51 protein-coding genes and 1 pseudogene (2 of these 52 running past the window's edge) are annotated in these 57,671 nt (G+C 57.8%); 15 read left to right on the top strand and 37 right to left on the bottom strand.

What is annotated here, in order from left to right:
* Positions 1-428: the 3' portion of an HAD family hydrolase gene (locus AC1ROI_RS01485; RefSeq protein WP_102595632.1), read on the top strand. It extends 397 nt beyond the left edge of the window; 428 of the gene's 825 nt are visible here — the last part of the coding sequence; its start codon lies beyond the left edge, outside the window; its stop codon occupies positions 426-428.
* Between the two features lie 89 nt (positions 429-517).
* On the opposite strand, the gene nhaB is transcribed toward AC1ROI_RS01485, so the two are convergent.
* The 3 genes from nhaB to AC1ROI_RS01470 all read right to left on the bottom strand — a co-directional run bounded on the left by nhaB (position 518) and on the right by AC1ROI_RS01470 (position 3,925).
* Entirely contained in the window at positions 518-2,020 is a 1,503-nt protein-coding gene (nhaB, locus tag AC1ROI_RS01480) for a sodium/proton antiporter NhaB (protein WP_010460560.1), read from the bottom strand.
* A gap of 77 nt (positions 2,021-2,097) precedes the next feature.
* Positions 2,098-3,387 (bottom strand): NHL repeat-containing protein, encoded by a 1,290-nt coding sequence (locus AC1ROI_RS01475; protein WP_010460559.1) that lies wholly within the window; start codon positions 3,385-3,387, stop codon positions 2,098-2,100.
* Positions 3,388-3,658: 271 nt separating this feature from the next.
* Positions 3,659-3,925 carry a hypothetical protein gene (locus tag AC1ROI_RS01470; RefSeq protein WP_010460556.1) on the bottom strand — a complete coding sequence of 89 codons (267 nt, stop codon included), beginning with the start codon at positions 3,923-3,925 and terminating at the stop codon, positions 3,659-3,661.
* 342 nt (positions 3,926-4,267) lie between these two features.
* Between AC1ROI_RS01470 and AC1ROI_RS01465 the strand changes: the two genes are divergently transcribed.
* Positions 4,268-5,593 carry a sigma-54 dependent transcriptional regulator gene (locus AC1ROI_RS01465; RefSeq protein ID WP_010460554.1) on the top strand — a complete coding sequence of 442 codons (1,326 nt, stop codon included), beginning with the start codon at positions 4,268-4,270 and terminating at the stop codon, positions 5,591-5,593.
* 72 nt (positions 5,594-5,665) lie between these two features.
* Here the strand turns inward: AC1ROI_RS01465 and fapF are convergent, their stop codons facing one another.
* From fapF to AC1ROI_RS01420, 9 genes are all read right to left on the bottom strand, one after another.
* A complete protein-coding gene (gene fapF, locus AC1ROI_RS01460) occupies positions 5,666-6,946 on the bottom strand; it encodes a fibril amyloid transporter FapF (RefSeq protein ID WP_010460551.1) in 1,281 nt (426 codons plus the stop codon).
* A 46-nt stretch (positions 6,947-6,992) separates the two neighbouring features.
* Positions 6,993-7,745, bottom strand: a complete 753-nt coding sequence (fapE, locus tag AC1ROI_RS01455) for a fibril amyloid subunit FapE (RefSeq protein WP_102593516.1) — start codon at positions 7,743-7,745, stop codon at positions 6,993-6,995.
* A gap of 33 nt (positions 7,746-7,778) precedes the next feature.
* Entirely contained in the window at positions 7,779-8,459 is a 681-nt protein-coding gene (fapD, locus tag AC1ROI_RS01450) for a fibril amyloid maturation endopeptidase FapD (protein ID WP_102593515.1), read from the bottom strand.
* A gap of 62 nt (positions 8,460-8,521) precedes the next feature.
* Positions 8,522-9,952, bottom strand: coding sequence for an amyloid-like fimbrin subunit FapC (gene fapC / locus AC1ROI_RS01445; RefSeq protein WP_042932036.1), 1,431 nt, complete (start codon positions 9,950-9,952; stop codon positions 8,522-8,524).
* 53 nt (positions 9,953-10,005) lie between these two features.
* Positions 10,006-10,578, bottom strand: a complete 573-nt coding sequence (gene fapB, locus AC1ROI_RS01440; RefSeq protein WP_102593514.1) for a fibril amyloid subunit FapB — start codon at positions 10,576-10,578, stop codon at positions 10,006-10,008.
* A gap of 1 nt (position 10,579) precedes the next feature.
* Positions 10,580-11,017, bottom strand: coding sequence for a functional amyloid chaperone FapA (gene fapA / locus AC1ROI_RS01435; RefSeq protein ID WP_102593513.1), 438 nt, complete (start codon positions 11,015-11,017; stop codon positions 10,580-10,582).
* Between the two features lie 331 nt (positions 11,018-11,348).
* On the bottom strand, positions 11,349-11,873 hold the full coding sequence (locus AC1ROI_RS01430) for an AAA family ATPase (RefSeq protein WP_010460539.1): 525 nt from the start codon (positions 11,871-11,873) through the stop codon (positions 11,349-11,351).
* Positions 11,870-12,433 carry a nicotinamide riboside transporter PnuC gene (gene pnuC, locus AC1ROI_RS01425; protein ID WP_077747801.1) on the bottom strand — a complete coding sequence of 188 codons (564 nt, stop codon included), beginning with the start codon at positions 12,431-12,433 and terminating at the stop codon, positions 11,870-11,872. The genes AC1ROI_RS01430 and pnuC overlap by 4 nt, the downstream gene beginning before the upstream one ends.
* Positions 12,434-12,676: 243 nt before the next feature.
* A complete protein-coding gene (locus tag AC1ROI_RS01420) occupies positions 12,677-14,311 on the bottom strand; it encodes a methyl-accepting chemotaxis protein (RefSeq protein WP_102593512.1) in 1,635 nt (544 codons plus the stop codon).
* A 289-nt stretch (positions 14,312-14,600) separates the two neighbouring features.
* Here AC1ROI_RS01420 and AC1ROI_RS01415 point away from each other — a divergent pair, with 289 nt between their 5' ends.
* On the top strand, positions 14,601-15,431 hold the full coding sequence (locus AC1ROI_RS01415) for an undecaprenyl-diphosphate phosphatase (protein ID WP_042932039.1): 831 nt from the start codon (positions 14,601-14,603) through the stop codon (positions 15,429-15,431).
* Positions 15,428-15,859 (top strand): DUF1294 domain-containing protein, encoded by a 432-nt coding sequence (locus AC1ROI_RS01410; RefSeq protein WP_077747804.1) that lies wholly within the window; start codon positions 15,428-15,430, stop codon positions 15,857-15,859. The genes AC1ROI_RS01415 and AC1ROI_RS01410 overlap by 4 nt, the downstream gene beginning before the upstream one ends.
* On the opposite strand, the gene AC1ROI_RS01405 is transcribed toward AC1ROI_RS01410, so the two are convergent.
* Positions 15,856-16,215: an MmcQ/YjbR family DNA-binding protein gene (locus tag AC1ROI_RS01405; RefSeq protein WP_102593511.1), complete on the bottom strand. Its 360-nt coding sequence runs from the start codon at positions 16,213-16,215 to the stop codon at positions 15,856-15,858. The two genes, AC1ROI_RS01410 and AC1ROI_RS01405, sit on opposite strands and share 4 nt — an antisense overlap.
* Positions 16,212-17,120, bottom strand: a complete 909-nt coding sequence (locus tag AC1ROI_RS01400) for a LysR substrate-binding domain-containing protein (protein ID WP_010460527.1) — start codon at positions 17,118-17,120, stop codon at positions 16,212-16,214. The genes AC1ROI_RS01405 and AC1ROI_RS01400 overlap by 4 nt, the downstream gene beginning before the upstream one ends.
* Before the next feature lie 130 nt (positions 17,121-17,250).
* On the opposite strand from AC1ROI_RS01400, the gene AC1ROI_RS01395 reads away from it, so the two are divergent.
* Together AC1ROI_RS01395 and AC1ROI_RS01390 are read left to right on the top strand one after the other, a co-directional pair.
* Positions 17,251-17,862: an FMN-dependent NADH-azoreductase gene (locus AC1ROI_RS01395; protein WP_077747806.1), complete on the top strand. Its 612-nt coding sequence runs from the start codon at positions 17,251-17,253 to the stop codon at positions 17,860-17,862.
* A gap of 168 nt (positions 17,863-18,030) precedes the next feature.
* Entirely contained in the window at positions 18,031-19,068 is a 1,038-nt protein-coding gene (locus AC1ROI_RS01390) for an alpha/beta hydrolase family protein (RefSeq protein WP_102593510.1), read from the top strand.
* 125 nt (positions 19,069-19,193) lie between these two features.
* Here AC1ROI_RS01390 and AC1ROI_RS01385 read toward each other — a convergent pair whose 3' ends face one another.
* Both AC1ROI_RS01385 and AC1ROI_RS01380 read right to left on the bottom strand, forming a co-directional pair.
* Positions 19,194-20,381 (bottom strand): MFS transporter, encoded by a 1,188-nt coding sequence (locus tag AC1ROI_RS01385; RefSeq protein WP_077747808.1) that lies wholly within the window; start codon positions 20,379-20,381, stop codon positions 19,194-19,196.
* 203 nt (positions 20,382-20,584) lie between these two features.
* Positions 20,585-22,174 carry an ABC-F family ATPase gene (locus AC1ROI_RS01380; RefSeq protein WP_010460520.1) on the bottom strand — a complete coding sequence of 530 codons (1,590 nt, stop codon included), beginning with the start codon at positions 22,172-22,174 and terminating at the stop codon, positions 20,585-20,587.
* Between the two features lie 495 nt (positions 22,175-22,669).
* On the opposite strand from AC1ROI_RS01380, the gene lpxO reads away from it, so the two are divergent.
* Complete coding sequence (lpxO, locus tag AC1ROI_RS01375) at positions 22,670-23,569, top strand: lipid A hydroxylase LpxO (RefSeq protein ID WP_077747809.1); 900 nt, start codon at positions 22,670-22,672, stop codon at positions 23,567-23,569.
* A gap of 120 nt (positions 23,570-23,689) precedes the next feature.
* On the opposite strand, the gene ku is transcribed toward lpxO, so the two are convergent.
* Positions 23,690-24,550 (bottom strand): non-homologous end joining protein Ku, encoded by an 861-nt coding sequence (gene ku, locus AC1ROI_RS01370; RefSeq protein WP_010460516.1) that lies wholly within the window; start codon positions 24,548-24,550, stop codon positions 23,690-23,692.
* Between the two features lie 193 nt (positions 24,551-24,743).
* Here ku and AC1ROI_RS01365 point away from each other — a divergent pair, with 193 nt between their 5' ends.
* Complete coding sequence (locus AC1ROI_RS01365; protein ID WP_077747810.1) at positions 24,744-25,091, top strand: hypothetical protein; 348 nt, start codon at positions 24,744-24,746, stop codon at positions 25,089-25,091.
* Between the two features lie 51 nt (positions 25,092-25,142).
* Entirely contained in the window at positions 25,143-26,294 is a 1,152-nt protein-coding gene (locus tag AC1ROI_RS01360; protein ID WP_102593509.1) for a PQQ-dependent sugar dehydrogenase, read from the top strand.
* A gap of 118 nt (positions 26,295-26,412) precedes the next feature.
* On the opposite strand, the gene rimI is transcribed toward AC1ROI_RS01360, so the two are convergent.
* On the bottom strand, positions 26,413-27,510 hold the full coding sequence (gene rimI / locus AC1ROI_RS01355; RefSeq protein WP_102593508.1) for a ribosomal protein S18-alanine N-acetyltransferase: 1,098 nt from the start codon (positions 27,508-27,510) through the stop codon (positions 26,413-26,415).
* Positions 27,511-27,602: 92 nt separating this feature from the next.
* Between rimI and AC1ROI_RS01350 the strand changes: the two genes are divergently transcribed.
* The gene (locus AC1ROI_RS01350; RefSeq protein WP_102593507.1) at positions 27,603-29,177 is read left to right on the top strand and encodes a RimK family ATP-grasp domain-containing protein; all 1,575 of its coding nucleotides are present in this window, start codon (positions 27,603-27,605) and stop codon (positions 29,175-29,177) included.
* A 7-nt stretch (positions 29,178-29,184) separates the two neighbouring features.
* Complete coding sequence (locus AC1ROI_RS01345) at positions 29,185-30,108, top strand: magnesium transporter CorA family protein (RefSeq protein WP_102593506.1); 924 nt, start codon at positions 29,185-29,187, stop codon at positions 30,106-30,108.
* A 120-nt stretch (positions 30,109-30,228) separates the two neighbouring features.
* Here the strand turns inward: AC1ROI_RS01345 and AC1ROI_RS01340 are convergent, their stop codons facing one another.
* Positions 30,229-30,564 carry a DUF2834 domain-containing protein gene (locus AC1ROI_RS01340; RefSeq protein ID WP_077747812.1) on the bottom strand — a complete coding sequence of 112 codons (336 nt, stop codon included), beginning with the start codon at positions 30,562-30,564 and terminating at the stop codon, positions 30,229-30,231.
* A 249-nt stretch (positions 30,565-30,813) separates the two neighbouring features.
* Here AC1ROI_RS01340 and ilvA point away from each other — a divergent pair.
* Positions 30,814-31,815, top strand: a pseudogene (gene ilvA / locus AC1ROI_RS01335) (threonine ammonia-lyase, biosynthetic); the annotation flags it as partial.
* A 27-nt stretch (positions 31,816-31,842) separates the two neighbouring features.
* Here the strand turns inward: ilvA and eco are convergent.
* Positions 31,843-32,325, bottom strand: coding sequence for a serine protease inhibitor ecotin (gene eco, locus AC1ROI_RS01330; protein ID WP_083376697.1), 483 nt, complete (start codon positions 32,323-32,325; stop codon positions 31,843-31,845).
* 384 nt (positions 32,326-32,709) lie between these two features.
* On the opposite strand from eco, the gene AC1ROI_RS01325 reads away from it, so the two are divergent.
* Complete coding sequence (locus tag AC1ROI_RS01325; protein WP_102593504.1) at positions 32,710-32,979, top strand: DUF1652 domain-containing protein; 270 nt, start codon at positions 32,710-32,712, stop codon at positions 32,977-32,979.
* Here AC1ROI_RS01325 and AC1ROI_RS01320 read toward each other — a convergent pair.
* The 17 genes from AC1ROI_RS01320 to AC1ROI_RS01240 all read right to left on the bottom strand — a co-directional run bounded on the left by AC1ROI_RS01320 (position 32,976) and on the right by AC1ROI_RS01240 (position 53,186).
* Entirely contained in the window at positions 32,976-33,371 is a 396-nt protein-coding gene (locus AC1ROI_RS01320; protein ID WP_102593503.1) for a hypothetical protein, read from the bottom strand. The genes AC1ROI_RS01325 and AC1ROI_RS01320 overlap by 4 nt on opposite strands.
* Before the next feature lie 90 nt (positions 33,372-33,461).
* Positions 33,462-33,728 carry a DUF2790 domain-containing protein gene (locus AC1ROI_RS01315; protein WP_077747819.1) on the bottom strand — a complete coding sequence of 89 codons (267 nt, stop codon included), beginning with the start codon at positions 33,726-33,728 and terminating at the stop codon, positions 33,462-33,464.
* Positions 33,729-34,727: 999 nt separating this feature from the next.
* On the bottom strand, positions 34,728-35,543 hold the full coding sequence (locus tag AC1ROI_RS01310; protein ID WP_146013279.1) for a hypothetical protein: 816 nt from the start codon (positions 35,541-35,543) through the stop codon (positions 34,728-34,730).
* 71 nt (positions 35,544-35,614) lie between these two features.
* A complete protein-coding gene (locus tag AC1ROI_RS01305) occupies positions 35,615-36,610 on the bottom strand; it encodes a DUF2515 family protein (protein WP_102593501.1) in 996 nt (331 codons plus the stop codon).
* Positions 36,607-38,817, bottom strand: a complete 2,211-nt coding sequence (locus AC1ROI_RS01300) for a type VI secretion system Vgr family protein (protein ID WP_102593500.1) — start codon at positions 38,815-38,817, stop codon at positions 36,607-36,609. Before AC1ROI_RS01300 ends, AC1ROI_RS01305 begins: the two co-directional genes overlap by 4 nt.
* A 383-nt stretch (positions 38,818-39,200) precedes the next feature.
* Complete coding sequence (locus AC1ROI_RS01295; protein WP_077747827.1) at positions 39,201-40,139, bottom strand: carbohydrate kinase family protein; 939 nt, start codon at positions 40,137-40,139, stop codon at positions 39,201-39,203.
* A gap of 13 nt (positions 40,140-40,152) precedes the next feature.
* The gene (gene xylB / locus AC1ROI_RS01290) at positions 40,153-41,649 is read right to left on the bottom strand and encodes a xylulokinase (RefSeq protein ID WP_083376705.1); all 1,497 of its coding nucleotides are present in this window, start codon (positions 41,647-41,649) and stop codon (positions 40,153-40,155) included.
* 158 nt (positions 41,650-41,807) lie between these two features.
* The gene (locus tag AC1ROI_RS01285; protein ID WP_102593499.1) at positions 41,808-43,280 is read right to left on the bottom strand and encodes a mannitol dehydrogenase family protein; all 1,473 of its coding nucleotides are present in this window, start codon (positions 43,278-43,280) and stop codon (positions 41,808-41,810) included.
* 15 nt (positions 43,281-43,295) lie between these two features.
* Entirely contained in the window at positions 43,296-44,399 is a 1,104-nt protein-coding gene (locus AC1ROI_RS01280) for an ABC transporter ATP-binding protein (RefSeq protein ID WP_077747830.1), read from the bottom strand.
* 159 nt (positions 44,400-44,558) lie between these two features.
* Positions 44,559-45,389: a carbohydrate ABC transporter permease gene (locus AC1ROI_RS01275; protein WP_007936731.1), complete on the bottom strand. Its 831-nt coding sequence runs from the start codon at positions 45,387-45,389 to the stop codon at positions 44,559-44,561.
* 10 nt (positions 45,390-45,399) lie between these two features.
* Positions 45,400-46,326, bottom strand: a complete 927-nt coding sequence (locus AC1ROI_RS01270; protein WP_077747832.1) for a carbohydrate ABC transporter permease — start codon at positions 46,324-46,326, stop codon at positions 45,400-45,402.
* Positions 46,327-46,508: 182 nt separating this feature from the next.
* Positions 46,509-47,819, bottom strand: a complete 1,311-nt coding sequence (locus tag AC1ROI_RS01265) for an ABC transporter substrate-binding protein (protein ID WP_102593498.1) — start codon at positions 47,817-47,819, stop codon at positions 46,509-46,511.
* Positions 47,820-48,113: 294 nt separating this feature from the next.
* Positions 48,114-49,019, bottom strand: coding sequence for an AraC family transcriptional regulator (locus tag AC1ROI_RS01260; RefSeq protein ID WP_077747836.1), 906 nt, complete (start codon positions 49,017-49,019; stop codon positions 48,114-48,116).
* 81 nt (positions 49,020-49,100) lie between these two features.
* The gene (locus tag AC1ROI_RS01255) at positions 49,101-49,988 is read right to left on the bottom strand and encodes a phosphatidylinositol-specific phospholipase C domain-containing protein (RefSeq protein WP_083376707.1); all 888 of its coding nucleotides are present in this window, start codon (positions 49,986-49,988) and stop codon (positions 49,101-49,103) included.
* Between the two features lie 189 nt (positions 49,989-50,177).
* The gene (locus tag AC1ROI_RS01250) at positions 50,178-51,044 is read right to left on the bottom strand and encodes a phosphatidylinositol-specific phospholipase C domain-containing protein (protein ID WP_077747838.1); all 867 of its coding nucleotides are present in this window, start codon (positions 51,042-51,044) and stop codon (positions 50,178-50,180) included.
* A 148-nt stretch (positions 51,045-51,192) separates the two neighbouring features.
* Positions 51,193-52,485 carry a glycosyltransferase gene (locus AC1ROI_RS01245; protein WP_077747840.1) on the bottom strand — a complete coding sequence of 431 codons (1,293 nt, stop codon included), beginning with the start codon at positions 52,483-52,485 and terminating at the stop codon, positions 51,193-51,195.
* 341 nt (positions 52,486-52,826) lie between these two features.
* Positions 52,827-53,186 carry a response regulator gene (locus tag AC1ROI_RS01240; protein WP_010460453.1) on the bottom strand — a complete coding sequence of 120 codons (360 nt, stop codon included), beginning with the start codon at positions 53,184-53,186 and terminating at the stop codon, positions 52,827-52,829.
* A 258-nt stretch (positions 53,187-53,444) separates the two neighbouring features.
* On the opposite strand from AC1ROI_RS01240, the gene AC1ROI_RS01235 reads away from it, so the two are divergent.
* Positions 53,445-56,936, top strand: coding sequence for a response regulator (locus AC1ROI_RS01235; RefSeq protein ID WP_102593497.1), 3,492 nt, complete (start codon positions 53,445-53,447; stop codon positions 56,934-56,936).
* Positions 56,936-57,671 carry the 5' portion of a CheR family methyltransferase gene (locus AC1ROI_RS01230; protein ID WP_010460449.1) on the top strand. It continues 98 nt past the right edge of the window, so 736 of the gene's 834 nt are visible here — the first part of the coding sequence; its start codon is at positions 56,936-56,938; its stop codon lies off the right edge, out of view. Before AC1ROI_RS01235 ends, AC1ROI_RS01230 begins: the two co-directional genes overlap by 1 nt.

The raw sequence follows: 57,671 nt of genomic DNA, 5'->3' as shown, positions 1-57,671 counted from the left end.
ACGGCCTCGGCTATCCGCCGGTGGTGGTCGAGAGTTTCGAGCCGTATCTGACGCGCATCGACAAGATTGTTGCCACCAGCCAAAACACGCAGTTGTTGATTGAGCTGGAAGCGCAGCTGCTGCCGAAAGTGGAAGGCCAGGCACAAGTCTCGCGGTCGCAACCGGTGTACCTGGACGTGACAGCGATGCTCGCCAACAAGGGTGCCGCACTGGCGACACTGGCGGAGTTTCTCGGTGTGCCGCTGGAGCAGACTGCCGCGATGGGCGATGGCGGCAATGACCCGGCGATGTTTCATCGTGCCGGGTTGTCGATTGCCATGGGGCAGGCGGAAGAAGCGGTGAAGCGCCAGGCCGACGTGGTGACAGGTGCCAATACCGATGACGGCGCGGCCCAGGCGATCGAGCAATACATCCTCAACGCGGGTTAAACCGCGTTATCGTTCTTCGCGGGCAAGCCTCGCTCCTACACTGACCTGTGGGAGCGAGGCTTGCCCGCGAAGGCGTCAAACCTGCTAACTCAAAGCCAGAAACTCACGGCGTACCAACCCAGCACACCCATCACCACCGTGTACGGTACCGCCATCCACACCATCCGCCCATACGACAGGCGAATCAGCGGCGCAATCGCCGACGTCAGCAAAAACAGAAACGCCGCCTGGCCATTGGGTGTCGCCACGCTCGGCAGGTTGGTGCCGGTATTGATCGCAATCGCCAGTGTTTCAAAATGCTCGCGGCTCATGTGGCCGGAGATGAACGCCTGTTTCACTTCGGTGATGTAAATGGTCGCCACAAACACGTTGTCGCTGATGGCCGACAGCAAGCCGTTGGCAATGAACAACATGCCCGGCTGTTGATCGGCCGGCAGCGCCAGCACCCACTGGATCAGCGGCGTGAACAGCTGCTGATCGTGGATAACCGCAACCACCGCGAAGAACACCACCAACAGGGCCGTGAACGGCATCGCGTCCTTGAACGCGTTACCGATGCGGTGCTCGTCGGTGATGCCGGTGAAGGCGGTGATCAACACGATCACCATCAAGCCGATCAGGCCGACCTCGGCGATATGAAATGCCAGCCCGGCAATCAGGATCAGCGCCGCCGCGCCTTGCACCAGCAACGCGGCTCGCTGGCGTGAAGTGCGTTCGGCATTGTCTTCGGCGGCATAGTTGGCCAACACCGCGCGCACGTTGTCCGGCAGCAGCGTGCCATAACCGAACCAGCGCAATTTCTCTAACAGCACGCACGTCACCAGGCCCGCTGCCAGCACGGGCAGCGACACCGGGGCGACCTTCAGGAAAAACTCGGCGAAGTGCCAGCCCATTTCATGGCCGATCAACAGGTTCTGCGGCTCGCCGACCAGCGTACAGACGCCACCCAATGCCGTGCCCACGGCGCCGTGCATCAGCAGGCTACGCAGGAAAGCACGGAACTGATCGAGGTCGTCATGGTGCAATTTGGGCAGGTGCTGGTCATCACTGAACTCACTGTCCTGACGCGGATCATTGCCCGAGGCGACGCGGTGATACACCGAGTAAAACCCCACGGCGGCACTGATGATCACCGCCGTCACCGTCAGGGCGTCGAGGAACGCCGACAGAAACGCCGAGAGAAAGCAGAACATCAAGGCCAGCAGGGCCTTGGAACGAACCCCCAGCAGCAGGCGCGAGAACAGAAACAGCAGCAGGTCTTTCATGAAGTAGATGCCCGCCACCATGAACATCAGCAGCAGGATCACCGGAAAGTTGTGTATCAGTTCGTCATAGAGCGCCTGTGGCGTGGTCATTTTCAGCAGCAGCGCTTCAATCAGCAGCAACCCGCCGGGCATCAGCGGATAACATTTGAGCGCCATGGCCAGGGTGAAGATGAACTCCAGCACCAGCAGCCAACCGGCCGCCACCGGACCGACGGTCCACAACACCAGGGCGTTGAGAATCAGGAAACCGACAATGCTCGCCTTGTACCAGCGAGGAGAGTGCCCTAGAAAGTTGTGCGCGAAGGCCTGGGCCATTGAACCGGACATCGGCTACTCCTTGTATTAAGAAGCGCGCAACTTGCCGTAAGCCGACGGGAAGATCAAGTGGGGGAAAAGTCGTTGGCTTAGCCGAGATAGCGCACCACAACCGCCCGGTAGTTGCCGTCCAGCGAATAACCGCCTACGACGATGCCTCCATTCGGCTGAACGGCCACTGATGTGGCGGTGTCCAGGCTGCGCCCCAGACGGGTGCGAACCCAACAAGTGCCCTCGGCAAAACCAGGGTCGAGTTGCCCGCCCGGCAAGTACCGAGCCAGAAGAAAGTCGGCTTCGACTCCGCCAATCGTGGCGCCAACCGCCAGTACACGGCCGTCCGGCTGGAGTTGGGCGGCGTTCCACTGGCAGCCACTGGGTCCGATTTTCAGCAGGTGGGGCTGGCCACCGTTGCAATGAACGTCCGGGCGACCGTTGCTGTGCAGTGTCAGCGCCAGGCAATGCATCGGGTCGCGGCTGCTGCCAAAACAATGCAAATCACCATTTTCCTGCTGGACGATCTGGCTGACCTGAGCGCTGTGCCCCTCAACACTGAAAGTCATGAAACCATCCACGGCGAAGTGATCATCCAGACTGCCGTCGGGCAGGTAGCGCGCCAGCAAGCCTTCTTCAGGGAAGTTGATCGATCCACCGACCATGATCCGGCCGTCCCGCTGCAACAGCAGGCTGCTGAGCCAGGTGTTCATCAGCAAATGCCTGACCATGACAAAGCCGCGGCCGTTGAAGGAGGTATCGAGCTCGCCAGCGTCGGTCAGGCGAATCAGCAGGCCGACGTGATCGGCCAGTTCGAAAGGGTGATTGGCCAGCAGCAGGATTCGGCCGTCAGCCTGTACCTGGACGTCGCAGGCTTCGGCCCCCGGTACGCCGGGAGGGAGCCAGGCGTCGCGCACGCCCTGGGACAGATTCCCCGGCAGGCGTATGACACAGCATCCATTGTCGCCAAAGTCCCTGACCGGGTGACCTTGCGCGTCGAACATCGCCAAGGCCGGCAGCGTCCGATGAGCGTCCTCATAGTGCAGGCCGGCGACCAAGATGTTCCCGTCGCCCAATACGAGGACTTTTCCCGCCATGGCCTCATGACCGCGCTGAAATTGCCCGATGACGCTGCCATGAGCGCCGAATGCCAGGTCTGCCGAACCGTCTTCAAGCAAGCGAGCCAGGCCAAAGCAATGGCCGCTTCGAGTGCCGACTTTCGCCGCCACCAGTACGCGACCGCTCGAGTCGATCGCCACGCCGTTGGCGATGCTCGACGTACTGCCGGCGAAATACACTTGGGTTTTGCCATTGGAGGCGAAGCTTTTATCGAGGAGGCCGGCCGTGCGCTGCGCGGCAGGTCGGGCAAAAGCAGTCAGGGTGGGCATGCGCGCATCTCCTTGCGAGCTGACCGAAACCCGGGAACCGGGAGGGCAACTGCGTGTGCAGAACATTCAATCCCTGAACGCTCGATTGCACAACTGTCACAACTCACAGGTGGAGGGTCGCTTTGTGCCAGAACAGTGACTTTTCGAACCACTGACAAGCCTGCCAAGTAATTCGTGGCGGGCAAGTTGGAATGGGGGGGGCGTGACGAGCGACGTAGTTCGCTAAAAGAAAGGAGAAGAGGCGGACAACTTAAGTCATCCGCCAACGTCCTTAGTGTGGCATCGACCACGATTGCAGCGTGTAACCTTCCTCGCTCAATTCGGCGCGAGCTTCTTCAAGAATGTGTTCAAGTTGCGCGGGGTCGGAATAAGTACTGCTCGGAATTTGTGTGCGGCCAATGTGGGTATTGGTGCGGTCGATAATGGTCAGGCTGAGTTCGCCATTGCCGTCTTGTGGGGCCCAGGCCACGCATTGAAAAGGTTGGAATGCGCGGTTGGCAATCAAAAGAGCTTCGTTGATACGGAGCGGGGCAGTCATGGGGTCTTCTCTCTATATGCCCAATCAAGTGACAGGCCGTCGGTTGGGCTTACCGTTCGGCTGGTTACTTGTACTGATGCCCTCAACCGGGGGTCAGGTCACACTCAATCAAAAGAAATTTCAACTTTCTTTCATATACTCAATGGCAGAGCGGTTTTTGAAAGCTGAATGAAAGGTTGAACTCGTTAGGTAACTAACAAACTCATTCTTATAACTAATAATGCGGTGTTCCTATAGTCAAACGGTACAAGGGTGCGTCAAATTCTTGCTAATGTTACAGCCAGATCCGCCAAACGACTGTTTTTAATAATATTTCCTAAAGTTTGGCGTCAAGGAACAGTCATGATCGAAACGCCTGCGTTACGACGTCTGTTAGTAGTGGATCCCTGCGACGACTGCTATCGTCTGCTGCCGGGTCTGCGCTCTGTGGGCTGGGATGTTGACAGCTGTTCCCTGGAGAACGCCGCCGACCGAACGTGCGACGTTGGCCTCCTGCGATTACAACCTTTTCATCTGGAACGCCCGGAAGCGGTCAAAGAACTGATCAGCCGCAGCGGTACCGAGTGGATCGCCGTGCTCAACCAGGAAGTCCTGCGCCTGCAAAATGTCGGAGATTTCGTTTGCGAATGGTTTTTCGACTTCCATACCCTGCCGTTTGACGTGTCCCGGGTGCAAGTCACGCTGGGCCGGGCGTTCGGCATGGCGCGCCTGCGCGGGCAGGGCACGATTCATATTGATCAGCCTGAGCACGAGCTGCTTGGCGACAGCAAACCGATTCGCGAGCTGCGCAAGTTACTGAGCAAGCTGGCGCCTACGGAGTCTCCGGTATTGATTCGTGGTGAAAGCGGAACCGGTAAAGAATTGGTCGCCCGCACGCTCCATCGACAATCCCAGCGTCACAACAAGCCGTTTGTGGCGATCAATTGCGGGGCCATTCCCGAACACTTGATTCAGTCGGAGCTGTTTGGTCATGAGAAGGGCGCCTTTACCGGCGCCCATCAACGCAAGGTCGGTCGGATCGAAGCGGCGAATGGCGGCACATTGTTTCTCGATGAGATCGGTGACCTGCCACTGGAGTTGCAAGCCAATCTGCTGCGCTTTCTGCAGGAGAAACATATCGAGCATGTCGGCGGCAGCCAGCCGATTCCGGTGGATGTGCGGGTGTTGGCGGCGACTCATGTCGACCTTGAGGCGGCCGTCGAGAAAAAAACCTTCCGTGAGGATTTGTACTACCGCCTTAACGTATTGCAGGTCGTCACCGCGCCGCTGCGTGAGCGCCATGGTGACTTATCCATGCTGGCCAACCACTTTTCCCACTTCTACAGCCATGAAACCGGCCGCCGCCCCCGCAGCTTCAGCGACGACGCCTTGATTGCCATGGGCAAGCACGACTGGCCGGGCAACGTTCGCGAGCTGGCCAACCGAGTACGTCGCGGGTTGGTACTGGCCGAAGGCCGGCAGATCGAAGCGCGAGACCTTGGGCTGATCAGCCAGCACGTCATTCCTGCGCCGATGGGCACGCTGGAAGACTACAAGACCCGCGCTGAACGCCAGGCCTTGTGCGATGTACTCAACCGCCACAGCGATAACTTGAGCATTGCCGCCAAAGTGTTGGGGATATCCAGGCCGACCTTTTACCGTTTGTTGCACAAGCATCAGATCCGTTAGACGCAGATTTAATGTTCCACATACAAAAGCCCCGCTGGGATTGAAGTCGCAGCGGGGCTTTGTTGTGGTGGATCAGAAGTAGTACGGGAATTTCAGGCTGAAGGAAAAGTCTGGCGAGTCGTCGGTCAGGCCGATGGCCAGGTTAGGTACGATCGTCAGGTTATCGGAGGCGGCCAGGGTCATGCCGATGTTGAAGTTGGCCGAGTTGTAGTCGCTGTTGGAAATCGACTGCCAGTCGCCGCCGTCTGGCCTGATCTTGCTCTTGCGGGCGAACTGATCGGTGAACGAGAACGACATACTCATCTTCTCGTTCAAGGCGAAGGCAATGCCGGCGCCGATCTGCCAGGAATCGCCCAGCTTCACGTCCCCTTTCACCTTGGAGCCGACCTGAGGGCTGATGTCGCTGAAAGAGTCCTGAACGTTGTAGGTGTAGGACAGGCTGCCGAACAGCACGGCAGGGTCGAAGGTCTTGACCAGCGAGATACCCGGGGTGATCGCCCAGACACCATTGCCGGTCGGCAAATCCTCGGGGACCGAGAGGTTATCGTTGGTAGGGTCGCTGACCAGCTTGATGCCGTAGGGGTCCTTGCCGGTCGGCGCCTTGACGCGCAGTGTAGCGACCGCATCGGGCAGGCTGACCGACTCATCCAGAAACTTGTAGGCAACGCCAACGTTCACATCGCCGATGGTCGGGTCGCGAGTCACGGTGGCGTCAGACGTCACCGGACCAGCGCCACCAGCGCCGCCGGAGGAATACGTTGATTCCCGGTAAACCACGGGGACGTTAATGTCGAACTGCCAACGTTGTGCCACGTTGTAGCGGGCAGTCAGGTCCAGGGTCCAGTTGTCGGCCTTGATGCGGTCGAGGTTGATGTTGCCGAGGAAAATCGAGTCCAGTGCCAGGAAGCCGTTAAGCGTCAAGGCGCGGGTATCGTAGTGCGTGTAGGTCAGGCCGGTTTCGACGCTGAACTTGCCGCCACCGAAGAAGCCGCTGGCTTCGTCATACAGGTTGGAAACGCTTTGCGCAGGTTCCGAATCGTCCTTGAGCGATTGGCCATAGGAGCTGCCGGTGGTGCCCGGCGCACCAGCGGCGACCGCCTGGTTACCCCGGGAGGGTTCGGCGGGGGATTTGGTCAAGCGCTTGGGAACTGGTGGCTGCGGTGTTTCTTCGACTTGGCGAACGCGTTGCTCAAGTACCATCAACGCGTTCTGCTGAGCTTCGTAACGCTGTTTCAACTCCATGAGTTCTTGTTTTAGGATTTCGACCTGGGGGTCCGGTGCTGCGTATAGCATTGTGGCCGGGGCCAGGCTACTCAAACATACCAAAGCTCTGAACGTTGAAGATCGTTGCATGGGTTAGCCGTCCCTTCTGACTACATCTGATGAGACTGAGCGTAGATCAGAATCCGAGAGTGCGAAGACCTTTGAGCTGGTCCAGATTGCCGCTCACCGATCCGGCTGACGGCACGTTGTCACGCAGCACGACATTGAAGGATGTGAGGTTGCGGACCTGGTTGCTACTGCCGAGCAGTGTCGTGTTCTGCATCAGGCCACCCTGGGCCAGGCGTTGCACGGTATTGCCCTGGTTGTTGTTGGCCACGATGTTGAATTGCACACCCGTACCGGTCGAGGAAACGCTCATTGAGCCCGCGCCATTGGCGCCGACCAACGTTGAGCCTGCGGCGAGTGCCTGGCCCTGCTGTTGCGTTGCTGGCACTTGGTTTGCCTTGGTGACGTTGATATCAACGTTGTTGTAGGCCGTATTGTTGTCGCCGGCAGCCCGTACGACTTGAGTCACGCCTTCGGTGGTATTGAGGCCGTTGCCGCCAGTGACGGTGCCCGTGCCCGTGCTGGCGCCTTGCGAACGGGTTGATCCATTCCCTTTTTCGTCGATCATCGACACATAAAACTGTGGCTTGATGGTCGATTGTTGAATTTGCATCGTGGACGTTGCCCCGATCACTTCACCATTGGCATTTTGCCAAGTGCTGGTCATCGAAATGCCGAAACTGATAATCCGTCCTGGCATGACATAACGGCCACGCAGGGTTGCCAACTCCTGATCCTTCAGTTCAATGGGTTTGAACGTCTGTGCCTGGGTCGGCAGGCTGGCGGCCAGGCAGACCACGGCCAGCCAGATTGGAGTCTTCATGGGATGCTCCCGGAGCGTCGTGCTCCCTTGTTATTAGAAGAAGTCGCTTTGGATAAATCCAAAATCCATCAACTCTGCGTCCTGCACTGGGCTAAAGGCGTTGACGCGGTTCCTGGCGGTCAGCGGCATGGGCGGGTCGAGCAACGCATTGGTTTTGTCGTAACCCTGGCCGATGATGGCAAAGATGATGCCGTTCCAGCCTTTGATAAAGTCGTCGACTTTGTAGCGTTTATGACCGAGTACCGGATCTCCGATGTAGACCCAGCCCTGATGGACTCTTTGCATGACCACAAAGTGTTTGTAGCCACGGATATCCATGAGGACCACTACGGGGATTCTGATATCACTCAACGTTTCCGGTGCTACCCGATAGCCACGGGCTCGCATGCCGATGCTTTCCACGTAACGCTTCATGTCGAGCATGGAGAAGCCCTGGACACGGACAAGATCTTGATCAGAGTGTGCCAGCATGCCTTCGATGATCTGTTCTTCATTCACGTCCAGCCAATAGGCTTGGCGCAAGATGGTCGCCAGCGCCGCAGCGCCGCAACTGAAGTCGGTTTTCTGTTGTACCAGGTCGGCAAATTTGCGCTCGCGAACGCTCTGGATTGGCTTGTACACCAACGCGCCGCCCGGCAGGATGGAGAGCGGCATTTGTGCGGCCTCGATCACGGTGGCCACGCAAAGCAAAATTGCCAAGGCGATTATGCGCATGGTGGGACGCCCCCTGATGATGTTGAAAGAGGCCCCCGTAAGGGGGCCTCCAGAGACAGCATTTAGAACGATTGGTTGGAAATGGCCAACGAGTTGCTTTGTTGGTTGCCCACACCAGCCGCCACGTTGACGCCCAGGTTGCCACTGCCGCCATTCACCGAACCGCTCAGGGTTGCAGTGTTGGTCACAGGGTTGGCCCAGCCAGTTGGAGTCAGCACTTGATAAGAGTAGGTGTTGCTCAAATCATAAGAGCTGCTTTCACTGTAGCTTTTCGCTTTTGCATACTCAGACTCGGACGATTGACTGCCCGATTTTTCGTACGAGGAGTCAGACGACTTCGAGTACGACTTGTCATACGATTTTTCGAACGACGAATCGCGCGATCTGTCGTACGAGGAGTCGCGCGATCTGTCGTACGAAGAGTCGTGCGATCTGTCATACGATTTGTCTATCGATGCATCAAGCGTCGCGTCGAGCGATGCGTTAAGCGATGCGTCGGAAGACGAGCTGCGGGTGCGGTCGCCGAAGCCAAAATTGACGGTAGTGGAGTTGGAAGCCGCCGAAGTAGCGTCCAGCGTAGCGTTCAAGGATGCACTCAAAGAAGCGCTCGAAGAACCGCTTGCACTACTGCTGTTGGAACCGCTGGCATTGCTGCTGTTGGAACCGCTGGCATTACTGCTGTGAGAACCGCTTATATCAACGCTTTTTGACCCGCTGGCGTCATAGCTTTTGGAACCGGCTTTGTTCCAGCTGGAAGAAGCGCTTTGACTGCCGCTTGCCTCAAACGACTTATCTTTGGAGAAACTGCCGCTCGCCGTATTGGTAACGGTGATCGTATCAACGCGGTAGGTCCGATCAGCGTTGTTGTTCACGATCAGGCCGGGACCGTTTTGAACGGCGGACGCGGTGGCGGTTGCATTACCCAGTGGAGCATTGGCGTTGGCAATTGCCATGGTGTTTTTCTGCTGGTTCAGATCGCCGCCAGCAATGTTGATACCCATGTTGCCGCTGCTACCGCCGCCGGATCCGCTCATCACGGCAGAGTTGGTGGAGCCAAAGTTGTCGACGCGGTTATTGTTGCTGACTTGCCTCACGTCAGCGGTGGCAGTGGCCGTGCCGAACACAAAGCTGTTATCGATCGCGGCGTTGTCGGAGGCTGCGTTGGCGATGGCGGCGGCGTTGTCTTGCTGGTTGCCGTTACCTGCCGCCACGTTGACGCCGACGTTGCCGCTCGCGCCTGCGGCCGAACTGCTCATCTCGGCCGAGTTTTCTGTCCCTTCATTCCAGATGCTATTGCCGGTACTGTTCTGCCGGTCCGTCGCATTGGCAGTCGCATTGATTGGGACCATTCTTGCAGGAGGGGTTTGTTGTTGGCCACCGTTGTGATGACCATGATGGTTGCCACGCCGATCATTTTGCCCAGCTTGTACAGCAACAGCCATGACCGCAGCAATTGCGAAAACCAAAGGCTTTAGTGCCATCGAAGGTTTCATGGTGATTCTCCGTACTTTATTTTAGGTTAAGTGTTGTTTCTTACCTTTTCGGGTCAATCCACGACCCTTACGCTCAGGGTATTGGCCATTCGGTTTCCCACCCCGGCGCTCTGATTCAACTGGATCACCCCACGGCTACCGGTGAATGCCTGGTCACTGGTAGTGACCTGGCGATGGCCTGGTGCAGAGTCAGTTGGATCGGAGTTGTTGAGCAGCGCCACGTTCTGTTGCATGAGGACGCTGTCGTCGATGCTTTGCGGCTGTTTACTAATGCTTATCCGCAGTGCGTTGGCTTGCTGGTTACTGGCGCCCGCGCTCTGGTTGACACCCAGTACGCCGTTGCCGTGACTGAAGGAGTCGCCCTGGATGTTGGACTGGGCATCAATTCTGGGGTCGACAACGGTGCGCAAACGCTGGCGAATCTGCGTGGTCGCACTGGCATTGGTACCAATAGCGATGGCCCTGGCGTTGGCCTGTTGCTGAAGATCGCCCGCCGCCTGGTTGACCGTGAGGTTGCCTTGGTACTGCATACCCGAGCCGTCGATGTCGGCGTTATTGATGACGGGAGGTTGGGCAAAGGTCGATGCACTGCAAAACATGGCGATCATCAGCAGCGAACGATTCATCTTAACGGTCTCCCGTTATGATTTTCAGAGCACCCAGGCCTTGCTGGATGTTGGAATTGACCATGTTGGCAATGCCATTGCCTGAATTTCCCGAACGTCCGGCAGGGAGGTTGGACAGTTGGGTTTGGTTGCTGATGTTGCCGCCCAGGTTGTTAGTGTTTTGAGTGACCAGGCGGTTGATGCCTGCACCACTGGCAACGTTGGCAAAATCGCCGTCGCTCAACTCGTTCGTTTGCTGGAGAATTTGTCTGGACGGGTTGGCATTGACGGTCGTGGGGTTAGGGTCGGGGATGAGCGGCGGGATGGTTGCGTTGCGGGTCTGCACATCACGTTTGATAGTAATGATGCCGTTGTCAGCCTGCACGGGCAGGCAGACTGTTGAGCCCAGCGCGCATCCGATCAACAGCAAGCTAAAGATGCTTCTATCAAATTTCCCCACGGCGGCAATTCCTTCTGTAAATGGAACGCTGGCCCTTATCAGCGTTGCGAGGTAGAGAGCAGAAGGTGTGCCGCTTTCGGTTATTCGTTTAAAAACAAATGGTTGAATTAAATTGTCGGGGTGGTCAAAAAAATTGTGTAACGCCACTGAGACAGAGCTACGCAAAAACGACATCCATGCGGGCGGCGGTGCACGCTGGGGGCGTTGAACGCAGGTTGTATCAGTGGCTTAACATTTTCTTGCAGGAACGCTCGGGCCGCTTTAGTTCGCGGGTTTGCGTGGGATTGGGTGTTTCAGGAATGGACAGTTGCAGCGGGGCGGGGCACTCCGGTCAGGCCTTGAGCAAACGTGTCACAGCCTCGAATGCGGCGTCCTTGCGCTGTTGCCAGTCACCTTGCAGCACCTGACAAGGTTGGCGGTGCAGGTCAAGCCATGCACGGCTGGCCTGAAAAAACGCCTGGCGTTCTGCCAGTTGCGGCTGGCAACGCTGCCCGTCGTCATGCCAGGCCACGGTTTCAGGGCTCAGCAGCAAATGCAGGTCGTAGTGCCGGGCCAGCAAGGCTTGCTCGATCCATGCCGGGCAATCGCTAAACAACGTGCGACTCCAAAGGATATTGCTTAAGAGGTGCGTATCGAGGATCAGCAGTGACGGTTGCCTGGCGCGTGCTTCGTCCTCCCACGAAAGCTGGCCATGAGCTATCGATGTAATGTCATCGTAGCGGGTTTCACGGGCTTCGCTGTCGATAAAGTGTCGAACGTACTCATTGACTAATATGCCGCCAAAATTGGCGTGAATCTCGCCCGAAAGCCAGCTTTTACCGCTGGATTCAGGGCCCGCGAGCACCAGCACTTTCATGCGCGCAGAGCCGAGTCGGCGCGCCATTCACGCCAACCTTGAACGGCCAGCAGCAGGAACAGTGCATAGAGGGCGGCGGTCAAGTACATGTCCTTATAAATGAACAGCCCGACGAAAATCACATCGACGGCGATCCACAACGGCCAGCATTGCACGCGTTTTTGCGCCATCCATAACTGCGCCACAAGGCTGAAACCGGTCAGCGCAGCATCAAGCCAGGGCTGCGCGGCATCTGTCCAGTGCGCCATGGCGGCGCCTAGCAGCAGACTGCCGATGGCACCGGCCGCAAGGCCCGCAGCGATCGATTTGCTCTCAAGCCGACTGACCTGCCGGCCGCTATTGGCTTCGCCCGCGCGGGTCCATTGCCACCAGCCGTAGAGCTGCAGCGCGGCGTAGATCACTTGCAGGAGCATGTCCGAATACAGCTTCACTTCAAAAAAGATCCAGCTATAAAGCAGCACCATGACCAGGCCGATCGGCCAGCACCAGGGGTTCTGTTTGACCGTCAACCAGACGGCGATCACGCCGAGGGTGGCGGCAAACAGTTCAAGGCCGGACATGGGGGTTCCTTGGTGAAAACGAAAGAGGGGGGCGGATTGTACCCAGAGAGAAGGCAAATGCGTTAGCAACCCGAAACTGGCGTCTGACGCACACTTGTGGCGAGGGAGCTTGCTCCCGCTCGGCTGCGAAGCAGTCGCAAAGGCGCTATCGCGGTTTACCTGAAAAAACGGGATTGCCTATTCAGGGCCGCTTCGCGGCCCAGCGGGAGCAGGCCCCCTCGCCACAGGGTTCTGTGTCTGCTTTTACACGCGGAACTGTTTGAGCAGGCTGTTCACCTGCTCGCTCAAGTCCTTGAGCCGAACGCTGGCCACACTCGATTGCTCGGCCGCCAGCGCGGTGCTGTGGGACAAGCCTGCCGCCTGGGTGACGTTCTGATTGATGTCTTCCACCACATGGGCTTGCTGCAGGGTCGCGCTGGCGATCGAGGCGTTCAGCCCGTTGAGGTTGCGCAGCGCCTGGCCGATGGCATTGAGGCTGGCGCCGGCCAGACCGGCCTGTTCGATGGTCAGTTGCGAGGCTCGACTGCTGTCGCCGATCACTTTCACCGCCGCTTCGGAGTGAGTCTGCAGGCGCTCGATCATCGACTGGATCTCCGCCGTGGACTTCTGGGTACGCTGGGCCAACAGGCGCACTTCATCGGCCACCACCGCAAAGCCACGGCCTTGTTCACCGGCGCGGGCAGCCTCGATGGCGGCGTTGAGTGCCAGCAGGTTGGTTTGCTCGGCGATGGAGCGGATCACCTCCAGGACACTGCCAATCTGGGTGCTTTCAGCGGCCAGGGTGCGAATCACTTCCACGGCTTGATCGATGGTGCCGGACAGTTTGTCGATCTGCTGCAAGCTGCCATCAATATTGATCTGCCCCTGCTGCGCCTGGGATTCGGCATCGCGCATTTCGCTGGCCGCATGCTCGGCATTCTTGGCCACGTCCTGCACACCGTAAGTCACTTCGTTGATCGCAGTCGCCACCAGCTCCATCTGCTGGGACTGTTGCTGACTGCGTTGCTGGGCCTGGGCGGCGTCATTGCCCAGTTCGCTGGACGACAGGCCCAGGGCGCTGGCGGACACTTGCAGCTCGCTGATCACCCCTCGCAGTTTGGCAGTGAAGGCATTGAAGTGCCGGGCCAGTTGCGTGACTTCATCCTGGCCATGGGTGTCGAGGCTGCGGGTCAGATCGCTTTCGCCGCTGGCGATGTTGGCCATGGCGTTCACTGTGTCCTGAAGCGGTCGCACGATACTGCGAGCGATCATGATCACCAGCAACGCCATGATCAGCGCAATCACCAGGCCGACGAACGAAGCCTTCCAGACCTGGCCGTAGAACTCGGCCTGCATGTCATCGATGTACACGCCCGAACCGATCACCCAGCCCCAAGGTTCGAACAATTTGACGTAGGAGGTTTTCCCGACCGGGTCGCTGGCGCCCGGCTTAGGCCAGCGGTAGTTGACCGTACCGGCGCCTTTGGCCTTGGCGACGGCCACCATTTCGTTGAACAGCGCAAAACCGTCCGGGTCGCGGATCGCCGAGAGGTTTTGCCCATCGAGTTTGGGGTTGGCCGGGTGCATCACCATCACCGGCGTCAGGTCGTTGATCCAGAAATAGTCGTTCTGGTCATAACGCAGCCCGCGCACGGCGGTCAGTGCCTGCTTCTGCGCGGCATCGCGGGTGAGTGTGCCGGCGGTTTCCAGGCCGTGGTAGTAAGTCAGAATGCCGCTGGCGGTCTGCACTACGTGCTGGGTTTTCTGGGCTTTTGCCTGGTATAGATCGGTATGGATCTGCTTGAGCATCAACACGCCCAACGTCAACAACATCAATACCGACACAATCAAGATGAGCCACAAGCGTCGGCTGATCGACACACTGCGCAAGCTGTTCATAACGCTGTCACTCCGATTTCTTTTTCTTGTAATAAACGATTGCCAGCATCCAACCACGCTTTGCCGGTCGGGCCTATACGACCCAAGTCTCATTACGCGGCAGCGTTATCGGGGCTTGTCTGATAGGATTTCGGCCCCGCGCGGAAAAACCTGAATCCAAGTTGATTTTTCACGGAGTTTTTACGGCTCCGTCTGGATCCTTTGCGCGCGGGACTTCAGCTACGCTTGGCGCGGTGAACGCTTAAAAAACTAATGGGGCATGCCTTGGCGCATCGCCTTTGGGGGATTGATGGAACTTTGGACCGCCTTGCAGGCATTGATTTTAGGGGTTGTAGAAGGGCTGACGGAATTTTTGCCCATTTCCAGTACCGGTCACCAAATCATAGTCGCGGACTTGCTCAACTTCGGTGGCGAACGCGCGATGGCTTTCAATATCATTATCCAGCTCGGGGCGATCCTGGCGGTGGTGTGGGAATTTCGCCGAAAGATCTTCGACGTGGTCGTCGGTTTGCCGACACAACCAAACGCCCGGCGTTTTACCGCCAACCTGTTGATCGCTTTCCTGCCTGCGGTGGTATTGGGGGTGATTTTTGCCGATCTCATCCACGAATACCTGTTCAACCCGATCACCGTGGCCACGGCCTTGGTCGTGGGCGGGATCGTGATGTTGTGGGCGGAGCAGCGTCAGCATGAAGTGCATGCCCACACTGTCGACGAAATCACCTGGAAAGATGCCTTGAAAGTCGGGTTCGCCCAGTGCCTGGCCATGATTCCCGGGACCTCGCGTTCCGGTTCGACCATCATCGGCGGCTTGCTGTTCGGGTTGTCGCGCAAGACGGCCACCGAGTTCTCGTTCTTTCTGGCGATGCCGACCATGGTCGGTGCGGCGGTGTATTCGGGCTACAAATACCGCGACCTGTTCGTACCGGCTGATCTTCCGGTGTTTGCGATCGGCTTCGTCACGGCGTTCATCTTCGCGATGATTGCCGTCAGAGGCTTGCTGGTGTTCATCGGCAGCCACAGCTACGCGGCATTCGCCTGGTATCGCATTGCGTTCGGCCTGTTCATCCTGGCCACCTGGCAATTCGGCTGGGTCGATTGGGCCGCCGCACGCCCATGAATGACTCCAGCGCGCGCAACAATCCCGGACGCAGGTCCGGGGGCGAGCGGGTCCAGCACCCTCGGCTGAAATTGCTGGTGTTGGCGATCCTGTGCGCGCTGCCACTGACGGGTTCAATGTCGTTGTGGCTGCATGGGGTGTCGCTGATTCCGCTGGCGGCTTACGGCATCGTCAGCGTGCTGGCGTTCTTCCTGTACTGGAGCGACAAGCGCAAGGCTCGCGCCGACAGCTGGCGGACACCGGAAAACGTGTTGCACGCGGTGGAGCTGGCGGGCGGATGGCCGGGTGCCTTGCTGGCCCAGCAAGTGTTTCGGCACAAGACTCGCAAGGTCTCGTTCCAGCTGGTGTTCTGGCTCATTGTGCTGATGCATCAGGTGTTCTGGATCGACCAGCTATTCCTCGGCGCTCACCTGTTTGCACTGCTTTAAAGCAACAGGCTGACCTGGGTGCGCTTGGGCAGCTTGCTCACCACCAGTTGATGGGAACGTTTCAACAACGCCTGAAGCTCCTCGGATCCCAGCGGGTAGGGCGTTTGCATGATGATCCACTGGGCCCGCGCCAGGTACGGCGCCGGGTGAATCCCCGGGCGGTCGCAATGCCCGAGGAACAGATCCTTGTCGACCTTGAACGCCAGGGAATCGCCGCGCAGGTTCTGCAAGGCGAACATCTTGTTCCCGGCAATCGAAAACACCCGAACGCCTCCCCACTTGTAGTCTTCCCGCGCACCGGGTAGCGCGAGACAGAATTGCGCGACGTCCTCTTCGCTCATGCGTCCAGCCTTCATATCAATCGGTCCCCACAGGCATTGAATGATTCGATCAAATGGTCGATCCAGGCCCGCACGGCCGGCATCACCCCGCGCCGATGAGGGTAGACCGCTTGCAGCCAGCCGCCAGGCAATGACCAATCGGGTAGCAACTGCACCAGCGAACCATTTTCCAGCTCCTGTTCGCAATACATCATCGGCAGCATGGTGAACCCCTGGCCGGCGAGCGTGCAGGCCTTGCGCACGATGAAATCGTCAATGCCCAATCGCGCTTCCAGGCTCAAATCGTAGCTTTTGCCCTGCTGATCGAGCATGCGAATGTGCACCAGGCGGTCGGCTTCCAGCGCACCAAGCACCGGCAAGGATTTCAGGTCTTCGGGGTGGTTGATCTCACGTCCGTGCAGGAAGGCCGGGCTGGCGACCATCGCCATCTGTGCCTGGCGCAAGCGACGGGTCACCAGCAACGGATCTTCATCGCCCAACTCACGGACCCGCAGCGCGACATCGACGCCTTCGGTGACCAAGTCGACCCGGCGATTGAGCAACATGACTTCCAGTTGCACCTGAGGGTGTTTTTCGAGGAAGCGGCTGATCACCGTCGGCAGCATTTCGTGGGCCAGCCCGACGGGGCAGGACACCCGCAAGCGTCCGCGAGGTTCGCTGGACATACTCGCCACGGCTTCATCGGCCATCTCGGCTTCCAGCAGCATCGCCTGACAGTGCCGCAGGTAACGTTCGCCCACCGCCGTCAGCTTGAGTTGCCGGGTGGTACGTTGCAGCAGGCGCGCGCCGAGGCGTTCTTCCAGCTCGGCAATGCGTCGCGACAATCGGGACTTGGGAATCCCCAGCAAACGCCCGGCTGCGGCGAAGCCACCGGCTTCGACCACTTTGGCGAAATAGTAAAGGTCGTTGAGGTCTTGCATGATTGGAAATCCGATTGTTCTATCAGTGGGACGAACTATCGCATTGTTGCGGACTAATCAGCTATTGGTTTCATCTGTAGGATCCTCCCCATCAGATCGCCCGGTGGCGATCCTCACCTGGAGATCCCTTATGAAACTGCTGCATATCGATTCGAGCATTCTTGGTGACAACTCGGCTTCCCGTCTGCTGAGCAGCGAAGTCGTCAAAGCCTGGCAAGCCGCCGAGCCAACCGCGGTGGTGACCTACCGCGATCTGGCCGCCGATGCCATCAGCCATTTCTCCGCCACCACCCTGGTTGCCGCCGGCACCACCGCTGAACTGCGCAACGCCGCGCAACAGCACGAAGCCGAACTCAGCGCCACCACCCTGGCCGAATTCCTCGCGGCCGACGCCGTTGTCATCGCAGCGCCGATGTACAACTTCACCATCCCGACCCAACTCAAGGCCTGGATCGACCGCATTGCCGTTGCCGGCCAGACCTTCCGCTACACCGAAGCGGGCCCTGAAGGCCTGTGCGGTGGCAAGAAAGTCGTGATCGTCTCGACGTCCGGCGGTCTGCATGCCGGTCAGGCGACTGGCGTTGCGCACGAAGAGTACTTGAAGGTGCTGTTCGGCTTCATCGGCATCACCGACATTGAGTTTGTTCGTGCCCATGGCCTGGCCTACGGTGACGAAGTGCGCACCAAAGCCATGAGCGATGCCCACACGCAAATCAGTGAGCAATTGTTCGCCGCCGCGTAAGGCTTGCGTAAAGCGCTCAAACAGCTCAGGCACCACCCAAAAAACTCTGTATTCTGATCACGCAAGTGCCAGATGCAGGGTTTTTTGTTTCTGGTCATTACAGGTTGTGGCCCGGGTTATGCAGTCGAGGGTTACCGACTCCGGTCCAGTAACAAGGTGGGGCATCCCATGGTGCGTCTTTGTGCAATGTTTCTGATTTGCCTGCTCAGCAGCCTGAATTCAGTGCACGCCGGGCCTGCGCCGCACCCTCAATGGAGCGTCGGCTTCCATGAGATGAGTTTTCTCGATCCTCTGGACTTGCAGCCGATGCGCGCCATCGCGTTCTATCCCTCGAGCGACCGGGAACACACCAGCAAAATCGAGGGTTACACGGTCGAGGCAGGGGAAGACACCCGCGTCGCCATGGGCCGTTTCCCGATGCTGATGCTGTCCCACGGCAACACCGGTACCCCGCTGGCGCTGCACGACCTCGCCACCTCGCTGGCACGCAAAGGGTTTGTGGTGGTGGCGGTGATCCATCCCGGTGACAACTCCCAAGACCACAGCCGCCTCGGTACGTTGAGTAACCTTTACGGCCGGCCCATCCAGATTTCCGAAGCCATTACCGCGACCCTGGGCGACCGTATGCTCGCGCCTTTCGTCAATGCCGATCAGGTCGGCGTGATCGGTTACTCGGCGGGCGGCGAAACGGCGCTGATCCTCTCCGGCGCCACGCCTGACCTGGATCGTCTGCGCCGCTACTGCCAGGAACGCCCGGACGACCACGATGCCTGTAACACCCAGGGCGAGCTGATTGTCGACCGGGATGATTTGCAGCCTGTGGCGGATCCACGTGTCCATGCCTTGCTGCTGATGGCGCCGCTGAGTCTGAAATTCGGACGCCACACCTTGGCCGACGTGCATGTGCCGGTGCTGCTCTACAGCGGTGATGGCGACAAACTGGTGGCGTTCGACAAAAACGCCGCCGCCTTGGCGCGCAAGCTGCCGATTGCACCAGACTTCAAATTGCTGGCCGGGGCAGGGCACTTCGTGTTCATGGCGCCGTGCAATGAAGAGCAGATCGCCGCCATGCCGGCGCTGTGCACCGATGCAGATGGCGTCGACCGCGAAGACATCCATCGCAACATGGTGTCCGAAGCCGGGCGGTTCTTCTCGCACGCGTTGGGCAAGCCTACCCGGGCCGGGATGCAGACTGCGGATCAGTAATTTCCCCACCACCCCTGTGGGAGTGAGCTGGCTCCGGGCGGCGTTCCGATGATAGCGATCTGTCAGGCGACTGATGTATTGAATGTTCTACCGCCATCGCCAGCAGGCTAGCTCCCACAGTGGCGTCAGCTTGTTGCGCGGCGTTTGAGTAACAAGGTCAAGCCGAGCCCGGTGACAGACAACATCGCCGCACTGAAGAAAATCCACGAATACCCAAGATTCAACGCCACCGCGCCCATCAACGGCCCGGCAATCGCCAGTGCCAGGTCGAAAAACACCGCATAAGCACTCAAACCCGCGCCGCGACTGGAGTTGGGCACTTGCTTGATTGCTTCCACCCCCAGCGCCGGGTACACCAGCGAAAGACCGAACCCGGCCAGGCCCGCGCCGATCAGCGCATAAGCGGTCGACGGCGCTAGCCACAGCAGCACCAGGCCCACCGTTTCAATGCTCATGCACACAATCGCCGAGGTGAAACCACCGAAGCGGCTGATCGCGGAGATAAACAGCAAGCGAGACAAAATAAAGCAGATCCCGAAGACCGTCAGGCACCAGGCCGCGCCGGTCCAGCCACGGCTGACGTAATACAAGGTGATAAAGGTCGTCAGGGTGCCGTAACCGATGGAGGCCAGGCTCAGGCTGGCACCGAAGGGCGCAATGCGCCCGAACACCGCCCAGAAGGGCAGGCGTTCGCCACGAATCACCGGCACCGAGGGTTTATTGCGGATCAGCAACAAGGCGGCCAGGGCCAGCAATGACAACGCGATCCCCAGGCTGGCGAAGCCGTACTCGGCGACCATCACCACGCCCAGCGGCGCCCCGATCGCAATGGCGCCGTAAGACGCAATGCCGTTCCACGAAATCGAGCGCGCGGTGTGCTCCGCGCCGACCTGGCCCATGCACCAGCTGATCGTGCCCACACCAATCAAGCCCTGGGCGATGCCGAGCAACAAGCGTCCGGCGATCAGGATCAACAGGCTCAGCAGTGGAAAGCTTTGCAGCAAGGTTGAAATCAACGTCAGCACACCGCTCAGCACAATCCCGGACAGGCCGTAGACAATCGCCCGTTTGGTGCCAATGGTGTCTGACATGCGCCCGGCCATCGGGCGGCTGAGCAGGGTGGCCAGGTATTGAGAGCCAATGGTCAGTCCCGCGACGATCGCGCTGAAACCCAACTGCTCATGGACATAGCCCGGCAACACCGCAATCGGCAGGCCGATGCAGAGGAAGGCAATAAAGGTATAGAAAACGATGGAGACGATCTGCAGGGTGATCGCCATGGAGCTTTGCGGTGGCAGTTGCTGCACAGACATGACGGCTCGTTCGCGGTCGGCGGTGGGAGAACTGCATCATGGCTTGGGTGGGATATAAAAGGAAGCAGGCTAACTATATTCGTTGTGGTTGAGGGCGCCCAAATCCATTCAGCCTCGAATGCAAAAAGCCCCGAATGCAAAAAGCCCCATCACCAGGACAGGGCTTTTACTTGCCGCTTGCAGCTTGAAACTAATAGCTGCTCTTAAAACACAACGCCCTGGCTACGCAGGTAGTCATCATAAGTACCGCTGAAGTCGATCACGCCGCTTGGGCTTAGCTCGATGATGCGGGTGGCCAGCGACGATACGAACTCACGGTCGTGGCTGACGAAGATCAGCGTGCCCGGGTAGTTTTCCAGCGCCAGGTTCAGCGCTTCGATCGATTCCATGTCCAAGTGGTTGGTCGGTTCGTCCATGATCAGCACGTTCGGCTTTTGCAGGATCAGCTTGCCGAACAGCATGCGACCTTGCTCACCACCGGAGATGACCTTGACCGACTTGAGGATCTCGTCGTTGGAGAACAACATGCGGCCGAGGGTGCCGCGAACGATTTGCTCGCCGCCCTGGGTCCACTGGCCCATCCAGTCGAACAGGTTGCAGTCGTCTTCGAAGTCGTGCGCGTGGTCCTGGGCGTAGTAGCCCAGTTCTGCGGCGTCGGTCCACTTCACGGTGCCGGCATCCGGGGTCAGTTCGTTGACCAGGGTGCGCAGCAGGGTGGTTTTACCGATACCGTTCGGGCCGATGATCGCGACGCGTTCGCCCGCTTCAACCTGGAAGCTGAAGTCCTTGAACAGCGGCTTGCCGTCGAAGCCTTTGGCCATGCGCTCGACAATGACAGCCTGACGGTGCAGTTTCTTGGTTTGTTCGAAACGGATGAACGGGCTCACACGGCTCGAAGGCTTGACTTCGGCCAACTGGATCTTGTCGATCGCCTTGGCGCGGGAAGTGGCCTGCTTGGCTTTCGAGGCGTTGGCCGAGAAGCGGCTGACGAACGATTGCAGCTCGGAAATCTGTGCCTTCTTCTTGGCGTTGTCCGACAGCAGTTGCTCGCGGGACTGGGTCGCCACGGTCATGTACTCGTCGTAGTTGCCCGGGAACAGGCGCAGCTCGCCGTAATCCAGGTCAGCCATGTGGGTGCACACGCTGTTCAGGAAGTGACGGTCGTGAGAGATGATGATCATCAGGCTGGAGCGCTGGGTCAGAATGTTTTCCAGCCAGCGGATGGTATTGATGTCCAGGTGGTTGGTCGGTTCGTCGAGCAACAGTACTTCAGGATCGGAGAACAGCGCCTGAGCCAGCAATACGCGCAGTTTCCAGCCCGGGGACACTTCGCTCATCGGGCCGAAGTGCTGCTCGATGCCGATACCCAGGCCCAACAGCAATTCACCGGCACGGGATTCGGCGGTGTAGCCGTCCATTTCGGCGAACTCGGTTTCCAGCTCGGCCACGGCCATGCCGTCTTCTTCGGTCATTTCCGGCAGCGAGTAGATGCGGTCGCGCTCGGCTTTAACCTTCCACAGCTCTTCGTGACCCATGATCACGGTGTCGATGACGGTGAATTCTTCGTAGGCGAACTGGTCCTGGCGCAATTTACCCAGACGCACGTTCGGCTCAAGCATGACCTGGCCGCCGGACGGCTCGAGGTCGCCGCCGAGGATTTTCATGAAGGTCGACTTGCCGCAACCGTTGGCGCCGATCAGGCCGTAGCGGTTGCCCGCGCCGAACTTGACCGAAACGTTTTCGAATAGCGGCTTGGCGCCGAACTGCATCGTGATGTTAGCTGTAGAGATCAAAGGTTTTTCCTGCGAAGCATTCAGAGTAGCTAGGGTTGCGGCAGTACCGATTCAGTACCCGTTTCCGTTTTTCAAACCACGGGAAATGCATCCCGGTCAGAAGCGGAAGGTCCATCTGGCAATAAGTGGACAGCAGCAGTTGGAGCGCTTGGCCCGAGTCGAAGTGCGCTGAGACGGGGTTCATTCCCGTCATCAACCAAGGGGGGCGCGTAATGTTTGGCGGCGATTGTACTGGTCTGGCTCTTTAAACGATAGGGCGTTGAGGCCGCACGGGCGCTTTGGTGGCACCAGCGGACAGATTTTCACATTTGAAGGTTAACTATTGGTTACAAAATGAGACTAAAATGCCACTTTTCAACAGGCGCCGACCGTCGGTAGAGGCTCAAGGACGCGCCACCGGGACCGCTGTTTCGTATTCAGACGCTGCACAAGACCCTTGGGCCGCTAGGTTGGCCGGGGACGCAGTTTGTTCACTTCTGACATGTGACGATTTCTGTGAAACTGATCATTGCCGCTATTTACGTTGTATCCATTGCCTACGTCCATCTGCGTGGGCGGGTGCGCCACAAGCTGGGCCGCCAACTGAGCGATCACTCGTCGTTTCTCGCGCCGATCAATTGCTTCCTTTATCTGTTCTCGAAAATCCCCAACAAGCCTTATCTCGACCCGGCCGATTTCCCGGACCTGAGTCCGTTGCAGGCGCACTGGGAAGAAATTCGCGCGGAAGGCCAGAACCTGCTCAGGGCCGGGGAGATCAAGCGCTCGAACCAATACGACGATGTCGGTTTCAACTCGTTCTTCAAGACCGGCTGGAAGCGTTTCTACTTGAAGTGGTACGGCGACAGCCATCCTTCGGCGACGAAACTCTGCCCGCGCACCACTGAGTTGGTGCAAAGCATCGGGTCGATCAAAGCCGCGATGTTCGCCGAGTTGCCACCGGGTTCCAAACTGGTCCGCCACCGCGATCCCTACGCCGGCTCGTACCGTTATCACCTGGGCCTGGAAACGCCGAACGATGCCGGTTGCTACATCAACGTCGATGGTGAGAACTACCACTGGCGCGATGGTGAAGCGGTGATGTTCGACGAGACCTTCATTCACTACGCCGAAAACACCACTCAGCAGAACCGCATCATTCTGTTCTGCGACGTCGAGCGGCCGATGAAGTATCGCTGGGCGGCGGCGTTCAATGGCTGGTTCAGCCGTAACGTGATGTCGGCGGCGGGCGCGCCGAATGATGCCGGGGACAAGACCGGGGGCATCAACCGGCTGTTTGCCAAAATCTACGCGATTCGGCTGCGGGGCAAGGCGCTGAAGAAGCGTAATCGCAAACTTTACTACCTTGAAAAGTGGGCGATCTTTGGTGGGTTGCTGGCGGTATTTGTGCTGATCTGAATGTTGTATGCCGGCTTGCAAACCCTTCGCGAGTTGGCTCGCTCCTACAGTTGACCGCGATCATTTGTAGGAGTGAGCCTGCTCGCGAAGGGGGCCTGACATCCAACGCGAAAACAACAATCAGCCACGAGACGTCTTCGTGGCTTTTTTGTTCGCTGCAGGTTTAGCCGCCGGTTTGGCCTTGCCGGCAGTCTTGCCACCCAGACTACGTTTAAGCAATTCAGTCAAATCAATCACATCAGCCGTCTTGCGTTCCTCTTCACCCGTCGCCGTTTCCACATCCTCGATCTTGCCTTCGTTCGCCTTCTTCTCGACCAGCGCCATGATCTTGTCTTCAAAACTGTCGCGATAATCCTCGGGCTTCCAGTCGGCGCTCATGTCCTGCACCAGACGCTTGGCCATGTCGAGTTCGCCCTTGGCCAGTTCGGGCTTGGTCACCTCAGGCCCCAGCTCTAGCGTATCGAGGCTGCGTACTTCAGCGGGCCAACGCAGCATGACCAGCACCATGGCCGATTCCAGGGGCATCAGCGCCGCCAGGTGCTGACGGGTATGCAGGACAACATGGGCGAGGGCGACTTTATTGGTTTTGCTGAGGGTTTCGCGCAACAGCGCATAGACCTTGCCGCCACGTTTATCCGGCGCGAGGTAGTAGGGCGTGTCGATGTTTTGCAGGGGGATCTGTTCGGCGTCGACAAAAGAGAAGATGTCGATGGTCTGCGTGGACAACGGGTGCGCCGACTTGATTTCTTCCTCACTGAGGACCACGTACCGGCCCTTTTCGTACTGCACACCTTTGACGATGTGTTCCTTGGTGACTTCCTTGCCGGTGACCTTGTTGACGCGTTTGTAACCGACCGGCTCCATGCTACGGCTGTCGAGCCAGTCGAAATCCACCCCCTGCGAGGACGTCGCCGACACCAGCGCCACAGGGATATGCACCAGCCCGAAACTGATTGCGCCTTTCCAGATTGCCCGTGCCATGGTCGTCTACTCGCGAGTGATGTGTTCAGGTGACCCGCGGCGCGGCGCAAAAGTTTCAGCGGGCTGCGGCCCGGTCCTGCTGGACCGTCAACTGGTGTTACATCTTAAGAAAGAGGTTTTAGTTAACAAATCCGAACCCCGGGCGTAGCGTGCTATCGAAGATTCTATCCACGCTGACGCCCAGAGGCTTCCCATGAACAGATTCGTGCTCGCCTGCACCGTACTGGCATTCAGTGGCCTGATGAGTCAGCTGGCCCAGGCATCGCCACTTTCGTTGATGCTGCTGGCCCAGAGCCCCACGGGCAATTCCAGCAACCCCTACAACAGCCCGATCCGCCGGGCCAATCCCAATAGCATGCAAGGCACACAACCCGCAGCCCCGGTCATTCGCGGGCCAAATACCGTCCCGGTGCCCCGTCCACCGACCCTTGATAACGGCGGCATCGGCAATCGCTATCCCCAGAACCATACCGCTCCCGCCAGCCCACCCAAATTCATTCCCAATCCGCCCCCTCGAGATGCAGGCACAAGCAACCGTTGAACGGCAGGACAGCGTTCTTGCCAGCTATTCGAACGACAAAAGGAATCGTGCATGTTGCGTAAAACCCTCTTGGCCACCTTCTGCGCCAGCGTACTGATCACCGCCACGGCACCCGTTCTTGCGGCACCGCCCCAGGAGATGAAAAGCGAACAAGGCACCCTTGAGGTCTGGCAAGTTGCGAAGGGCCTGGAACATCCGTGGGCTCTGGCGTTCCTGCCCGATCGCAGGGGCATGCTGGTCACCGAACGGCCCGGCAACCTGCGAGTGGTGGATTACGATGGCAAGCTCTCGGCACCGATCAATGGGGTGCCAAAGGTCTGGGCCAAGGGGCAGGGCGGCTTGCTGGACGTGGTGCTGTCGCCCGACTTCAAGCAGGACCGGACGGTTTATCTGTCTTACGCCGAGGGCGGTGGTGCGGGCGACAAGGCCGGTACGGCGGTCGGGCGAGGCCAGTTGTCCGAGGACCTGAAAACCCTCAAGGACTTCAAAGTGATTTTCCGCCAGGAGCCTAAGCTGTCGGTCGGCAACCACTTCGGCTCACGATTGGTGTTTGATCGCGACGGCTACCTGTTCATCACCTTGGGCGAAAACAACGATCGGCCGACCGCTCAGGACCTCGACAAGCTGCAAGGCAAGGTCGTGCGAATCTACCCGGACGGCAAAGTGCCGGACGACAACCCCTTTGTCGGGCAGTCGGGCGTACGCCCGGAAATCTGGTCCTATGGCCAACGCAATCCGCAAGGCGCAGCGCTCAATCCATGGACTGGCGTGCTCTGGGAAAACGAGCATGGCCCCCGCGGCGGTGATGAAATCAACATCATCGAACGCGGCAAGAATTACGGCTGGCCGCTGGCGACCCACGGCATCAACTATTCCGGACAACCAATCCCGGAAGCCGAGGGCAAGACCGCAGAAGGCGCCGTGGCGCCGCACCATGTCTGGGAAAAATCCCCCGGCCTCAGTGGCATGGCGTTCTACGACGCTGATCGCTTCAAGGCCTGGCAGCACAACGTGTTCATCGGTGCGCTAGTGAGCCAGGAGCTCATCCGCTTGCAGGTTGATGGCGACAAAGTGGTTCACGAAGAGCGCTTGCTCGGCGAACTCAACAAGCGCATCCGCGATGTGCGACAGGGGCCGGACGGTTACTTGTATGTGCTGACCGATGCGGACGACGGCGGGCTGTACAAGGTTGGCCTGAAGTAACCCGATTCGACCTCTCTGGGGGTTTGGTGGCGAGGGAGCTTGCTCCCGTCCGACTGCGGAGCAGTCGCTTGAATGGGGCGCTTTGCACCCAGCGGGAGCAAGCTCCCTCGCCACAGGTCTATTTTCGGCAGTAGATAATCACCGCCGCCCGAAGCTTGCCCCGGCCAAAACTGCACATCTTGTCGAACTCGCCGTGGCTGACCGGCAAATGCTGGCAGTCCATCGGTTGGCGATGTTGGCTGTGGTCCACATCCGGGTCGTGCAGGTAGACAAATTCCTCATCGCAATCGGTGACGATCACCCAATGCGGCGCCTTGGAGCGGGTCAGCCGATAGCTGCTGATCAGCACCAGCGGTTGTCCGCCATCGTTGAGTAAACGTGGAAGGTCCAGCGATCCACCAATCACACGCTCCACATCGGTTTCTTCCAACTGCGTGGTGAACTCCTCGTGGACCAAACGCATTACGTCTTTTTTATGCTCATCGCGCACGCCATCGAGGAACAACGGTCCCGCCATGCTCAGTTGCAGCCGCACCCGAAAACCCCGACGCCAGGCCGCCAGCGCCAAGCCTTGAGGGCTGCAGCCGCCGTGACCTGAGGTCATGAACACCGTCGTCGCCTCGCGCCAGATTTGCAGTTCCTCGCGGCGTTCCAGCCAACGCTCACCTTGCAGCGCGCCCATGGCCATCAGCAGGCAAGCCGGGCCGCAGGTGAAATCGGTGGTCTGCCGGTACCACGGGACCTGGATGTTGCGCGAATCGCAGTGCTCAAGAATGCGTTTTTCCAGGCGCAGCGCATCGGCATGGTCCTGATAATAATCATGGATCAGCGCGAAACGCCGGTAACCATTGCGCTCATACAAGGCAATCGCTGCGGGGTTGTCGATCCGCACTTCAAGCCGCAAGTAGGCGCAATCATGTTCAAGGGCGCAGGATTCGATGCGTTCGAGCAACTGCTTGCCCAGTCCGCTGCCGCGGGCCTCGGTCGCGATCGCAATCGAGTAAAGCCGCGCCAGCGAGGTGCCTCGGTGAAACAGCACCACCGCATAGCCGACCAATTGCTCGCCATGCTGGGCCACCAACAACTGCCCGTGCGCTCGAGTGATCATCCACAGAAAGCTGCGACTGTTGAGCCGGTCCGTGGTGAAACATTGCTGTTCGAGTTCCAGCAGCGCGGGTAAGTCTTCAACTACCGCCAAGCGAAAGACAGTGTTCATATGACCGCCGTAAAAGTTACGTAACGAAACGGGACTTTCGAAAAAGTTCGTGCTTAATAGGAAAGGTCTTGTTCTCCAACGGATCAATCACTATGTCAGCGGTACAAGGTCATTGGCGCGAAGTATCCGAGCAAACTTTGCCGGCAGCAACTTATTTAAATGACGCAGGCAGAACTTCAAGTCAGTTGATAATCATCGTCGAACGCAAGGAAGACTGGGCCTCGTATTTCCCCAGCGAGGACATTGTCAGCGCCCAGGAATACCTCGAGCAGACGCGGGACAACGAACAGGGCAAACGGGTCCAGGTGATCAACCTGTGCCGCAGCTACAAGTATCTGGGGCACGGCTATTACTGCTCGTTGCTGGCCGAAGCGCGGGGACACAAGGTCATTCCGTCGGTGCGCACCATCAGTGAGCTGACCAAGAAGTCGTTGTACGGTCTGGCCCTTGATGACCTGGATAAACCCCTGGAAAAAGCCCTCAGTAACCATCTTTACAGCGACACCGAAGGCTTTACCCTGACGTTGTACTTCGGCAAAACCAATATAGAGCCCTTGCAGGATCTGGCACGGCAGTTATTTGAAGTGTTTCCCTGTCCGATATTGTTAGTTGAGTTTCGCCGAACAAATGGCTGGCACATCGAAGGTATAAAGTCCGGGGCGTTGCATAAGTTACGTGAAGACCAGGAAGATCAATTTGCCAACTCTCTGGACAGTTTCAGTCGCAAGATCTGGCGTGTGCCACGCTCACGACGGCTGGCCCGTTATGACCTGGCCATCCTGCATGATCCGCAGGAAGCCTTGCCACCTTCCAATGCGAAGGCGCTGGATAATTTCGTGCGCGTCGGTAAGACCTTGGGCATTGATGTCGAGCTGATTGAGCGCAAGGACTACGCACGCATTGCCGAATACGACGGCCTGCTGATTCGCGAGACCACCAGCGTTGACAACCACACCTATCGCTTTGCCAAAAAAGCCGAGAGCGAAGGGTTGGTGGTGATGGACGATCCGGCGTCGATTCTGCGCTGCACCAATAAGGTCTACCTGACCGACCTGCTCAAGAGCCATCAACTCGGCATGCCCGCCACCGAAATCCTTTATAAGGAACGACCGGAAGATTTCGAACGGGTCGGCGAGCGCCTGGGCTTTCCCTTGGTGCTGAAGATCCCCGACGGCTGTTTCTCCCGGGGCGTGATCAAGGTCGAAAGCCAGCAAGCCTTGCTCGAAGCGACCGCCGAACTGTTCGAACACTCGGTGCTGTTGCTGGCCCAGGAATTCTTCTACACCGAATACGATTGGCGTATCGGCGTGCTCAACCGCAAACCGATCTTCGCCTGCCAATACTTCATGTCCAAGGGCCATTGGCAAATCTACAACCACAAGGCCAAGGGCCAGGACATCAACGGCGAATGCCGCACCCTGGCGGTCCACGAAGCGCCGCGCGCCGTGGTGGAGCTGGCCGTGAAAACCGCCAATCTGATCGGCGACGGCCTCTACGGCGTGGACCTCAAGCAGTCCGGCGACAAAGTTGTGGTGATCGAAGTCAACGATAACCCGAACATGGACGCCGGCATCGAAGATGCGTACTTGCAGGACGATTTGTATTCGCTGGTACTGGAAGAGTTCGTCCGTCGCCTGGAACTGAAACGTCGCGGCCAGGCCTGGTGATCGGCCGATGATCAAAAGCTTTCAACTGGACGGCGGCGCCTTGCATGCCGTCGAACGACTGGATGCCGAGGTAATGCTGTTCAGCAACCCCGATGCCGCCGAACGGGATCTGTTGCACAGCCATTTCAAGCTTGATGAGCACGCGTTGGCCTCGGCACTGGACCCTGACGAGGTGTCGCGCATCGAGTTCCACCCCGACAACCTGTTCCTGATCTGGAAGCGCCCGGAAAATTACTCCGGCGCCGGCAGCCTGGCCTTTGAAGTGTCGTCCTGTGGCCTGTTGTTTTCTGCACAGCGCCTGCTGGTGATCGCCACCGACGATGCGCCGCTGCACGGGCTCGGCACCCGGCAGCGGCTGAACACGCCGCTGGATGTGCTGCTCGATCTGCTGTTCAACAACATCCATCACTATCTGGGCCACCTGAAGGTAATCAAGCTGGTTGCCCGGGAGTTGCAGCAGAAATTCAACGCCTCGATGCAGAACCAGCACCTGATCCAGATGTTCAACCTCAGCGAAAGCCTGATCTATTACATCAACGCGATTCACAGCAACGGCGCAGTGCTGAGGCGGTTGCGCAATCATGCCGCCAAGGAACACTTCAGCGCCGAGGCCATCGGGCTGATCGACGACCTGATCATCGAAAACAACCAGTGCTACAAGCAGGCGGAAATTTACTCCACGGTGTTTTCCGGGCTGATCGACGCCCGGGGCAACCTGATGAACAACAGCATGAACAATCTGCTGCGCAAGCTGACATTAATTAACGTGGTGTTTTTGCCGCTGAACCTGATTGCGAGCATTGGCGGCATGTCCGAGTTCAGCATGATGACCGGGGACACGCCGTGGTGGGTGTCGTATCCGTTGTTTCTGACGGCGATGATGATTGGGGCGGGGGCGATGGTGCTTGGGCTCAGGCGGTTGGCGAAATGACGATGTCGACTGTCAGGCCGTCTTCGCGGGCAAGCCTCGCTCCTACAGGGGGGATACGCTCCAATGTGGGAGCGAGGCTTGCCCGCGAAGGCTCTATCCGCAACACAACACTACTGTGGATCAAACTCGCTGGCGTGCATCACCGCAATTCCTGCGATTCTTGAGCCCCCGGACCACGAGGTACAACAGCGGCCCGACGGACACGAAAACCGCCGTAATCAGCAGATACGGAATCACCGATAACCCCGACTGCCCACGCTTGCGCGTATCCTGGTACATCCAGACGCCTGCAAGTGTCGCCAACAGATAAAGATCAATCACCACCTGCGCAGTATCCGGGCGTGACATCAAACCGATGCCGAAGTCGATCAACGACTGCTCCGCCTGAAGCATCACGGAAACGGTGTAGCCGGCAAAGGCGATCAAGGCAATGAGGGGCAGGGCGACAGACTTCATGGTTTCCTTCCTTGGGACAATGAGCGATGTCCGCCAGCCTACAGAGACCGAGGAAAATTGACCATTGACTTGCCCGCAACGCCCGGCTAATTTCCAGCCATGACTTCCACCGTATTGCGCTGCCAGCCAAGCATTATTACCGCCATTCCTTATTTGGCGGGCTAGCTCACGACTGCAGCACCCAACCCGCCCTAGAGGCGGGTTTTTACTTTCTGTCTCCTGGGCCCCGATCAATGTCAGGAGACGACCATGAGCAGCACCCCCGCCCAGCAGGCCTTGCTTGAGCACTATGTGAAAAAGATCCTCGCCGCGCCGGTGTATGAGCTGGCCGTGCGCACACCGTTGCAACCCGCGCCAGCGCTGTCCGAGGCCTTGGGTAATCAGATCCTGCTCAAGCGTGAGGACTTGCAACCGACCTTTTCCTTCAAGATCCGTGGCGCTTACAACAAACTGGTGCAACTGAGCGATGAGCAAAAGGCTCGGGGCGTGATCACCGCTTCAGCGGGCAATCACGCCCAAGGCGTAGCGTTGGCGGCGCGTGAATTGGGGATCGCTGCGACGATTGTCATGCCTTGCACAACACCAGCATTGAAGGTGCACGGGGTGCGCAGTCGGGGGGCAGAGGCCGTGCTGCACGGCGAGAGCTTTCCGTTCGCCCTCGAATACGCCCTGAGCCTCGCCGAGCAAACCGGTTGCACCTTCGTCTCACCTTTCGATGACCCGGACGTAATCGCCGGGCAGGGCACCGTGGCCATGGAGATCCTGCGCCAGCAACAAGGCCCCCTGGATGCGATCTTCGTCCCGGTGGGTGGCGGAGGTCTGATCGCCGGCATCGCGGCGTATGTCAAATACCTGCGCCCGGAAGTCCGCATCATCGGCGTCGAATCAGAACATTCCGCGTGTCTGTACGCGGCGTTACAAGCTGGCGAGCGGATCGTCCTGCCCACCGTGGGCACGTTCGCCGATGGCGTGGCCGTCGCGCAGATTGGCGCCTATGGATTTGAAGTCTGCCGGTTTTGCGTCGATGAAGTGCTGACCGTCAGCAACGACGAACTGTGCGCCGCCATCAAGAATATCTACGACGATACCCGCTCGATCACCGAGCCCTCCGGTGCCTTGGCGGTGGCCGGCATCAAGAAGTACGTCGCTCAAACCGGTGCGTGTGGTCAAACCCTGATCGCGATCGACTCGGGCGCCAATATCAACTTTGACAGCCTGCGGCATGTCGCCGAGCGCGCCGCGTTGAGCGACGCCTCAGCGTGAGGAGGGGCGCTGCGGTTACTCTTGAACGGCTTTCTCGACCTTGTCCGACGCCGACCAAATCCGATAGCGGACTTCGACGTCCTTGGGCACGTAGAGCACGATCGGCAATTTGCTGTTGTAACGAAGCATGAAGCCGTCACCGACCACCGGCACAAACGCCTTTTTACTCTTGCCGTCGGGGCAGGCCATCATCGTGCTCATCGGGCCGATGACTTTTTCCAGACGGTAAAAGGGGTAGCCCCAGCCTTCAAGGTTTTTTTCCTCAAGGATACCGCCCAGACGTTGGCGATTGCAGTCCACCGTCAGCGTCTTGCCCGCCAGCACCTCAACCTGGAAGTTTTCTTCCTGTGGCTGCGGCGCTACATGAATGACCTGGCGGGTAAAACCGCTTTCCGGTTTAGGGAACGGCGCGACGGTTTCGAGCTTTGCCGCACAGGCCACGCTCGAAAGGCTGGCAACAATCAGCCCGACGGTATTGATACAGGTCAAAGAACCCATGATGCCTCCTTGCGTGTGAGTAGGGTCAGCGGATACTGGATTGGCAGGCGCATTCTTACTGCCGACCGCCACCAATGCAAACCCGGTCGGGAATGTATGCAAATTGCAGGGTTCAAACTGCCCTTTCTTGCAGATTGCATGAGGCCATTTTCAGGCATGTCCGTTAAATCATTGATTTACCGATGAGCTGCACGGCGAAATTTGCGGCATGTTTTATGCTCAAGCAGATCTTAAGTTGACCAGGACAGTATTGAGTCAGCTCTGGAACGAGAAACCGGCCCGTTGTTGAGGCGTAGAAACCCCGCAAAGGAAGTAAAGCGGGAGATCTCAGCACCGCCGACGTTGGATATTAATTGGCAATCTCACAATTAGGAGAGGGTCGCCATGTTTCTTTCTGCCTTGGAACTTCGCAATATCGTTGAAAGCAGTTTTCTGCCGAAACGCTGTCAGTGCACGCTGTCGCCGGACCTGTCGATGACCGTCAAGGTGTATTCCGATCGTGAAACCGATCACCTAGATCTGATGGTGACCGGAATCAATGCCAAAAAACTGAATGGTTGCCGTGAAATCAACGACCTGATTGTAGGCCTGCGCTCAGAGATGCAGCATCAGGAAGCGAGTCAGACACTGCATCCCGACAGGAAAGCGCTTTAACCCGCTGTTTCGAGTTCTGCTGATACGCGCCGGGTCTGGATAAACCCCAGTCCCAGCGCCGATTCGACCATCACCGCCAGCAATATGCCCGGCCCGGCATGGCCATTGAGCCATTCGCCAAAACCCAGTATCGCCAAGCCGAAACAACCCACGGTAAACCCGGTGCTCAGCGCATTGCGGGTGACCGACGGCGCCTCGTTCCGAACCAGATAAAACATCACGCCCAACGCCGCGAACAGCACTGCACTGCGTCGCGCGACAAACCCTGCCACAGACGAATACTCAATACTCCAGATTGCCAGCAACCCATCCGGCATCAAACCCCAGACCAGGGCCAGCAGAAAACAGAGGAGGGAAGTGAAGGTCGACACGATACGAAACGATAACTGCATGGCGGATCCTTGCGGCAGTGAGGGAGGCGCCAAAGCATAGCGCCTGATCCCTCACAGGAGTACCGCAAAGTGCAAAATCAGACCTTTCAGTCAGTTCTGATAACTGCAAGCGTCAGAAAGCTTCCGGTAGCTGATTTCTTCAGGCTTGCCTGACGTATCGATGTACTTCATGTCGGCCGTGATCACTTTGCATTCCAGCGTGTTCGGCTCAGTCAGCGCGACCACTTTGCCGATGTTCAGCGGCATGCCGTAGTGATAGGGGGTGGCTTGCGAGGACGACGTGTCATTGGCCTGCGCAAGACCAGTAAACGCGGTGCAGGCGAGGGCGGAAGTCATCAGCAGCGTACGGATGTTCATGGGGCGATCTCCAGTGCAGGCGTTGAGTCAGCTCGACGGTTGAGCGTCGAACCTGCCGCACTGGGCGTCAGAGGGAGCTGAGGGCGTGCGGTCCAGTAAAGTCTTGGACCGCGCGGTTAACGGATGGTTAACCCGGCTGAACGCCGCCTGTCGCGAGGTTTTTTCTGTCGGATGATTCGTTAGGAAAGCGTCTACGAAGTCTTCGGCTTGGTCCTACAAAGTCAGATGCTTTGTCGACTTTCGCCGGATGGGGTGAAGCGACTACTGTTTGGGCTCGCTGCAAAATCAGCGGACAGGTTTGGTCACCTGATAACACCGCACATATTTGTGCCATGATTCGCGCCGCGGACTTCTACGTCCTCGTGGTGCGTTGCAATGGTGGCTGTGTGCGGGACGCCTTAGGGCGAGTCGATTGGGTGTTGTCGGTTGACCAAGCCTGTACACAGCCGCCTCCCACCGTTTGGTCACGGTGCTGGCGATTACTAATTAATACCCGAGTAATTACTATGCCTACGCGCCCTGGGCAGAAATTCTTACCCACCGAGGACGATTTCTTTCGGCGAAATCGATTCGTTCGATTCGCCCATCCCCCGAGTCAAAGTAAAACAAAGCACCTTGCAGAAAGTTCGAAGTGAACTCGCTGGAAACCAGCAACACGTTCACATCTTGATGATCGGAAGCGCATTGCCATTGCACTCTGCCTCCTCGCGACGCATCTGCATCCTCATACATAAATCTGACGTCTTGGGTGGCGCGAACCTCATAGATATAGGTGCCGACTATTGGCGATCCACGCAGCAGCGAAATCGTGTTTTTCGGGCCTGCCAATTCACAATCGATCACGTTGCTTGATCGAGGTTCAACAGCACATGCCTGAATGCAAACAGTTACAAGCCAAAAGCCGAACACAATTTTTTCATCTGATTCGGTCGCATTATCCGTATTGAACTACGAAGGCAAGCAAACGAGTAAAATCCCGTTCGCTAGTCACCAACTGGCTCAATTGTTAAGAGCGTGAATCAGAGGGTCTTGATAAGACTCATCGATTTCGATCCCTGCGGCGCGGGCTTTTTCTTCCAGTTCAAGTCTTGTCTTGTGGTAGGCATTCAACCTTCCTGGCAATAGTTCCTTCCAGTGCTGCCTCTCTTTTTTGTCTGTAATGCCGTCGAGCCAGAACTCACTCTCTGATTGAAAATCCAGCGTAATAAGGTAAGTCGCCTTTTCGGTTGGGGCTTCTGAATCGTTTTGCTTCCACGCTTTAAGGTTGAGATAGATGCCGTCTTTGTAAAAATACCATCTGTAAAAAGAGCCAATCTGAAGCCATCTCTTCAGATCCAACTGATAATCCGGATCCAGCCAAGGATGGCTGCTGACGTATCGCCCGAACACCTCGTCAGGACTACTGATTTTTCCCGCCTGCGAGCCAGAGATCCTAGGATCTTCTGGAAAATAAAAGTGTGACCAGCCAGATTTTTTTATTTTGTCTATTAGACTGAATATCAAGTCCCGATATTGTTCGTGTGTGCTTCCTTTTGGTAGCCCACGTAATATTACGTTTAGGTTTTCGATGTTTTCTGTCGTGTCTTTGTCTAATGCAACTGTAATATTTACAGCCTGCTCCAGACTTAAAATACTGCCGTTATTTTTTACGTTGATCGTCGGTAGGTCGGTGTCATTTGCCGATTTTTGTATTTTATACCAACAGATATTTACCTGGGGCATGCAGCTTTCTGTGAATGGAGTCGGTGTGTTTTTTGTGATATTTTTTATGGAAGATAAAAGTTCGATTTCAATGATTTCTGATTGATTGGTCATAGGGGTCTCTGTCGAGTTGCTAACGTCATCGCATCCACTGATCAATATTAAAATGGCGATTAGGATTTTTTTCATTGTTGATTTGACCAGGTGGAAATTATTTTTATCTCGCCTTCCATGTATTCGGCTTTTTTACCCATTAGGAAGTGGTACTGATTGGCAATTTCAGTGATAAAAACCATTCTGTCAGTTTCATCATAAAGATCACCTTTCTTCATTTGAACTCGTAATTCAGGCTGTTCAACGTCGCAGGCGGTGCTAAAAGCGGCTACTCTGACCGGAACAAATGGAGCCCACTCAAATCCTGCTTGCATTTTAAGCGTAGTTTGAAATGCCTTGCCATCATAAATAAGAGGCTGAAGAATCTTTCGTTGCTCATGGTTTGCAATGTCCATTAGTGACGACAGTTGCATCTCGCGCCTAGCGGTGCCTTTAGATAGACTTTCTGTGTTTTGAATAGATTTAAATCCTGATTTAATCTCGTCGGTAACATGCAAATTACCAAGTGTGCTGAGCGCGTCATTCGCCCAGGGCAAACTATCGATATTGGTTTTGATCTGCCCTTCGCAACTGCGCGCATTACGCTCCGGCGCGCATTCATTGAATTGATCTTTATATTTGCTGTAAAACCAATGCCAAACAAAAATATCTTGAAATAGCCAGAAATTGCCTTTGCCCAGTTCGTTTTTACCAATACGCAGAGGAGGTTGAAAAGCGAGGGGCGTAAGTGTCAGGTAGGGTTCACTCGGAATAAAATCCAACCCGCATTTGACCTGCTTGCTGGCAAACGCCGCGAGTCCCATCCAATAGAAGCGACCCTTGAGTTCCGGTTTTCCATCTTCACCTTGTTCGAGATAGAAACTGGCGTAAGCAGCGGCAATTCTTGCGGCACGAGCGCCAAAGTCAGAGATCAATTCATATTTGCTAGAGGCAGACGAGCGCTTTTTGCTGAGGCGGCGTATGGCTTCTTCCTGGCCCATGGCCCACAACTTGTCGCAGCCTAGGACAACCTCGTGGACGGAGCATTCTTTGGCATTTGTTTTAAAGGTTGTGATTGGCGCACTCATTTCTTTCTGCTCGCTTCATAGTCGTCGGCACCGGAAGGCACGACCAGTTCATCCCATACAAGGTGGGCTTTCACCGGTTCTTCTGCATCTGTCTGGACCCGCGGGTGGAGGCCGGCGGCATCGCTCCTCGATATTTGGGGAGCGGTTTCCGATGGCACGATCAGTGCCGCTTTGACTGATTTAATCGGTTGTCCACGACGCGTGACAAACTTGAGTTGTTCGTCGTATCGCTCACTTATTTTCTTCGCGTGCAGCAAGCTTCCTGCCCGTGCTTGATCTGCAATGACAGGAACAAGCGGTGCAAGAATGCCAATGCCTGTCCCCACCCCAGGCGAGCCCCCGGTATTCACCTTCACCTCAGCCCCACTGATCGTCACGCCCCCCGCATCAACCTTGACGAAGCTCCCGCCAGCCTTGGCCGTCAGTTCCATTCCGCCTTCAACCACCACCTTCTCGCCAGCGTGGTAATGAATCTCCTGACCCGCCTCGACAAACTGCGCTGTGCCGATCTTCACATGCTGGGTCACCGCCACGGTCAGGTGATCATCCGCCCGCGCTTCAGTCTTGCGGTCCAAATGGGTAATCCGGTGTTCTTCAACCTTGAACTCGCTGAAAACATTGGCCTCGACCGTGTCATGGCGTTCATTGCCGATGCGGATTTTCTGGTCGTGCTCGATGTTTTCATCCCAGTCGCGCTGGGCATGCAGGTAGATCTGTTCCGCACCTTTCTTGTCTTCGATACGGAACTCGTTGTAGCCCTTGCCGCCCGGCGAGCTCAGGGTTTTGAAGGTGCTGCGGGTCTTGTTCGCAGGTAGGTCGTAGGGGACGACGTTTTCCTTGTGGAACAGGCAGCCGGTGATCAGCGGTTGGTCGGGGTCGCCTTCGAGGAAGGTGACGAGGACTTCCATGCCGACGCGCGGGATGGCGATGCCGCCGTAGGCACTGCCGGCCCAGCCGGTGGCGACGCGTAGCCAGCAGCTGGTGGTGTCGTTGGCCTGGCCGTCGCGGTCCCAGTGGAATTGCACTTTGACGCGGCCGTATTCGTCGCAGTGGATTTCTTCGCCGGACGGGCCGGTGACAATGGCGGTCTGGCTGCCGAGGACTTTCGGTTTCGGGTGTTCGAGGGCAGGGCGGAAGTGCGCGTCCCACGGGGTGGCGAGGAAGGTGTTGCGGTAGCCATGATGGAAATCGTCTTTGTTATGGGTGACGTCGCTGGTGACGTTTTTGCCGAGCACTTGCGGCTGCTTGCCTTCGTGCACGACTTCGAGCAACAGCCAGAGGTCGTTCCACTCGGCACGCGGGTGTTCGCTCAGGGCCATGAAGTGGCCGCTGACGAGGGTTGGCTCGTCGCCTTTGCCTTCGGCCAGTTTGTAATCGCTGCGATGGCGCTCCAGCGCGCGGGTGGCCAGTTGTTTGCCGCGCTCGCGGGTCAGGAAGCGGCCGGGGTAGTCGTAGTCTTCGAGGTCCGGGGCGAAAGTGCTCTTGGCGGCGCCTTCGGGCAGGATGCGTGGTTTTTCGAAGTCGTAGTCGCGGCGGCTGACGCGGGAGGTGCGGGTTTCCAGGCGCAGGTTGAAGCGCTTGATCACCGGTTTCGTGGCCGCCATGCCGGAGTCTTGCTGGTAGGCCACGGGTGCGAGTTTGCGGAACACCGTCTGGTCATCGCCGAAGACGAGTTTGTGGCCGCTGGCGCTGTGCTGGAAGTGGAAGTGAATGCCTTCCTCTTCGCACAGGCGCTGGATGAAGTGCAGGTCGGACTCGTCGTACTGCACGCAGTAATCGCGCTCGGGGTAGATCGCGCCGAGCTGGAAACTGTAGGCGTCAGACAGGATGCCGCGCGCCTCCAGTACCTGGGCGATGATCTTCGGCACACTTAAATGCTGGAAAATCTGCTGGTCATGGTTGTGGCGCAGGTAAGCGAGTTGCGGGACCAGGCTGATGCTGTAGCGCGTCAGGCTTTTGCCGGAATCGCCTTGCTCGATGCGATAGACCAGACCGTGAATGATGCCCTTGCCGGTGGCGCCGAAGGTCAGGCAGCCAGGTTTGTGCAGCAACTCTTCAAGTTTCAGGTCGGGACGGGCGCTGACCAGTTCGATGTCGAAACAGAACGGTTGATTGAGGGTTTCGCGACCGACGAAGCTGAGCACTTGCAGGTCAACGGAAACGCCTTCCAGCGTCAGGGAAATATGGGTTGCGTTCGCGTCCAGCATGCCTTTAATTCCGTCCTTTGAATAAGCTGGTGCGGATGGTGCAGGATTAAACCGCCACGTTCAAGGCGCAAATGGCGTAGGAGTGGATGCGTTGGGCTATCGGGAAAACCCTTAGATACAAGGTTTCGGCCAATGAATGCAGGGGATTTTTAGTTATCTTTTCCTGGGTATCACTGCGCCACAACTTCCAGGTGGCCAAGAATCAACAGTCATTTCCAGACTAAAGTCCTCTTCGGCTGATAAAAGCCTGCTGCCGCCATTGCCGATGATCCTGTTGATCGTTCCTACGCTCTGCGTGGGAATGCCTCACTGGACGCTCCGCGTCCGCTTTGGACGCGGAGCGCCCCGGGCTGTATTCCCACGCGGAACGTAGGAACGATCTGTCAGTTGAGTTGCTGCCGATACGGCAAATCCGGCCCGGTCTTGCTGCACGTCAGCGCCGCTGCCTGTACCGCAAACTTCAACATTCCGTCGATTTGCCCGCGCTCAAGGGATTGCACACCCGCAACCGAATCCAGCTGCTGCTCGGTCAACCAGGTAATCAACGCCGCCTGGAACGTATCGCCCGCGCCCACGGTATCAGCGATTTTCACTGAGCTCGCCGGTACTGACCACGAACCCTGAGTGCGGCTGAACACCGTGGCACCTTCACCACCTCGGGTCAGGAACACCAACTGACAGCGATGCTGCAACCAACCTTCAATCACCCGCTGCGGATCCTGCTCGGGGTACAACAGACTCAAATCCTCATCGCTGACTTTGATCAGATCCGCCAACTCAACCAGCGTCGCAATCCTCGAACGCCACAGGTCGATATTCGGTTCAGGATTGAGTCGGACATTCGGATCAAGGCTGATCAGACGTTTTCCGCTTTCCCGCTGCACCAACGCCAGCAGCGTGTCGGCAATCGGCTGCACCACCAGGGAGAACGAGCCAATGTGCAAACCACGCACTTGCGGCCCCAGCTCAGGCAAATGTTCAGGTTTGAGCTGGCGGTCCGCGCAACCTTCACCACGAAAGCTGTAGTGCGGCGAGCCATTGGCCCCGACCGCGACCATTGCCAGTGTGGTCGGTGCGGCGAAGTCCACCAGGTAATCCGGGCGCACACCTTCGTCCTGCAGCACTTGCTGCAAGCGTCGGCCAAGGTAATCGGTGGAGAGTCCTGCAAAAAGCGCCGCTTCCACGCCCAATCGCCGCAAGCCAACCGCCACATTGAACGGCGAACCGCCGGCAATTGCCTTGAAATTCACTTTTGAAGCCAGGCCGCTGGCGTCGTCTTCACTGAAGAAATCGAACAGCGCTTCGCCACACACCAGATACATAGTTGTTCGCTCTTTAAAGGGTTGCGACATGTTGTTGATAACGTTCATAGGCCTGCTGACAGGCCGCCACATTGTCGGCAATCGGCAAGGTTTCACTGGCCAGATCGAGCTTTACACAACGCTCGCAAAGGTCCGCCAGACTGTCCTCGTGGCCGTTTGCCCTGGACTTGCACCACGCCGCCTGAATCGCTGCGCCCAGGGCTGCCGCTTCGCTCTGCTCGGTACAGATCACTGGGGTGTTCATGATGTCGGCGACGATCTGGCGCCACACCGGGCTTTTCGAGCCGCCGCCGATCAGGCAAATGCTGCGGCTTTGTAAGCCATTCTGGCGCAGCAGGTCCAGTCCATAACGCAAACCGAAGGTCGTGCCTTCGACGACTGCGCGGCACAGGTTGGCCTGGGTCAGGTTGGTCATGGTCAAGCCCAGCAGGCTGCCGGTGGCATGGGGCAGGGCGGGGACGCGCTCGCCATTGAGGAACGGCAGCATGCACACGCCTTCGGCACCGATGGGCGCCTGCTCGACCAAATCGTTGAAGTGTTCGATATCAAGGGCGAACAGCTCGCGAATGACCCCCGTGGCGTTGGTCAGGTTCATGGTGCAGATCAGCGGCAGCCAGCCACCGCTGGACGAGCAGAACGTGGCGACCGACGCATCCGGGCTGACTTTCGGCTGGTCAGCATAGGCGTACACCGTCCCCGAAGAGCCGAGGCTCATGGTGATCGCGCCGGGCTTGATATTGCCGGTGCCGATCGCGCCCATCATGTTGTCGCCGCCCCCGCTGGAGACCAGCGCCTGCGGGTTGATGCCAAGCTGTTCGGCGATGCTCGGCAGGATCGTGCCGACTGCTTGATGCGCGTCGATCAACTCCGGCAACGCGGCTTGCAGGCGTCCGGTCGGGTCGATGTCGCGCAGCAACTGCAAATCCCATTGGCGGGTCCGCACGTTGAAATACCCGGTGCCTGACGCGTCGCCGTACTCGCTGCAACTGCGGCCGGTGAGCCAATGGTTCAGGTAGTCGTGGGGCAGGAGGATGTGGGCGATCCGGGCGAAAATGTCCGGGTGCTGTTCTTTGGTCCACAGCAGTTTGGAAACGGTGTAGCCGGGCGCGATGACCACACCCAGGCGCTCAAGTGAACCCTTTTCGCCACCGAGTTGAGCCAGGAGACGGTCATTTTCCGGGGTGGATTCGGTGTCGCACCAAAGCTTCGCCGGACGCAGCACCTGACCTTGGTCATCGAGCAATACCAGGCCGTGTTGCTGTCCGGAGACGCCGAGGCCAAGGATGTCCTGACCGTCGACTTTCGCCGCGAGTAACGCACGGCGAGTGGCCAGGGTGAACGCTTCGAGCCACTGGCCGGTGTCTTGCTCGCGGCGACCGTTGGCGCCGCTGATCAAGCTGTGCACAGCGGCGCCCTGGCCCAGGACCTGGCCAGTGTGGGCGTCCAGGATCACGGCTTTGGTGCCTTGGGTGCCGCAGTCAATGCCGAGGAATAATTGTTGGTTTGCCATCGAAGGTCCTTGGATCGTCAGGTTCGACATTTAGGTTGTCGGTCAGTCCGTCATCGCGGGTAAGCCCGCTGCCACAGGGGATGTTTAGTCATGTTCGACAACGATCCGATGTGGGAGCGAGCCTGCTCGCGAAGACGGCAGCATTGTCACCGCCGCATTTACGCCAGCACCCGCTCCAGCGTCCGCGTCACACCCACCTCCCGCAAGCTGTTACAACACCATACAAACGCCGCCACAAACGCCGGAGAACGGGGAATCGCCGTACCAAAGATCTCCTCAACCTGCAGCAACCGCTGGGTCATCAACGCATCATCGGCCACCAATTCCTGGCAGAACGCCGCCCGCGGATCGGGAATCGAGTAAGTGTCTCCATTCTCATCCACCCCCTTCAAATACAACGCCCAGGCTGCCACCACCAGCGCGGCACGCTTGGTCTCCTGGCCATCGGCAATCAGGCGATTGATCGTCGGAACGGTGAACTTGGGAAACTTCGACGAGCCGTCCGAACACACACGCTCCAGCTGATCGGCGATGGCCTGATTGGAGAAACGCGCCACCAGCGTGTTCTTGTAATCCGTCAGGTCAATGCCCGGCACGGGCGACAGTTGCGGGGTGACGTCCAGGTCCATGTAGGCACGCATGTAGCGCACAAACAGCGGATCATTCATGGTCTCGTGCACGAAGCGATAACCCTTCAGAAATCCAAGATATGTCAGGGCCAGATGGCTGCCGTTGAGCAGTTTGATCTTCATCTCTTCATACGGTGTGACGTCGTCGGTGAATTGCACGCCGACCTTTTCCCAGGCCGGACGCCCGTTGACGAACTTGTCTTCCAGCACCCACTGCACAAAGGGTTCGCAGACCACCGGCCAGGCATCGTCGACGCCATGTTTGTCGTGCAGTTGCAGCTTGTGTTCGGTGCTGGTCATTGGCGTGATGCGGTCGACCATCGCGTTGGGGAAGCTCACGCTGTTGGCGATCCAATCACGCAGATCGGCATCGCGCAACGCGGCGAAGGCCAACAAGGCTTTGCGGGTGACGGCGCCGTTGTGCGGCAGGTTATCGCAGGACATCAAGGTGAAGGCCGGCGTGCCGGCGGCGCGACGTTTGGCCAGCGCGGCACAGAGGAAGCCGAACACGGTTTTCGGTGCGTTCGGGTTGGCCAGGTCGTGCTGGATTTGCGGCAGGTGCGCCATGAACTCGCCGTTGCTGTCGTCGATGCAATAACCGCCTTCGGTGATGGTCAGCGAGACGATGCGGATCTCTGGGCTGGCGAGCTTGTCGATCAACACCTGCGCGCCGTCTTCAGCCAACAGCATGTCGCGAATCGCGCCGATGACCCGGACTTCAGTGTCGGCGGTGTCGCCCAGTTCGAACAGGGTGAAGAGGTAATCCTGCTCTTTCAGATCGTCCCGGGCGCGACGGTCTTCGGCGCGCAGGCCGACCCCGCAAATCGCCCAGTCCAGGCCTTCTCCGGTATTCATCAAGGCGTCGGTGTAATACGCCTGATGGGCACGGTGAAAACCTCCGACGCCGATGTGGGCGATGCCTTGGCGCGTATCGCTCAGGGCGTAGGCGGGCAGGGCCACTTCGGGCGCAAGGCGGTTGAGGTTCTGTTGGTTGAGTTTCATCACAGGCTCTCTAAATCAGGCCGCTGCACGCAACGGGCGGGTGAGCGCCACGCCGTCGGCATCGAATAAATGGCAGTGTTCGGCGTCCAGGTGCAGGCTCAAGGCTTCGCCGTAACGGCTGGCGAGGTCGCCACGAACGCGCATGGTCAACGCTTCGCCGGAAGCGGTCACGACGTGGCAGAAGGTGTCGCTGCCCAGGCGTTCGCTGACGTCGGCGGTGACCTGCAAGGTGCAGTCGCCGGTTTGTGCGAGGTTGAGGTGCTCCGGACGAATGCCCAGGGTCACCGCGCCGCCGACGTTCAGTTGGGCACCGCTCAGCGGCAGGGTGATGCGGGTGCCGGCGTCCAGCAGGACTTCACAGCTTTGACTCTCGACTCGGGTGACTTTGCCTTTGAGGAAACCCATTTTCGGCGTGCCGAGGAACCCGGCGACAAACAGGTTGGCTGGCTGGTGGTACAAGTCCAGTGGCGAGCCGACTTGCTCGATTTTGCCGCCGTTGAGGACGACCACTTTGTCGGCCATGGTCATCGCTTCGACCTGATCGTGGGTCACGTAGATCATCGTCGCTTGCAGGTCTTTGTGCAGGCGCAACAGTTCCAGGCGCATCTGCACGCGAAGCGCGGCGTCGAGGTTGGACAGCGGTTCGTCGAACAGGAAGATTTTCGGGTTGCGCACGATGGCGCGGCCGATTGCGACACGTTGACGCTGGCCGCCGGAGAGTTGCTTGGGCTTGCGCTCAAGCATTGGCCCCAGCTCGAGGATGCGCGCCGCTTCACCGACTTTCTTCTCGACTTCAGCCTTCGGTACGCCGGCCAGATCAAGGGCGAACGACATGTTCTTTTTCACGGTCATGTGCGGGTACAGGGCGTAGGTCTGGAACACCATCGCCAGGTCGCGTTTGGCCGGACTGACTTCGGTGATGTCGCGACCATCGAGCTCAATGGTGCCGCCGCTGACTTCTTCCAAGCCGGCGATCAGGCGCAGCAGGGTGGATTTGCCGCAGCCCGACGGGCCGACGAAGACCACGAACTCCTTGTCGTTCACTTCCAGGTCGATGCCTTTGATGATGGAAAAGCCTTCGAAGCCTTTTTGCAGATTCTTGATTTTCAGGTTGGCCATGATGATGGGCCTCCACGTGTTGTTATTCAGTTGAGCCGGGCGGGCTTTTCTGTGGGAGCGAGCCTGCTCGCGATTGCGGTGTGTCAGATGCATTAATGCTGCATGACACTCCCTCATCGCGAGCAGCCTCGCTCCCACAGGGATTTGCATGTCGGCAGGTCATTTCACAGCGCCAAACGACAGGCCGCGGACCAATTGTTTCTGGCTGATCCAGCCGAAAATCAGGATCGGCGCGCAGGCCAGGGTCGACACCGCCGACAACTTGGCCCAGAACAGGCCTTCGGGGCTGGAGTACGACGCGATCAGCGCGGTCAGTGGCGCGGCTTTCGACGAGGTCAGGTTTAGCGACCAGAACGCTTCGTTCCAGCACAGGATCAGCGACAGCAGCACGGTGGAGGCCAGGCCTCCCTTGGCGATCGGCAGCAGCACCCGGACCATTTCCTGCCAAAGCGTGGCACCGTCGAGGCGCGCGGCTTCGAGGATGTCTTTGGGGATGTCCTTGAAGTAGGTGTAAATCATCCAGACCACGATCGGCAGGTTGATCAGCGTGTAGATCACAATCAGCGCGATGCGCGTATCGAGCAAGCCGAAGCTCTTGGCCAACAGGTAGATCGGCATCAGCACGCCCACCGGCGGCAGCATCTTGGTGGAGAGCATCCACAGCAGCGTGCCTTTGGTGCGCTGGGTTTCGTAGAACGCCATGGAGTAGGCCGCCGGCACCGCGATCAGCAGGCACAGAGCCGTAGCGCTGAACGAAATCACCACCGAGTTCCAGGCGAAGCTGAAGTAATCGCTGCGCTCGTTGATGTGCAGGTAGTTCTCCAGCGTCGGCGTGAAGATGAACTGCGGCGGCGTGGCGAAGGCGTCGATTTCGGTTTTGAAACTGGTCAACACCATCCAGAAAATCGGGAAGAAGATCAGGATCGCGATGGCCCAGGCCAGAGTGCCGAGCAGCAGGCTTTGCAGGCGGCGGGATTGTTGAAGAGTCATGGCGCAGGCCTCAGGCTTTGTCTGTCAGGTTTTTGCCGATCATCCGTACCAGAACGATGGCCGCGATGTTGGCGATCACCACCGCGATCAAGCCGCCGGCGGACGCCATGCCGACGTCGAACTGCACCAGTGCCTGGTTGTAGATCAGGTACGCAAGGTTGGTCGAGGCATAGCCGGGACCGCCGTTGGTGGTGGTAAAGATTTCGGCGAACACCGAGAGCAGGAAGATGGTTTCGATCATCACCACCACCGCAATCGGCCGTGCCAGGTGCGGCAGGGTCAGGTGCCAGAAGATCGCGATCGGCCCAGCCCCGTCGAGGCGTGCGGCTTCTTTCTGTTCCTGGTCTAGGGACTGCATGGCGGTCATCAGGATCAGGATCGCGAAGGGCAGCCATTGCCAGGACACGATAATGATGATGGACAGCAGCGGGTAGTGCGCCAGCCAGTCCACCGGCTGTGCGCCGAACAGCTTCCAGACGTAGGCGAGAATCCCCGACACCGGATGGAAAATCAGGTTCTTCCAGATCAGCGCACCGACGGTGGGCATGATGAAAAACGGCGAGATCAGCATCACCCGCACGATGCCGCGACCGAGGAATTCGCTGGCCTCCAGCAAGGCACTGATCAGCACACCCAGTACCACGCTGATCAGCAGCACGCTGCCGACCAGCAACAGGGTGTTGGTGGCGCCGGGCATGAACCCGGAGTCAGTCAGGAAGTAGGTGAAGTTCTCCAGCCCGACGAATTCGTTTTCGCCGGGATAGAGAAGGTTGTAGCGGATCATTGAAAAGTAAACGGTCATGCCCAGCGGCACGATCATCCACAGCAGCAACAACGCCACCGAGGGGCTGACCAGAAACCAGCCGGGATTGGCCAATCGGCTTTTACGCACCGGTTGGGGGATGTCCATGTGAGCTTTGGCAGTTGAAATATTCATGGCGATCACTTGCTCGAAATGCGGCGAGACCCTGTGGCGAGGGAGCTTGCTCCCGCTCGGCTGCGAAGCAGTCGTAAATCCGGAAAATGCGGTCTGTCTGATGAATCGCGTTTCCCGGATTTGGGGCCGCTAGGCAGCCCAGCGGGAGCAAGCGCCCTCGCCACAAATTGGATGGCTAGGGGTTATTTGGGATAACCGGCGCGTTTCATCTCACGTTCGGTGGTTTGCTGGGCCGCCGTCAGTGCCTGGTCGACCGTGGTCTGGCCAATCAGCGCCGCCGAGAACAACTTGCCGACCTGGGTGCCCACCGCCTGGAATTCAGGAATAGTCACCAACTGGATGCCGATGTAAGGCACCGGTTTGAGGGTCGGTTTGCTCGGGTCCGCCGCTTTCAGCGATTCCAGCGTGACCTTGGCAAACGGTGCGGCGCTCATGTAAGCCTCGCTGTAGGTCGAGGCCCGAGTGCCGGGCGGCACGTTGGCGATGCCGTCTTTTTCGGCAACCAATGCGCCGTATTCCTTGGAGGTAGCCCAGGCACTGAAGGTTTTCGCCGCGTCCTTGGCCTTGGAACTGGTCGGGATCGCCAGCGCCCAGGAATACAACCAGGCTGAACCTTTGTCGGTGGTCTCATGCGGCGCATAAGTAAAGCCAACGTGCTCGCTGACCTTGCTTTGGGTTTTGTCGGTGACGAAGGAACCGGCAACGCTGGCGTCCACCCAGATCGCGCACTTGCCGCTGTTGAACAACGCAAGGTTTTCGTTGAAGCCGTTACTGGAGGCACCCGGCGGGCCGGATTTCTTCATGGTGTCGACGTAGAAATTCAAGGCGTTTTTCCACTCGGGGCCAGTGAATTCCGGCTTCCACTGCTCATCAAACCAGCGTGCCCCATAGGCATTGGCGACGGTGGTGATCAGCGCCATGTTCTCGCCCCAACCGGCCTTGCCACGCAGGCAGATGCCGTACTGTTCTTTGTCTTTATTGGTGAGCTTGCTGGCGAATTCGCCGATCTGGGTCCAGGTCGGGCGCTCGGGCATGGTCAGCCCGGCGTCCTTGAACAGGTCGGTGCGGTAATAGGTGATGGAGCTTTCCGCGTAAAACGGCAGGGCGTAGAGCGAGCCCTTGACCGAAAGGCCTTCACGCACCGAAGGGAACACATCGTCGAGGGCGTAGGTGGCCGGCAGATCCTTCATCGGCTCCAGCCAGCCCTTGGCGCCCCAGAGTGCGGCTTCGTACATGCCAATGGTCAGCACGTCGAACTGCCCGCCCTGGGTGGCGATGTCAGTGGTCAGGCGTTGGCGCAGGACGTTTTCTTCCAACACCACCCAATTGAGCTTGATGTCCGGATGCTCGGCCTCGAAGGTTTTCGAGAGCTTTTGCATGCGGATCATGTCGCTGTTGTTGACGGTGGCGATGGTCAGCGTCTGAGCGCCAAGACTGACGCTGCTGAGGGTCATGCAGGTGAGGGCAAGCAGAGCTTTTACAGAAGGTTGCATCGTGCACTCCTTTTCTGCACCCGATGGGGGACAGAAGGACAGTTATTGTTTTTGTGTCTTCCGAGGGCAGGAAGAATGTGCACTGATTACAGCCTTCAATTGAGGATGTGACAAATCATCCGTCGCACTTGAATCGATACTTTTTTGCACTGGGATTAATGGGGGGAGATACAAGGACAGGCTTCACAGAGGTGAACAGTCATCGATTTTGTACAGGTTTTCCGGCCCTTTCGCGGGCAAGCCTCGCGCCTACAGGTATGGCGTATGGCCCAGAACGCCCTATGACCAAGACGTTCACGCCAGATTCTGTTCGGTCAGCCGCTGTACCGCCAGCCGCCGGTAATGCGAGGGCGTCATGCCCTTGAGCTGTTGGAACCGCCGATTGAAGTTGGAAATATTGTTGAAACCCGATTCGAAACACACATCGGTCACCGGTTTGTCGCCATCGGCCAGCAACTCGCAGGATTTGCTGATGCGCAGGCGATTGACGAACTCGATGAAGCAGCGCCCGGTGGCTTGCTTGAACACCCGGCTGAAATACGTTGGCTTCATGCCTAAATGCTCGGCGACTTCCTCGAGCGGCAGGTCCCGGGCGTAATGCGCAAAAATGTAATCCACCGCCCGGTTGGTGCGATCGATATTGTGTTCATCCGCCAGTTGCGGCGTGGTGGCACCCGACAGCAACTGAAAATCGTCAGAAGCCGCGAGCAGCTCCAGCAGTATGAAAAAGTGCCCGAGCCGGGTGACGCCTTTAGTGTCAGCGATGCGTTGCATCAACGTCATGGCCTGGCGGATGGTGCGCTTGCAACGAAATTCGATGCCGTACTGCGCGCGCTCCAGCAGTGGCGCAAGGGTCTTCAGTTCTGCGAATACCTGATGACCGCTCTCGAACAATTCATCCGTGAAGTTGACCAGCATGTCGCGCTTGGGCACTACCTCGTCTTCGGCCACCTGGCTGATCCAGTTGTGTGGCAGATTCGGGCCGGTCAAGAACAGGGTTTCCGGGTAGAAGTTGCCAATGTAATCGCCGATAAACACCTTGCCGGAACTGGCGACGATCAGGTGCAGCTCGTATTCCTTGTGGAAATGCCACCGCACCAACGGGCAGGGAAATCCATGCTGGCGATAGATGATCGACAACCCGTTATGGTCGTCCATCAGTTCGTAGGAAGGATCGGTGACTCTTGCGGTTCGGGTCATGTCAGGGCGCTTTTTATTATCATTGCGCCCTGATCATGCCTCTTTCCAGGCCCCTAATGCCAGTGTGCAACGTTCCGTGTGTCAGCCCGGTGTCCGCTCATGCAACGCATGGCCGTAAACCGCTTTCATGCTGTTGGCCGTCCAGCAATAACGAACGATCTCTGATTCGTCGAAAAAGTCGGTATTGATGATGCTGCAGCGCGTGACCCAGTCCCGGGTGGGATTGAACCAGTCATTGATCTGGATTTTGATGTCTTGAGGCCCTCCCAGAAACGCGTAGCTGGTGGCTGATAACGACCATAGAAACGTTTCGTACGGCGCGTCTTCGAGTGCGCTGGAAACATGGTTTTGCAGATCCTCGGTATCGGTAAACCGTTTGTTTATCCACTTGTGCGGGATGCGCGGCCAGAAGTAATCCTCATCCAGTTCCCGCCGTCCATGCGCCGCCAACACCACCCGGCGGCGAGAACTGATCCGCTTCAGTTCGCCGATGGTTTTTTCGGCGTCGCCGGGGGGGATCACTCGCTGCCCGAGTCGACTCACCAGAAGATCGTTGAGTTTCTGATAATCAAAGGGTTTGGACCCATCCGCGAGTTGGTGGAAATCCAGCACGATGAACTCATCGGGATTGCGGTCAAGGAACGCTGACACGTCTGTCATCAGTTCATCGAGGACCCGATGGGACTGGTATCCGTTGTGGTGAAAATAGAAAATTGACTGGTCCGCGCCCTCGGTGTAACCCAGGCGGATATCAAAGGCCCGGGCACCGTTGGACAGTTGCCAGGCAAATGAACCGTTTTGACACGTCGTCCAGTTGCCGATAACCACATCATAATTGGGTGCCTGTTTATCCATGCCGGCGTTATGGGCGCCCGGCCAGACGATATCGGTCAATTTTAATCGATGGATATCCAGGACGTTACTCATCCACTTTTGTTTGTCTAACGTGCCCGCTGTGTTTTGGGTCATGACAGTTCCTTGTCGTTGACGCGCCCCCTCCGTGGGGCGACGAAATTCATGTATCAGAGTTGGCTGCACGCCACACCTGTGTTGATCGCCCTGCGCAGAAAGGCTTTCATGACCCAGCATAGAAGTGAGTAAGAGGATTTCCAGTCATGGAAACAGTTACACATAGATAGCCGTTTAATGGCACGCCGATTAGTTGGCTCGTTTGGCGGCTTTATATACGTTTGCGGTTCGGCAATAGGAAACAATTTGCGACTCTTCAATGAAGTCAACATTGATGATGTTGCACTTTGCCGCCCAATCACTTTTTTCCGGGTCGAACCAGGCATTGAGTTCATCATGAATATCCACGGGGCCACCGAGGGCGCTGTAACTCGCTGCCGAGAGCGACCATGGTGCCCATGTGCCTGGCGGGTAGGTCAGGACGCTCGTAATGTGCTTCTCCAGATCGGCGGCGCTTGTGATGCCGCTGCCAGACCATTGGTGTTCAATCTGTTCAAGGAACACGTTTCGATCAAGCTGCCAATGCCCAGGGGCTGCGACCAGAAGCCTTTGCTCAGAACTGATTTGCTTGAGTTGTTGCAGGCTCAGAGAACGGTTTCGAGTGGGAATTATCTGGTGCCCCATAAGATGGATCATCATGTTGTTGAAGAAAGTGTAATCAAACGCATCCCCTTTTAGTTCGTGGAAGTCCAGGACAATGAATTCATCGGGGTTCTCGTCAAGAAACTGCCTCAGGTCGGTAAACAAGTTCCCCAAGGTACGATTGTTGCGGTAGCCGTTGTGATGCATTCGGAATTTTCCAAGCCCCGGTTCCTTGGCGTCAAATACGAGTCTGATATCCAACGCTCGAGAGCCTTTGCACAGTTGCGAGTAAAACGATTGGTGCTGACAAGCCAGCCAGTGGGCGCCTGGAATAAGCGGCCAAGAGGCTTTCCAGTCGCTGCCAGCGTTATGGGTGCCCGGCAGGGTCAATTCGCAGAGTGACAACGTGTCAATGGCCGGCGTGCTGGCCATCCAGTTGTTAAGTGTCAGGTTGTTTTGAACAATGGTAGTCATTTAATGCATCCTTGCATCAAGTGGTAAGTTAGATAAATGCCGCCGGATAAGTTTGTCTGAATCTAATCCGGCGAGTTATTTATAAGATGGGGTGTGAAAGGGGTCAATAAGCGTGACGATGCAAAGTGTGTAGCGATAGTGTCGATAGTTAGTGAGTGCGGTTTTTTGCTTCAATCCATTGCGCCATATACTGCGTACTTTTATGGTGGTGATGACGCAACATGCTGCCGGTAAAGTTATCCGTTCTAAGTTGGGCGAGACGTTGTTGGCAGTCTATTAATTTTTCGATAAGTGCCGGGCCATGTTCGGCTTGTCTATAACGATTGGCCAGCAACACCTGCCCTCTGGATTGGGCGTCCGTCCAGAGTGCTTCATCCTTGTACAACCGCACCGCATCATCGGCGAACTCCCGTGCCGTCCGGGCCACGGCGCCAGGCCAGGGATGCTGGCCGTGCATTGCTTCTGCGCCGATAGGCGTTGTGACTGTAGGCGTGCCACACAGCATGGCGTCGATGATCTTGCCCTTGATGCCCGCGCCGAAACGTAGCGGTGCCAGGCACACGCGCGCCGCCGACATCACTTGCAAGGCGTCTTCCGCCCAGTTCATGACATGGAACCCTTGGGCCGCGTTATGCAGCGCAGTGGCCTTGGGCGGCGTGTAAGCGCCATAGATGTGCAGTTGGGCGCCGGGTAGTTGTTCGCGGATCAACGGCCAGATCGCCGTTTTCATCCAGAGCACCGCATCCCAGTTCGGCGCATGTCGAAAGTTACCGATGCTGAGAAAGTGCGCCCGATCTTCAAAGGCAGCCGCCGGCACGCTCGGCGGTTCGACCATCAACGGGCACCAGTGCAGCAAATTGCGCGGCATCTTGAACTGCTCGACCAGCAACTCGATTTCCACTTCAGAGATCATCAGGTTCAAATCGCAACGATACAGCGCGGCCATTTCCCGTTTGGCCAGATCGGTATCGGCCATCAAGTCAAACTCTTCGCGCAATGCCGGTGCGAACAGGTCAGTGAAATCATTGTTATCGTCGCTGGTCTTCAAGCGATCCTTGAGACGCTGATGTCGGGCGTGCCGCAGGCTTTGCAGATCCGAAGTTTCAAGCACTCGCAAGGCGGCGGGGCAGTGTTTCTCGACACGCCAGCCGAATTGCTCTTCCATCATGAATTGATCAAACAGCACGATATCCGGGGCCAGTTGGCTGACGAAGTCGTCGAAACTGCTGTTGTTCAATTCGATCGGGACTTCGCGAATGCCTAGCGCCGTCAGATCCGCGCGATGTTCACCGGTACCGGCCGGACTGCTGAAGGTAATATCCCAGCCTTGTTTCAGAAACGTATCCAGAATCTGCATCACATGCCCACTGGCGGCCGAAGAGCGGGGCTCGGGCCAGACGTAACCAATGACGAGGACTTTGGTTGCGCGGGGCTGATTCATGAACGGTATTTCCTTGACTCGGGATGAGGGCTGAGTGACGCGAGAGGCGCGGGATTTAACCATATCTGGCCGCAAGGGATCACGACGTCGATGGAATGTTCTGCCATCCAGGGCGGCCTGTGCAACCGGTGGTGGGCAGGCTAAGGCTATGGAAAACGTGCTCAGGTTTATCCGCACAGGTCCGGTAGCAAGGTTGTTAGTGTGATGGATTGTTTCAATAAACAGGGAAGGCGCATTGATTGCTCAAGTGCAGCAGGATCATTTATAGGCAGCTAAGGTTTGCCGTTGATACGGCAAACCATTTTTTGGAAAAAGTGCGCCTAAGAAAATGTAATGAATGATTAAGCAAGCATGCCTTTGACCTTGTCGCGCAACTTATCAATCGAAAACGGCTTGCCGATCACTTGCATGCCCGCAGGGAGCTCGATGCTCTCGGCATAACCGCTGGCGAACAGGATCGGCAATTCATGACGCAGCATCCGCGCCTGTTTCGCCAGTTCTCTGCCATCCATATCCGGCAAACCCACATCGGTCATCATCAAATCGATGTGCTGGTCCTCATCGTTTAGAAACTCCAGCGCCTTTTTGCTGCCATCGGCCTCAAGGACCTTGTAGTCCAGTTCCTCCAGTACATCGACGATCAGCATGCGCACGATGTCATCGTCTTCTACTACCAGGATGGTGGACGGGGTGGAGGACATAAGAGGGCTCTCAAGGTAAATTCAGGGTCGCAGGTCGATCGAAATCGCCGGGCTCTATCATGAGTAAGTGGCAGATCCCGACAAGTTCCCGGCGTTGTGCAAAAAAGAATAGCTGTACAAGAGACGGCAGGATAACCGCTCCTTAGATCGATCGCAGCTAAATGCGGGTATTTGCCCGGATCGGCCGCAGAAAGTTGGATCAATGTGCCCGTTTTGGGGCAAACTCCCTGGTTTTGAACAGTTCGACAAGGCCTCCCCATGACCCCTGCGTCTTCGGTTGATGAGCAACGATTCCGTAAACTCCTGAGCCGCAACATCAGTCTGCCGTTGGGCGTTGGTGTGCTCAGCGCGGTGTTCTTTGTCTCGCTGATCACTTACCTGCTGTCGGTAATCCAGTGGGTCGAGCACACCGACCGGGTGATCAATAACGCCAATGAGGCGGTGAAACTGACCGTTGATCTGGAAACGGGGATGCGCGGCTTTCTGCTCAGCGGCGATGAGCATTTTCTCGACCCTTACGAAACGGCCAAGCCGAGAATCGCGGTCGCGCTCAATACTTTGCTCGAGCTCACGGCCGACAATCCGGTTCAGACCGATCGTCTGCGCCGACTCCAGGCCTTGCAGGTTGAGTGGGCCAACTATGCGCAATCCATGATCGAGTTGCAGCGCACCAACGGTGATTATCGCGGTGCTGTCAAAGCTGGGCAGGGCAAACGGCTGACCGACGAAATCCGCAAGCAATTCGAAGACGTGATCGACATGGAGCAGCAGTTGCGCACCACGCGCAACGAGGAAGTGCGCCGCACCACGATCTGGAGCATCTCCCTTTACCTGCTGTTCATCCTCGGCATCAGCAGTTTGCTGGCCTATATCGGTCGTCGCGATTTGCTCAACCTGTCCCAAAGCTATAGCGCCAACCTCGCCGCACAACAGGCCAGCGCCCGGCGCCTGGAACAGCAAGCGTGGCTGCGCAACGGCCAGACCGAACTGGCCGAGCAGGTGCTGGGGCAACTGTCCCTGAATCTGTTGGGGCGCAACATCCTGCAGTTCTGCGCGCAATATCTGGGCACTGCGGTCGCTGCTATTTATGTGCGCGAAGAACATGGCGGCCTCAGACGAATAGCGTCCTACGGTTTTTCTCGCGAGCAGGAAGAGCGCGACCAGCAGATCTACAGCGATGAAGGGATTGCCGGCCAGGTGGCGCAACAGGCTCGCCTGATCCGTCTCGATGACGTGCCAAGCGACTATTTCAAAGTCAGCTCCGGTCTGGGCGAAGGCCTGCCGCGTAGCGTGCTCGTGGTGCCCACCAGCGACGATGATCGGGTTAATGGCGTGATCGAGTTGGGTTTCCTGCGCCCCTTGGACGACCGCGACGTCGAATTGCTCGAGCTGATCGCCGGCAACATCGGCACGTCAATCGAGGCCGCTCGCTACCGTCAGCGTTTGCAGGAAGTGCTGGCCGAAACCCAGCAGCTCAACGAAGAGCTGCAAGTTCAGCAAGAAGAACTCAAGACCGCCAACGAAGAGCTCGAAGAGCAATCGCGGATTCTCAAGGAGTCCCAGGCTCACCTGGAAACCCAGCAAGTCGAGTTGGAGCAGACCAACGAACAACTCGCCGATCAGGCACAGATCCTGGCCGATCAGCGTGATGCGATGGACTTGAAGAACACCGAGCTCAACCAGGCCCAGGCCCAGCTTGAAGAGCGCGCCGAAGAATTGCAGCGATCGAGCAAGTACAAGTCCGAGTTCCTCGCCAACATGTCCCACGAACTGCGCACGCCGTTGAACAGTTCGCTGATCCTGGCCAAGTTGCTGGCGGAAAACCCTCAGGAAAATCTCAGCGCCGAGCAGGTGAAGTTCGCCGAGTCGATCTACTCCGCCGGCAATGACTTGCTCAATCTGATCAATGACATTCTCGATATTTCCAAGGTCGAGGCCGGCAAGCTGGAAATGCGCCCCGAGAACACCAGCGTTGCGCGTCTGGTGGACGGACTGCGCGGAATGTTCGAGCCGATGGCCGCTGACAAGAAGCTGGAGTTCGAGGTCGACGTGCAGCCCGGTTCGCCGATGATGCTGTTCACCGACCGCCAGCGTCTGGAGCAAGTCGTTAAGAATCTGCTGTCGAACGCGGTGAAATTTACCGAAAAAGGCATCGTCAGCCTCACGGTGGCGTCCCAGCCGAACGACGGCATCGCCTTTATCGTCCGCGATTCCGGGATCGGCATCGCCGCCGACCAGCAGGACAGCATTTTCGAAGCCTTCCGCCAGGCCGACGGCACCACCAATCGCCGTTATGGCGGCACGGGGCTAGGCCTGTCGATTTCCCGCGATCTGGCGGCGTTGCTGGGCGGTTCGATCAGCGTCACCAGCGAGCCGGGGCAGGGCAGTGTGTTCACCCTCGTGCTGCCGCAGCAATACGTAGAACCGGGTGATGCGCCCCTCGCGCCGATGCAGGCTACCCCGGTCGCCGCAAAACCTAGGGTGACAACGCCCGCGCTGGTGCCGCTGATTGCCGAAGTCGACATTCCACGTTTCGATGATGACCGCAGCAAGGCGCCATTCACCACCCGTTGCATCCTGGTGGTGGAAGATGAGCCGAATTTTGCAAACATTCTCTACGATCTGGCCCACGAACTGGGTTACCAGTGCCTGGTCGCTCACGGGGCCGATGAAGGCTACGACCTGGCCAAGGAGTTCATTCCCGACGCCATTTTGCTGGACATGCGCCTGCCGGACCATTCCGGGCTGACCGTATTGCAGCGTCTGAAAGAACATGCCGAAACCCGCCACATTCCGGTGCATGTGATTTCGGTGGAAGACCGGGTTGAGGCGGCCATGCACATGGGCGCGATCGGTTATGCGGTCAAGCCGACCACTCGCGAAGAACTCAAGGACGTGTTTGCCCGCCTCGAAGCCAAGCTGACCCAGAAGGTCAAACGGGTGCTGCTGGTCGAAGACGACGATTTGCAACGCGACAGCATTGCTCGCCTGATCGGCGACGAGGACATTGAAATCACCGCCGTCGGCTTCGCCCAGGAAGCGCTCGACCTGCTGCGCACGACCATCTTCGATTGCATGATCATCGACCTGAAGCTGCCGGACATGCTTGGCAACGACCTGCTCAAGCGCATGTCCACCGAAGATATCTGCTCGTTCCCGCCGGTCATCGTTTACACCGGACGCAACCTGACCCGGGACGAAGAGGCTGACCTGCGCAAGTACTCGCGCTCGATCATCATCAAAGGCGCTCGCTCACCCGAGCGTTTGCTGGATGAGGTCACACTCTTTTTGCACAAAGTCGAATCCAGGTTGTCCCATGAACGCCAACGGATGCTCAAGACCGCGCGCAGCCGCGACAAGGTCTTCGAAGGCCGCAAAGTGCTGCTGGTGGACGACGATGTACGCAACATCTTCGCCCTGACCAGCGCTTTGGAGCAAAAGGGTGCAGTCGTGGTCATCGGCCGGAATGGTCGTGAGGCGATTGAAAAACTGAATGAAGTCGAGGACATCGATCTGGTGTTGATGGACGTGATGATGCCGGAGATGGATGGTTTCGAAGCCACCATCGAGATCCGCAAGGACCCGCGCTGGCGCAAGCTGCCCATCATTGCGGTGACGGCCAAGGCCATGAAGGACGATCAGGAGCGCTGCCTGCAAGCCGGCTCCAACGATTACCTGGCCAAGCCCATTGACCTGGATCGCCTGTTTTCGCTGATTCGCGTGTGGTTACCGAAGATGGAACGCATTTAGTGGAACGCATTGAAACAGTGGCGCGAAACAGCGAGATCGAATTGCGGTTGTTGATCGAGGCGATCTACCTCAAGTACAGCTACGACTTTCGCGATTATTCCGGCGCTTCGATCAAGCGCCGGGTCAATCATGCGTTGGCGCAATTCGAGTGCAATACCATTTCGGCCCTGCAAGAAAAGGTGCTGCACGATCCGACCGCGTTCATGCAGTTGCTGCAATTGCTGACGATCCCGGTCAGCGAAATGTTTCGCGATCCTTCGCATTTCCTCGCGATCCGCAAGGAAGTCGTGCCACTGCTCAAGACCTATCCGTCGATCAAGATCTGGATCGCCGGTTGCAGCACGGGTGAAGAAGTCTATTCGATGGCGATTCTGCTGCGCGAAGAAGGCTTGCTCGATCGCACGATCATCTACGCCACCGATATCAATCCGCGCTCGCTGGAGAAGGCCAAACAGGGGATTTTCTCCATGGAGAATGTCCGCGCCTACACTCACAACTACCAGCAGGCCGGTGGCCAGCGTTCGTTCGCCGACTACTACACGGCGGCGTATGGCTACGCGATTTTCGACAAGACGTTGTGTGAGAACGTGACGTTCGCCGATCACAGCCTGGCGACGGACAGCGTCTTTTCAGAAACCCAATTGATTTCGTGCCGTAATGTTTTGATTTATTTCAATAAAAAGCTTCAGGATCGCGCGTTCGGTTTGTTCCATGAATCCCTTTGTCATCGAGGAT

Source organism: Pseudomonas sp. GW823-FHT02C02 (assembly GCF_058797635.1).
This window is presented reverse-complemented; position numbering and strand designations above follow the sequence as displayed.

Bases quoted from the DNA above. Each gene is read 5' to 3' on its own strand.
- nhaB (WP_010460560.1), bottom strand. From the start codon at position 2,020: ATGTCCGGTTCAATGGCCCAGGCCTTCGCGCACAACTTTCTAGGGCAC.
- AC1ROI_RS01475 (WP_010460559.1), bottom strand. From the start codon at position 3,387: ATGCCCACCCTGACTGCTTTTGCCCGACCTGCCGCGCAGCGCACGGCC.
- AC1ROI_RS01470 (WP_010460556.1), bottom strand. From the start codon at position 3,925: ATGACTGCCCCGCTCCGTATCAACGAAGCTCTTTTGATTGCCAACCGC.
- AC1ROI_RS01465 (WP_010460554.1), top strand. From the start codon at position 4,268: ATGATCGAAACGCCTGCGTTACGACGTCTGTTAGTAGTGGATCCCTGC.
- fapF (WP_010460551.1), bottom strand. From the start codon at position 6,946: ATGCAACGATCTTCAACGTTCAGAGCTTTGGTATGTTTGAGTAGCCTG.
- fapE (WP_102593516.1), bottom strand. From the start codon at position 7,745: ATGAAGACTCCAATCTGGCTGGCCGTGGTCTGCCTGGCCGCCAGCCTG.
- fapD (WP_102593515.1), bottom strand. From the start codon at position 8,459: ATGCGCATAATCGCCTTGGCAATTTTGCTTTGCGTGGCCACCGTGATC.
- fapC (WP_042932036.1), bottom strand. From the start codon at position 9,952: ATGAAACCTTCGATGGCACTAAAGCCTTTGGTTTTCGCAATTGCTGCG.
- fapB (WP_102593514.1), bottom strand. From the start codon at position 10,578: ATGAATCGTTCGCTGCTGATGATCGCCATGTTTTGCAGTGCATCGACC.
- AC1ROI_RS01430 (WP_010460539.1), bottom strand. From the start codon at position 11,873: ATGAAAGTGCTGGTGCTCGCGGGCCCTGAATCCAGCGGTAAAAGCTGG.
- pnuC (WP_077747801.1), bottom strand. From the start codon at position 12,433: ATGTCCGGCCTTGAACTGTTTGCCGCCACCCTCGGCGTGATCGCCGTC.
- AC1ROI_RS01420 (WP_102593512.1), bottom strand. From the start codon at position 14,311: ATGAACAGCTTGCGCAGTGTGTCGATCAGCCGACGCTTGTGGCTCATC.
- AC1ROI_RS01415 (WP_042932039.1), top strand. From the start codon at position 14,601: ATGGAACTTTGGACCGCCTTGCAGGCATTGATTTTAGGGGTTGTAGAA.
- AC1ROI_RS01410 (WP_077747804.1), top strand. From the start codon at position 15,428: ATGAATGACTCCAGCGCGCGCAACAATCCCGGACGCAGGTCCGGGGGC.
- AC1ROI_RS01405 (WP_102593511.1), bottom strand. From the start codon at position 16,215: ATGAAGGCTGGACGCATGAGCGAAGAGGACGTCGCGCAATTCTGTCTC.
- AC1ROI_RS01400 (WP_010460527.1), bottom strand. From the start codon at position 17,120: ATGCAAGACCTCAACGACCTTTACTATTTCGCCAAAGTGGTCGAAGCC.
- AC1ROI_RS01395 (WP_077747806.1), top strand. From the start codon at position 17,251: ATGAAACTGCTGCATATCGATTCGAGCATTCTTGGTGACAACTCGGCT.
- AC1ROI_RS01390 (WP_102593510.1), top strand. From the start codon at position 18,031: ATGGTGCGTCTTTGTGCAATGTTTCTGATTTGCCTGCTCAGCAGCCTG.
- AC1ROI_RS01385 (WP_077747808.1), bottom strand. From the start codon at position 20,381: ATGTCTGTGCAGCAACTGCCACCGCAAAGCTCCATGGCGATCACCCTG.
- ku (WP_010460516.1), bottom strand. From the start codon at position 24,550: ATGGCACGGGCAATCTGGAAAGGCGCAATCAGTTTCGGGCTGGTGCAT.
- AC1ROI_RS01365 (WP_077747810.1), top strand. From the start codon at position 24,744: ATGAACAGATTCGTGCTCGCCTGCACCGTACTGGCATTCAGTGGCCTG.
- AC1ROI_RS01360 (WP_102593509.1), top strand. From the start codon at position 25,143: ATGTTGCGTAAAACCCTCTTGGCCACCTTCTGCGCCAGCGTACTGATC.
- rimI (WP_102593508.1), bottom strand. From the start codon at position 27,510: ATGAACACTGTCTTTCGCTTGGCGGTAGTTGAAGACTTACCCGCGCTG.
- AC1ROI_RS01350 (WP_102593507.1), top strand. From the start codon at position 27,603: ATGTCAGCGGTACAAGGTCATTGGCGCGAAGTATCCGAGCAAACTTTG.
- AC1ROI_RS01345 (WP_102593506.1), top strand. From the start codon at position 29,185: ATGATCAAAAGCTTTCAACTGGACGGCGGCGCCTTGCATGCCGTCGAA.
- AC1ROI_RS01340 (WP_077747812.1), bottom strand. From the start codon at position 30,564: ATGAAGTCTGTCGCCCTGCCCCTCATTGCCTTGATCGCCTTTGCCGGC.
- eco (WP_083376697.1), bottom strand. From the start codon at position 32,325: ATGGGTTCTTTGACCTGTATCAATACCGTCGGGCTGATTGTTGCCAGC.
- AC1ROI_RS01325 (WP_102593504.1), top strand. From the start codon at position 32,710: ATGTTTCTTTCTGCCTTGGAACTTCGCAATATCGTTGAAAGCAGTTTT.
- AC1ROI_RS01320 (WP_102593503.1), bottom strand. From the start codon at position 33,371: ATGCAGTTATCGTTTCGTATCGTGTCGACCTTCACTTCCCTCCTCTGT.
- AC1ROI_RS01315 (WP_077747819.1), bottom strand. From the start codon at position 33,728: ATGAACATCCGTACGCTGCTGATGACTTCCGCCCTCGCCTGCACCGCG.
- AC1ROI_RS01310 (WP_146013279.1), bottom strand. From the start codon at position 35,543: ATGACCAATCAATCAGAAATCATTGAAATCGAACTTTTATCTTCCATA.
- AC1ROI_RS01305 (WP_102593501.1), bottom strand. From the start codon at position 36,610: ATGAGTGCGCCAATCACAACCTTTAAAACAAATGCCAAAGAATGCTCC.
- AC1ROI_RS01300 (WP_102593500.1), bottom strand. From the start codon at position 38,817: ATGCTGGACGCGAACGCAACCCATATTTCCCTGACGCTGGAAGGCGTT.
- AC1ROI_RS01295 (WP_077747827.1), bottom strand. From the start codon at position 40,139: ATGTATCTGGTGTGTGGCGAAGCGCTGTTCGATTTCTTCAGTGAAGAC.
- xylB (WP_083376705.1), bottom strand. From the start codon at position 41,649: ATGGCAAACCAACAATTATTCCTCGGCATTGACTGCGGCACCCAAGGC.
- AC1ROI_RS01285 (WP_102593499.1), bottom strand. From the start codon at position 43,280: ATGAAACTCAACCAACAGAACCTCAACCGCCTTGCGCCCGAAGTGGCC.
- AC1ROI_RS01280 (WP_077747830.1), bottom strand. From the start codon at position 44,399: ATGGCCAACCTGAAAATCAAGAATCTGCAAAAAGGCTTCGAAGGCTTT.
- AC1ROI_RS01275 (WP_007936731.1), bottom strand. From the start codon at position 45,389: ATGACTCTTCAACAATCCCGCCGCCTGCAAAGCCTGCTGCTCGGCACT.
- AC1ROI_RS01270 (WP_077747832.1), bottom strand. From the start codon at position 46,326: ATGAATATTTCAACTGCCAAAGCTCACATGGACATCCCCCAACCGGTG.
- AC1ROI_RS01265 (WP_102593498.1), bottom strand. From the start codon at position 47,819: ATGCAACCTTCTGTAAAAGCTCTGCTTGCCCTCACCTGCATGACCCTC.
- AC1ROI_RS01260 (WP_077747836.1), bottom strand. From the start codon at position 49,019: ATGACCCGAACCGCAAGAGTCACCGATCCTTCCTACGAACTGATGGAC.
- AC1ROI_RS01255 (WP_083376707.1), bottom strand. From the start codon at position 49,988: ATGACCCAAAACACAGCGGGCACGTTAGACAAACAAAAGTGGATGAGT.
- AC1ROI_RS01250 (WP_077747838.1), bottom strand. From the start codon at position 51,044: ATGACTACCATTGTTCAAAACAACCTGACACTTAACAACTGGATGGCC.
- AC1ROI_RS01245 (WP_077747840.1), bottom strand. From the start codon at position 52,485: ATGAATCAGCCCCGCGCAACCAAAGTCCTCGTCATTGGTTACGTCTGG.
- AC1ROI_RS01240 (WP_010460453.1), bottom strand. From the start codon at position 53,186: ATGTCCTCCACCCCGTCCACCATCCTGGTAGTAGAAGACGATGACATC.
- AC1ROI_RS01235 (WP_102593497.1), top strand. From the start codon at position 53,445: ATGACCCCTGCGTCTTCGGTTGATGAGCAACGATTCCGTAAACTCCTG.